At 69.3% G+C, this 56971-nt stretch carries 48 protein-coding genes and 3 pseudogenes (2 of these 51 only partly in view); 31 read left to right on the forward strand and 20 right to left on the reverse strand.

Annotated elements, in window-relative coordinates; genetic code table 11:
* Positions 1-699 (reverse strand): annotated as a pseudogene (locus tag HHL28_RS02135) (aspartate-semialdehyde dehydrogenase); it reaches 329 nt to the left of the window's first position.
* 143 nt (positions 700-842) lie between these two features.
* On the opposite strand from HHL28_RS02135, the gene HHL28_RS02140 reads away from it, so the two are divergent.
* From HHL28_RS02140 to HHL28_RS02150, 3 genes are all read left to right on the forward strand, one after another.
* Positions 843-1199 (forward strand): DUF962 domain-containing protein, encoded by a 357-nt coding sequence (locus tag HHL28_RS02140; protein WP_075771915.1) that lies wholly within the window; start codon positions 843-845, stop codon positions 1197-1199.
* Positions 1200-1202: 3 nt separating this feature from the next.
* Positions 1203-1466, forward strand: a complete 264-nt coding sequence (locus tag HHL28_RS02145; protein WP_075771916.1) for a hypothetical protein — start codon at positions 1203-1205, stop codon at positions 1464-1466.
* Positions 1467-1564: 98 nt separating this feature from the next.
* The gene (locus HHL28_RS02150; RefSeq protein ID WP_075771917.1) at positions 1565-2854 is read left to right on the forward strand and encodes a pentapeptide repeat-containing protein; all 1290 of its coding nucleotides are present in this window, start codon (positions 1565-1567) and stop codon (positions 2852-2854) included.
* A gap of 205 nt (positions 2855-3059) precedes the next feature.
* Here HHL28_RS02150 and HHL28_RS18165 read toward each other — a convergent pair whose 3' ends face one another.
* A complete protein-coding gene (locus HHL28_RS18165) occupies positions 3060-3209 on the reverse strand; it encodes a hypothetical protein (RefSeq protein WP_404326296.1) in 150 nt (49 codons plus the stop codon).
* A 301-nt stretch (positions 3210-3510) separates the two neighbouring features.
* On the opposite strand from HHL28_RS18165, the gene HHL28_RS02160 reads away from it, so the two are divergent.
* Complete coding sequence (locus HHL28_RS02160; RefSeq protein ID WP_075771919.1) at positions 3511-5604, forward strand: TonB-dependent receptor; 2094 nt, start codon at positions 3511-3513, stop codon at positions 5602-5604.
* Positions 5605-5651: 47 nt separating this feature from the next.
* Here the strand turns inward: HHL28_RS02160 and HHL28_RS02165 are convergent, their stop codons facing one another.
* A complete protein-coding gene (locus HHL28_RS02165; RefSeq protein ID WP_075771920.1) occupies positions 5652-5879 on the reverse strand; it encodes a hypothetical protein in 228 nt (75 codons plus the stop codon).
* A 74-nt stretch (positions 5880-5953) separates the two neighbouring features.
* Between HHL28_RS02165 and HHL28_RS02170 the strand changes: the two genes are divergently transcribed.
* On the forward strand, positions 5954-6658 hold the full coding sequence (locus HHL28_RS02170; protein ID WP_075771921.1) for a DUF3047 domain-containing protein: 705 nt from the start codon (positions 5954-5956) through the stop codon (positions 6656-6658).
* 13 nt (positions 6659-6671) lie between these two features.
* Here HHL28_RS02170 and HHL28_RS02175 read toward each other — a convergent pair whose 3' ends face one another.
* Positions 6672-8522, reverse strand: a complete 1851-nt coding sequence (locus HHL28_RS02175; protein ID WP_404326298.1) for an AI-2E family transporter — start codon at positions 8520-8522, stop codon at positions 6672-6674.
* Positions 8523-8576: 54 nt separating this feature from the next.
* Positions 8577-9644: an SDR family oxidoreductase gene (locus HHL28_RS02180; RefSeq protein WP_075771922.1), complete on the reverse strand. Its 1068-nt coding sequence runs from the start codon at positions 9642-9644 to the stop codon at positions 8577-8579.
* A 360-nt stretch (positions 9645-10004) separates the two neighbouring features.
* On the opposite strand from HHL28_RS02180, the gene gpmA reads away from it, so the two are divergent.
* From gpmA to HHL28_RS02205, 5 genes are all read left to right on the forward strand, one after another.
* The gene (gpmA, locus tag HHL28_RS02185) at positions 10005-10694 is read left to right on the forward strand and encodes a 2,3-diphosphoglycerate-dependent phosphoglycerate mutase (protein ID WP_075771923.1); all 690 of its coding nucleotides are present in this window, start codon (positions 10005-10007) and stop codon (positions 10692-10694) included.
* 117 nt (positions 10695-10811) lie between these two features.
* Positions 10812-11240, forward strand: a complete 429-nt coding sequence (locus HHL28_RS02190) for a GNAT family N-acetyltransferase (RefSeq protein ID WP_169654596.1) — start codon at positions 10812-10814, stop codon at positions 11238-11240.
* Positions 11241-11838: 598 nt separating this feature from the next.
* Positions 11839-13518 (forward strand): energy-dependent translational throttle protein EttA, encoded by a 1680-nt coding sequence (gene ettA, locus HHL28_RS02195; protein WP_075771925.1) that lies wholly within the window; start codon positions 11839-11841, stop codon positions 13516-13518.
* 1288 nt (positions 13519-14806) lie between these two features.
* Positions 14807-15154 carry a hypothetical protein gene (locus tag HHL28_RS02200; protein ID WP_169654598.1) on the forward strand — a complete coding sequence of 116 codons (348 nt, stop codon included), beginning with the start codon at positions 14807-14809 and terminating at the stop codon, positions 15152-15154.
* 77 nt (positions 15155-15231) lie between these two features.
* Positions 15232-17214, forward strand: a complete 1983-nt coding sequence (locus tag HHL28_RS02205) for a peptide ABC transporter substrate-binding protein (protein WP_169654600.1) — start codon at positions 15232-15234, stop codon at positions 17212-17214.
* A gap of 26 nt (positions 17215-17240) precedes the next feature.
* Here the strand turns inward: HHL28_RS02205 and HHL28_RS02210 are convergent, their stop codons facing one another.
* The 5 genes from HHL28_RS02210 to HHL28_RS02230 form a co-directional block, all read right to left on the reverse strand.
* Positions 17241-18128 carry an RNA polymerase factor sigma-32 gene (locus tag HHL28_RS02210; RefSeq protein ID WP_075771928.1) on the reverse strand — a complete coding sequence of 296 codons (888 nt, stop codon included), beginning with the start codon at positions 18126-18128 and terminating at the stop codon, positions 17241-17243.
* A 339-nt stretch (positions 18129-18467) separates the two neighbouring features.
* Complete coding sequence (locus HHL28_RS02215) at positions 18468-19289, reverse strand: metallophosphoesterase family protein (protein ID WP_075771929.1); 822 nt, start codon at positions 19287-19289, stop codon at positions 18468-18470.
* A 190-nt stretch (positions 19290-19479) separates the two neighbouring features.
* Positions 19480-19980 carry a CarD family transcriptional regulator gene (locus HHL28_RS02220; protein ID WP_075771930.1) on the reverse strand — a complete coding sequence of 167 codons (501 nt, stop codon included), beginning with the start codon at positions 19978-19980 and terminating at the stop codon, positions 19480-19482.
* 326 nt (positions 19981-20306) lie between these two features.
* Positions 20307-20636 (reverse strand): ferredoxin FdxA, encoded by a 330-nt coding sequence (gene fdxA / locus HHL28_RS02225; protein WP_075771931.1) that lies wholly within the window; start codon positions 20634-20636, stop codon positions 20307-20309.
* Between the two features lie 43 nt (positions 20637-20679).
* Positions 20680-21159 (reverse strand): tellurite resistance TerB family protein, encoded by a 480-nt coding sequence (locus HHL28_RS02230; protein ID WP_075771932.1) that lies wholly within the window; start codon positions 21157-21159, stop codon positions 20680-20682.
* A gap of 270 nt (positions 21160-21429) precedes the next feature.
* Between HHL28_RS02230 and HHL28_RS02235 the strand changes: the two genes are divergently transcribed.
* Complete coding sequence (locus HHL28_RS02235; RefSeq protein WP_075771933.1) at positions 21430-22044, forward strand: DUF938 domain-containing protein; 615 nt, start codon at positions 21430-21432, stop codon at positions 22042-22044.
* A 183-nt stretch (positions 22045-22227) separates the two neighbouring features.
* Here HHL28_RS02235 and HHL28_RS02240 read toward each other — a convergent pair whose 3' ends face one another.
* On the reverse strand, positions 22228-22611 hold the full coding sequence (locus HHL28_RS02240) for a VOC family protein (protein ID WP_075771934.1): 384 nt from the start codon (positions 22609-22611) through the stop codon (positions 22228-22230).
* Positions 22612-22759: 148 nt separating this feature from the next.
* On the opposite strand from HHL28_RS02240, the gene modA reads away from it, so the two are divergent.
* The 5 genes from modA (at position 22760) to HHL28_RS18170 (ending at position 27312) form a co-directional block, all read left to right on the forward strand.
* A complete protein-coding gene (gene modA / locus HHL28_RS02245) occupies positions 22760-23569 on the forward strand; it encodes a molybdate ABC transporter substrate-binding protein (RefSeq protein ID WP_075771935.1) in 810 nt (269 codons plus the stop codon).
* A gap of 42 nt (positions 23570-23611) precedes the next feature.
* Entirely contained in the window at positions 23612-24313 is a 702-nt protein-coding gene (gene modB / locus HHL28_RS02250; protein WP_075771936.1) for a molybdate ABC transporter permease subunit, read from the forward strand.
* Entirely contained in the window at positions 24306-25406 is a 1101-nt protein-coding gene (gene modC / locus HHL28_RS02255; RefSeq protein ID WP_075771937.1) for a molybdenum ABC transporter ATP-binding protein, read from the forward strand. The genes modB and modC overlap by 8 nt, the downstream gene beginning before the upstream one ends.
* Positions 25407-25540: 134 nt before the next feature.
* Positions 25541-26932 (forward strand): PAS-domain containing protein, encoded by a 1392-nt coding sequence (locus HHL28_RS02260; RefSeq protein ID WP_169654601.1) that lies wholly within the window; start codon positions 25541-25543, stop codon positions 26930-26932.
* Between the two features lie 2 nt (positions 26933-26934).
* Complete coding sequence (locus HHL28_RS18170; protein ID WP_404326305.1) at positions 26935-27312, forward strand: sensor histidine kinase; 378 nt, start codon at positions 26935-26937, stop codon at positions 27310-27312.
* 128 nt (positions 27313-27440) lie between these two features.
* Here the strand turns inward: HHL28_RS18170 and HHL28_RS18175 are convergent.
* From HHL28_RS18175 to HHL28_RS18185, 4 genes and pseudogenes are all read right to left on the reverse strand, one after another.
* A pseudogene (locus tag HHL28_RS18175) lies at positions 27441-27596 on the reverse strand (type II toxin-antitoxin system RelE/ParE family toxin); the annotation flags it as partial.
* Positions 27593-27841, reverse strand: a complete 249-nt coding sequence (locus tag HHL28_RS02270) for a CopG family ribbon-helix-helix protein (RefSeq protein ID WP_169654605.1) — start codon at positions 27839-27841, stop codon at positions 27593-27595. The gene HHL28_RS02270 and the pseudogene HHL28_RS18175, both read right to left, overlap by 4 nt.
* Before the next feature lie 63 nt (positions 27842-27904).
* Positions 27905-28354 carry a TerC family protein gene (locus HHL28_RS18180; RefSeq protein WP_404326307.1) on the reverse strand — a complete coding sequence of 150 codons (450 nt, stop codon included), beginning with the start codon at positions 28352-28354 and terminating at the stop codon, positions 27905-27907.
* 47 nt (positions 28355-28401) lie between these two features.
* Positions 28402-28668 carry a TerC family protein gene (locus HHL28_RS18185; protein WP_404326309.1) on the reverse strand — a complete coding sequence of 89 codons (267 nt, stop codon included), beginning with the start codon at positions 28666-28668 and terminating at the stop codon, positions 28402-28404.
* A gap of 162 nt (positions 28669-28830) precedes the next feature.
* On the opposite strand from HHL28_RS18185, the gene HHL28_RS02280 reads away from it, so the two are divergent.
* From HHL28_RS02280 to HHL28_RS02295, 4 genes and pseudogenes are all read left to right on the forward strand, one after another.
* On the forward strand, positions 28831-30435 hold the full coding sequence (locus HHL28_RS02280; RefSeq protein ID WP_075771941.1) for a peptide ABC transporter substrate-binding protein: 1605 nt from the start codon (positions 28831-28833) through the stop codon (positions 30433-30435).
* 118 nt (positions 30436-30553) lie between these two features.
* Positions 30554-32173, forward strand: coding sequence for a peptide ABC transporter substrate-binding protein (locus tag HHL28_RS02285; protein ID WP_075771942.1), 1620 nt, complete (start codon positions 30554-30556; stop codon positions 32171-32173).
* Positions 32174-32267: 94 nt separating this feature from the next.
* Positions 32268-33848 (forward strand): peptide ABC transporter substrate-binding protein, encoded by a 1581-nt coding sequence (locus HHL28_RS02290; RefSeq protein ID WP_075771943.1) that lies wholly within the window; start codon positions 32268-32270, stop codon positions 33846-33848.
* A 310-nt stretch (positions 33849-34158) separates the two neighbouring features.
* Positions 34159-35594 (forward strand): annotated as a pseudogene (locus HHL28_RS02295) (peptide ABC transporter substrate-binding protein).
* Between the two features lie 301 nt (positions 35595-35895).
* Here HHL28_RS02295 and HHL28_RS02300 read toward each other — a convergent pair.
* The gene (locus HHL28_RS02300) at positions 35896-37224 is read right to left on the reverse strand and encodes a pentapeptide repeat-containing protein (RefSeq protein ID WP_404326312.1); all 1329 of its coding nucleotides are present in this window, start codon (positions 37222-37224) and stop codon (positions 35896-35898) included.
* A gap of 393 nt (positions 37225-37617) precedes the next feature.
* Between HHL28_RS02300 and ffh the strand changes: the two genes are divergently transcribed.
* The 6 genes from ffh to rplS all read left to right on the forward strand — a co-directional run bounded on the left by ffh (position 37618) and on the right by rplS (position 42156).
* Positions 37618-38976, forward strand: coding sequence for a signal recognition particle protein (ffh, locus tag HHL28_RS02305; protein WP_075771945.1), 1359 nt, complete (start codon positions 37618-37620; stop codon positions 38974-38976).
* 7 nt (positions 38977-38983) lie between these two features.
* Positions 38984-39568: a GNAT family N-acetyltransferase gene (locus HHL28_RS02310; RefSeq protein ID WP_075771946.1), complete on the forward strand. Its 585-nt coding sequence runs from the start codon at positions 38984-38986 to the stop codon at positions 39566-39568.
* A gap of 125 nt (positions 39569-39693) precedes the next feature.
* Positions 39694-40038, forward strand: a complete 345-nt coding sequence (gene rpsP / locus HHL28_RS02315; protein ID WP_075771947.1) for a 30S ribosomal protein S16 — start codon at positions 39694-39696, stop codon at positions 40036-40038.
* A 229-nt stretch (positions 40039-40267) separates the two neighbouring features.
* A complete protein-coding gene (gene rimM / locus HHL28_RS02320) occupies positions 40268-41092 on the forward strand; it encodes a ribosome maturation factor RimM (protein ID WP_404326314.1) in 825 nt (274 codons plus the stop codon).
* A complete protein-coding gene (trmD, locus tag HHL28_RS02325) occupies positions 40992-41768 on the forward strand; it encodes a tRNA (guanosine(37)-N1)-methyltransferase TrmD (RefSeq protein ID WP_404326978.1) in 777 nt (258 codons plus the stop codon). Before rimM ends, trmD begins: the two co-directional genes overlap by 101 nt.
* A 1-nt stretch (position 41769) precedes the next feature.
* Entirely contained in the window at positions 41770-42156 is a 387-nt protein-coding gene (gene rplS, locus HHL28_RS02330; protein ID WP_075771950.1) for a 50S ribosomal protein L19, read from the forward strand.
* Between the two features lie 305 nt (positions 42157-42461).
* Here rplS and HHL28_RS02335 read toward each other — a convergent pair whose 3' ends face one another.
* From HHL28_RS02335 to HHL28_RS02350, 4 genes are all read right to left on the reverse strand, one after another.
* On the reverse strand, positions 42462-44714 hold the full coding sequence (locus HHL28_RS02335; RefSeq protein WP_169654607.1) for a TonB-dependent receptor: 2253 nt from the start codon (positions 44712-44714) through the stop codon (positions 42462-42464).
* Positions 44715-44942: 228 nt separating this feature from the next.
* Entirely contained in the window at positions 44943-46523 is a 1581-nt protein-coding gene (locus HHL28_RS02340; RefSeq protein WP_404326316.1) for a peptide ABC transporter substrate-binding protein, read from the reverse strand.
* 291 nt (positions 46524-46814) lie between these two features.
* Positions 46815-48425 (reverse strand): peptide ABC transporter substrate-binding protein, encoded by a 1611-nt coding sequence (locus tag HHL28_RS02345; protein WP_075773040.1) that lies wholly within the window; start codon positions 48423-48425, stop codon positions 46815-46817.
* 181 nt (positions 48426-48606) lie between these two features.
* Complete coding sequence (locus tag HHL28_RS02350; protein ID WP_075773041.1) at positions 48607-50208, reverse strand: peptide ABC transporter substrate-binding protein; 1602 nt, start codon at positions 50206-50208, stop codon at positions 48607-48609.
* A 256-nt stretch (positions 50209-50464) separates the two neighbouring features.
* Here HHL28_RS02350 and HHL28_RS02355 point away from each other — a divergent pair, with 256 nt between their 5' ends.
* From HHL28_RS02355 to HHL28_RS18190, 5 genes are all read left to right on the forward strand, one after another.
* A complete protein-coding gene (locus HHL28_RS02355) occupies positions 50465-51376 on the forward strand; it encodes a DMT family transporter (RefSeq protein ID WP_083699524.1) in 912 nt (303 codons plus the stop codon).
* A 1-nt stretch (position 51377) separates the two neighbouring features.
* A complete protein-coding gene (locus tag HHL28_RS02360; RefSeq protein WP_075773042.1) occupies positions 51378-52277 on the forward strand; it encodes a DMT family transporter in 900 nt (299 codons plus the stop codon).
* A 215-nt stretch (positions 52278-52492) separates the two neighbouring features.
* Positions 52493-54688 (forward strand): glycogen debranching protein GlgX, encoded by a 2196-nt coding sequence (gene glgX / locus HHL28_RS02365; RefSeq protein WP_083699525.1) that lies wholly within the window; start codon positions 52493-52495, stop codon positions 54686-54688.
* On the forward strand, positions 54685-55707 hold the full coding sequence (locus HHL28_RS02370) for a response regulator (protein WP_075773043.1): 1023 nt from the start codon (positions 54685-54687) through the stop codon (positions 55705-55707). Before glgX ends, HHL28_RS02370 begins: the two co-directional genes overlap by 4 nt.
* A 103-nt stretch (positions 55708-55810) precedes the next feature.
* Positions 55811-56971, forward strand: partial view of an alpha-amylase family glycosyl hydrolase gene (locus HHL28_RS18190; RefSeq protein ID WP_404326320.1) — the 5' portion only. 93 nt of this gene lie beyond the right edge of the window; 1161 of the gene's 1254 nt are visible here — the first part of the coding sequence; the start codon lies at positions 55811-55813; its stop codon lies beyond the right edge, outside the window.

The following is a 56971-nucleotide window of genomic DNA, read 5'->3' on the forward strand; positions in this document are numbered from 1 at the left end:
AGGTCGCGGTCAACTTGATGGCGGGGTCCAGGATCTTCTTGGTCTCCACCACCATCTTCCACTCCTCCTTCGTCGCCCCGTCGTCCATGAAGGTGTCGATGTGGGGGATGACGTTGAAGGCGATCTGCTTGGTGAACTTCTCCCGCTTCACGGGGTCGTTCACATAGATGGCGCGGGTCTGGGTGAACAGCTCATCCATCGCCTCTTTGCCGGCGCCGGAGACGGACTGGTAGGTGGCCACCACCACCCGCTTGATCCGGGCGATGTCGTGCAGCGGCTTTAGGGCCAGCACCATCTGGATGGTGGAGCAGTTGGGGTTGGCGATGATGCCCTTCTTGCGCCAACCGGAAATGGCCTCCGGGTTCACCTCCGGCACCACCAGGGGCACGTCCGGGTCCATGCGGAAATGGCTGGTGTTGTCGATCACCGCCGCCCCGGCCGCGGCGGCCTTGGGCGCGAACTGGGCCGACACCTTGGCGCCGGGGGAGGACAGCACGATGTCCGTGCCGCTGAAGTCGAAGCTGGACAGGTCCTGCACGCGCAGCACGTCGTCCTCGCCGAAGCTGACCTCCGCCCCGCGGACCGTTCTGACGCCAGGGCCACCACCTGGGACACGGGGAACTGCCGCTCCGTCAGGATCTGCAGGATCTCCCGCCCGACGTTGCCGGTGGCGCCCACCACGGCGACCTTGTAGCCCATAGCCAAATCCCCACATCCGATGGCCCGCGCCTTTGCGGGCGGACACGGCTTGACAAGCCGATGACAAGCCTTTGACTTATGGATGCGGGCAGGGCTTGGCAAGGAAATGCCACCCGCGCCGCACAGGCGGGAGGGATGCAGCCATGGCGGAACGCGCCTACAGGACCTTCGCGGAATTCTGGCCCTTCTACTTGCGGGAACACAGCCTGGCGAAGACGCGGGCCTTCCATTACGTGGGCAGCACCCTGGCGCTGGCCTGCCTGGTCCTGGCCATCGTGCAGGCGAACCCCTGGTGGCTGCTGGGCATGCCGCTCAGCGGGTATTTCTTCGCCTGGGTCAGCCATTTCGGCATTGAGCGGAACCGCCCGGCCACCTTCACCTACCCGCTCTGGTCCCTGGCCGCGGACTACAAGATGTACTTCCTGTTCCTGGCCGGGAAGCTGGGGCCGGAGCTGCGGCGGGCCGGGGTGACCGGTGCGGCCAAGGCGCTGGAGGCCTGAGCGGTGCCGCAGCCGATCCAGGACACCATCGCGCTGGCCATCAAGAACGCCGACAAGAGCTGGTTCAACGAGGATTACAGCAAGCAGGCCAAGGCCGTGGTCGAGGCCCTGCGCAAGGCCGGGTTCGAGGTGGTGCCGGTGAAGCCGCCGGACGAGCTGGTGACCTACGCGTCGGAGAACATCCCCATGGGCCGGCTGCGGCCCACGGACTTCATCCGCACCATGTATTCCACCATGGTGGCCAACGCGCGGAAGTTCGTGACCTGAGCGGCTGCGGAATCTTTGCGGAAATTCCAGATTGGGTTAGGCGAGGGCCCTGACCTGCCCTACCATCGCGTGGTCTCTTTCGGGTTGGGCTGGCCGACATGCAGACCGAACAGGGCGAGCTGGGGGAACAGACCTGGCGCCGCCCGTCCACGGACGAGGTGATCGAGGCGGTGAGGCGCCATGCCAGGCTGCTGGACGGCCGCATGGGTGGGGCCCGCCTGAACTTCGTGCTGTGCGACCTGCGCGGGCTCAACCTCTCCAACGTGAACCTGTCGGACGCGGAACTGACCGGCACCCGGCTGGACCGGGCGCAACTGGTGGGTGCCAAGCTGAAGGGCGCCATCCTGTTCGCCGCGGACCTGCGGCTGGCCAACCTGCAGCAGGCCGACCTCAGCAAGTCCGACATGCGGGGGATCACCCTGCGCGGTGCCGACCTGACCCGGGCCAAGCTGCGCGACACGGACGTGCGGGAAGCGGTGCTGGCCGTCTACCGGGGCGGCCAGCCTCTGCCCCAGGCCTTCGACGGGCGGGTGCCGAACCTGGCGGCCGTGGTGGCGGCCTCCGCCGACTTCACCGGGGCCAAGCTGAACGGGGCCGTGACCCTGAAGGCGGACTTCAGCGATGCCAAGATGGCCCAGGTGGATCTGCGTGGCGCCGACCTGCGGGGCGCGAACTTCCGGGGGGCCAACCTGGAAGGGGCCAACCTCCAGGGCGCCCGGTTGCAGGAGGCGGATTTCGCCGGCGCCCTGCTGACCGATGCCCTCCTGCGCGACGCCATGGCGGAAGGGGCCAATTTCCGTGGCGCGATCCTGGATTCCCGGGCCTTGGGGGACCTGCGCCATGCCGGGGCGATGCTGCCCGGCAGCGCCGTGGGGGATGAACCCACGGAGGACCTCCTCCGCCAGCATGCGGATTGGGTGCAGTCCACCGGCCGGTCCGGCCGGCGTGCCGACTTGGCGGGCCGGGACCTGTCGCGCCAGGACCTGCGGGGGCTGAACCTGACCGCCGCCCGGCTGGGTTATGTGATGGCCCGCAAGGTGGTGGCCCAGGGCGCCTGCCTGGTGATGGCCGACCTGGAATGCGCCGACCTGCGGGAGGGCTGGCTGGAACGGGTGGACCTTCGCGGCGCCAACCTGGAACGGGCCCACCTGTCGGGCGCCAGCCTGGCCGGGGCGGTGCTCTCGCCCCTGGTCAGTACCGAGACCCCGGGCCGCCGATGGCCCACCCGCCTGAACCATGCGCGGCTGCAACGCTGCAACCTGCAAGGGGCCGACCTGCGGGGCGTCATCGCCAGGGATGCGGACTTCAGCGGCGCCGACCTGCGCGGGGCGCGGCTGGACGGCGCCGACCTGGATGGGGCGGTGCTGGCGCAGGCCCTGCGGGACTGATGGCCCTGTGCCCGGGGGCAGCCTCAGGCGTCTGATACTGGCCGCCGTCGATCGTGACCGATCAACGGCTCCCTCAAGCGCCGGGCGGGCGCATCCGCGCCCTTGGCTTACGCGGGCACGTGCCCGCGGGCCGGCGGTCGCCGGCCTCCAAGCGCATGGGTCAAATCCCATGCGCTTGGTATGAGCCCACCCCGGGGAACCAGGATCAGTGGATGTAGCCGCGCGGCTGGTCCTGGTGCGTCAGCATGGACTTGACGGCGCAATGGCCGCTCATCCCGCGTGCCACCATCACGGCACCCGCCAGCCCCATGATGGCGCCCGGCCCGTCCGCCCGGCGAAGGCCGCCGGCCGCCATGATCAGGCCCAGGCCGATGGACAGGGCCTTCTCCCGAAGGACAGGTTCTGCTCCCCGCCGAACAGCTGGCCATAGGCGTCCTGGATCGCGTGCTCGATCTGCATGCCGTGCTCCCGATGTCTGGAAATGCCGCGGGTCCGCCCGCGGTCTCCCAAGGGAAACCCGGCACGACCCTTGACGGTTCCGTCCCTTCTGCCGACAGGGTGGGTTGACGGCGGCACATCCCCGGCCTAGAAGGCGCCATGTTATAACATAACATTCAAGGCGCCGGTCGGGTGCCGCCGGAAGGAGCTGGTTAGGGATGTCGACGGTGAAGCTGGCCGCGGTGGCGGCGGTGATGGGTGGCCTGTTCACGGCGGGCGCGGCTCTGGCCCAGGCGCCGGCCGAGCTGGAAGCCCCGGAGGGCGGCCATGGCCGCACCACGCTGGAGGAGGTGGTGGTCACCGCCTCCCCCCTCCGCTCGACGCGCCTCGACGTGCTCCAGGGGACGTCGGTCCTGGCGGGGGAGGCGCTGGACCGCGCCCTGTCCGCCAACATCGGCGAGACACTGTCCCGCCTGCCCGGCATCAGCCAGACCGGCTTCGGCCAGGGGGCATCACGGCCGGTGATCCGCGGCCTGGGCGGCGACCGCATCCGCGTGCTGGTGGGCGGGATCGGCAGCATCGACGCCAGCACCACCAGCCCGGACCACGCCCCCGCCATCGACCTCGCCACCGCAAAGCGGGTGGAGGTGGTGCGGGGGCCCGCGACCCTGCTCTATGGCTCCAACGCCGTGGGCGGCGTGGTCAACGTGCTGGACGGGCGCATCCCGGTCGAGGCGCCGGCCAACGGGGCGGCGGGCTTCGTGCGGCTGGGATATGGCAGCAACGCGGATGAGCGCTTCGCCGCCGGCAGCGTGGATGTGGCGGCAGCGCCCAACCTGGTCCTGCATGTGGACGCCTTCAACCGCCAGACCGACGACTACGAGGCGCCGGGCTTCGTCCGTTCCCGCGCCCTGCGCTTGGCCGAGCCGCCGGAGCCCGGGGAGGAGGAGCCGCGCGGCCGGGTGGAGAACAGCGACCTGGAGCAGTTCGGCGCCACGGGCGGCCTGTCCGTGGTGGGCGACTGGGGCTTCTTCGGGTTCAGCGCCAGCCGCTACCTGACCGACTATGGCATCCCCGGCGGTGGCCATGGGCATGAGGAAGAGGAAGGCCACGACCACGAGGAGGGGGAGGAGCACGGCCATGAGGGCGTGCGCATCGACCTGGAGCAGACCCGCGTCGACCTGATGGGCGAGGTGAACCGGGAGTTCCTGGCCTTCCAGCAGGCCAAGATCCGCCTGGGCTGGGCCGATTATGAGCACAAGGAACTGGAGGGGGAGGAGGTGGGCACCCGCTTCCTGAACGATGGCTGGGAGGGGCGGCTGGAGCTGGTGCAGAAGCCGGTCGGGGCGCTGACCGGTGCCGTGGGCGTGCAGGTGCTGCAACGGGATTTCGAGGCCAGCGGGGAGGAAGCCTTCGTGCCGCCTGCCAAGACCTGGCAGTACGGCGCCTTCACCGTGCAGCGGCTGGATTTCGGCCCCTGGTCGGCGGAGGCGGGCCTGCGGGTGGAGCGGCAGACGGTAAAGGCGGGCGATCTGGGCTTCGACCGGGACTTCACGCCGGTCAGCGTCTCGGCAGGCTTGGCCTATAGCTTCGGGCAGGGCTGGCTGGCGGGGTTGAGCCTGGCCCGCACGGAACGGGCACCCAACGCGGAAGAGCTGCTGTCCGACGGCCCCCACGCCGCCACCGGCACCTATGAGGTGGGCGACCCCACCCTGGGCAAGGAAAGGGGGCTGGGCGGTGAGCTGACCCTGAAGAAGGCCGGCGGCCCGGTCACCGGGGCGGCCAACCTGTTCTACACGGACTACAAGGGCTTCATCTTCGAGGACTTCACCGGGGAGGAAGAGGACGGCCTGCCCGTCGCCGCCTTCCGCGGGGCCGACGCCCGCTTCTGGGGCTTCGAGCTGGAGGCCAGCGTGGAGGCGTGGCGCCGTGACGACCTTGGCCTGCGGCTGGACGGGGCGGTGGATTACGTGAAGGCCACCAACAAGGACACGGACCAGCCCCTGCCGCGCATCCCGCCCTTGTCCTTCCGCGTCGGCGCCGAGCTGGAGAGCGCCGCCTGGGCCGTGCGGGCGGAGGTGGAATGGGCCGACCGCCAAGACCGGGCCGCCGCCTTCGAGACGGAGACCAAGGGCTATACCGTGCTGAACGCCGGCATCGACTGGCACCCCTTCCCGGAGCGGGACATCACCCTGTTCCTGGAGGGCCGCAACCTGACGGACGAGGAGGTGCGGCTGAGCACCAGCTTCCTGAAGGACCGCCTGCCCCAGCCGGGCCGCGACATCCGCCTGTCCGTCAAGGCGGGGTTCTGAGCGAGGCCCCGGCGCGCCCGCGGGTCGAGCGGGCGCGCCGGGTGCGCTCACTTCTTCGTGGCGTCCTCGACCTTCTTGTCCACGCCCTCATCCAGGGCGGAACCGGTGCCGCCGCCGGCGGCGGCACCCACCACCGCGCCGATGGGGCCGGCCACCAAGGCGCCTGCCGCGGCACCGCCCAGCCCGCCGGAAGCGGCGCGCTCCTCCCCCGTCGTCCCGCAGGCGGTGAGGGCCAGAAGCGACAGGCCGGCCAGCGCGGCTAATCCATTGGACATGCTTGATCTCCGTGCTCCGTGGTAGATTTTCCTGTGAACAGGGCCGGCGGCCCAGGGTTGCAACGGAGGCGCGCATGGCACTGTCGGGAGGGGCCTTCCCCGGCTTGGCGGCCTTGGTGTTCCTTGCCATCGGCATCCTGGCCGGCCCCGCCTGGGCGGGCCTGGAGCGGGACGCGGCGGCCACGCATCCTGCCCTGGCGGAGGCGGGGTGGGAGGTGCTGCGCCGGCCCGGCAAGCCCCTGGCCGGCTTCGCCCCGGGCCCCGACGGGGCGGTGGCGGTCAGCGCCGACAGTGCCGTGGGCTTCCTGGTGCGCAAGGCCGACAAGCCCACCCGCTTCCTGGCGTGGCGCTGGCGGGTGGACCAGGCGCCGCCGGCGACCGACCTGCGCAGGAAGGGCACGGATGACCGGCCCCTGGCCGTGACGGTGTTCTTCCCCCGTGACCCCGGCATGTTCGGCTTCGTCCGCCGGGCCATGGCCGGCGACCTGCCGGATGGCCGTGTCCTCTCCTATGTCTGGGGTGGGCTGGACCCGGCGGGCGCCCGCTTCCCCAGCCCCTATATGGGGGATGCCGGGGGGCTGGTGGTGCTGCAAGGGCCGGGGGCGCCGACAGGCCAGTGGGTCGGCGCCTGCGTCGATTTGGGCGCGGACTACCGCACGGCCTTCGACGGGGAGGACCCGCCGGCCAGCTACCTGGCCCTGTCCAGCGACAGCGAGGATTCCGGCGGCACGGTCCGCGCCGCCATCACCCCGCCGGCCTTCGTGGACCGGTGTCCCTGACCGCCATCGCCCCTTATTCCGCCGCCGCGGGCTTCACGCCGATGGCGTCGTCGCAGGCGCGGGGGCCCAGCTCGTCCACCAGGTTGCGGGCCTGGGACAGGGTGTTGGCCACCGCGTCGGGGGCGGTGGGGGCGGGGTTGACCGTGCCGCCGTCCCACATGCCCAGCAGGATGGGCACGCCCGGCCCGAAATAGCGCCGCAGCCGGTAGGCGAGGCGCTGGGCGTGGCGACCGGTGCCGGTGGTCAGGTAGGACAGCAGCACCGCGCGGATATCCCCCCGGGGCAGATCCCGGATCCGCCGCGGGCTGGCGCTGTCGCAGGGCAGGGTGTCGGCCTGCCAGCCGTCCCGCGCCAGCAGGTCGGCCAGAAGCAGGCCGGCGGCCTCGTCCAGGTGGCTGCGGCCGGCGATGCACAGGACCCGGCCGCGGGGCGGCGGGGGCGGCGGGGTGTCCGGCCCCTCGTCGGGGGCGTCGGCGAAGTAGGTGGCCACGGCTTCCATGCCGTCGCGCAGGGCCACCAGCGTGTCCTCGTCCAGGTTGCCGCGGCTGCGGTCAGCCTCCGCCAGCATCAGGGCGGGCAGCAGCGACTGCTCATAGGTCACGGTCACGTCCGGCCGTTGATCCTCGTCGGCGATCTCCGCCGCCTCGTCCGGGTCGCGGGCCAGCAGGCGCTGGTATATGCGGGCCGCCGGCGGCAGGGGCGGGGCGTTGCCCAGCAGCACGGCCAGGAACTCCAACTGCCTGACATGCCGCCCCAGCACCACCATCACCACGGTCAGCGGCGTTGCCAGCAGCAGCCCCAGCGGGCCCCAGAGGGAGGTCCAGAAGATGGCCGCCACGATGATGGCAAAGGAGGACAGGCCCGTGCTGGTGCCGTAGAGCCAGGGCTCCAGCACGTTGTTGCTGAACAGCTCGATGCCCAAGAACAGGGCCAGGGTCAGCAGCGGCAGGGTCCAGCCCGGGTCCACGGCGAAGGACAGGGTGATGGGCAGGATCGCGGCCAGCACGGGACCCAGATAGGGGATGAAGCGCAGGGTGGTGGCCAGCAGGCCCCACAGGGCGGCGTTGGGGATGCCGATCAGCCAGAGGCCGACGCCGATGGGGATGCCGTAGAGCAGGTTGAGGATGAGCTGGGTGACCAAGTACCTGGTCACCCGCTCCCCCGCCTCATCCATCGCCTCCGTCGTGCGGCGGAGGTCATTGGCGCCGGCCAGGCGGATCAGCCGGTCGCGGAGGTCTTCCTGCTGCAACAGGATGAAGACCACGAACAGCAGGACCATGCCCGCCGTACCGAGGGGGGAGACCAGGGGCCCGCCGAACTCCGTCAGCATGGCGAAGGGGTTGGGCGGCGGGGCCTCGATCCGGACGGGGATTGGCTCCGTCTGGCCGGGGACCAGGCCGGGATTGGGGCCGGTCTGGTTCGGCGGGGTCTGGGGCGGGGTGTTCTCCGCCCCGCCGGACGCCACGTCCTTCAGCTCCTGGCCCAGGTGCTTCAGCGTCTCCGTCGTCCGCTCGATGAAGCCGCCCTCCGCCGGGGCGGGGCGGAGGGCGCGGATCTTGGCGCTGAGGTTGTCCTCATACTTCGGCAGGTTCTCCGCCAGGTCCACCGCCTGGTAGCCCAGGATGGTGAAGATGCCGGCGAAGACCGAGATGGCCGCCAGCACCGCCAGCAGCACCGACGGGATGCGTCCCAGGTGCCAGCGCCTGAGCCGGGACACCAGCGGGGCCAGCACGAAGGCCAGCAGGATGCTCAGCGCCAACGGGACCAGGATGCCGCGCCCGAAGTACAGGGCGAGCACCACCACCACCCCGACGATGACCATGGTCTGGGCACTGCCGGACGGCGCCACGGAGCGGACGGGCACCGCCCCGCCGGGGGGCGGAGGGGTGGGGTGGCGGTGTCGGTCATGGGGCGGTTCTCATTGAAAGCCCGCCACCCGCTCCCGCCGCCGGTCGCGGACATGGGCATAGCGCTGCCGGGCGACGGGCACGCCCTTGGCACCCGCCACCAGGGCGGCACCCACGCCCACGGCCAGGGCGAGGGTGGTCCAGGGGTGGGTGCGGGCATCGGTGTAGTAGCTGCGTTCCCGCACCGCGCTGTGCCGCCCGCTGCGCTCCTGGCCGTCGCCGAAGGGGGCGGGGCCGAACAGGCTGTCGCCCTCACGGGTCGGGTCGCCGGAGCGCTGAACCTTGCTGACGAACCGCTCCATGATGAAGTCGGTCAGGCGGGGGGCCAGGATTTCCGACGCGGACATCAGCCGGCCCGAGAAGCCCACGATCAGGTCGCGGATCGGGTACTCCGCGGCATAGAGGATGGCCCGGGCCACCGTCTCCGGCGCATAGACCGGGGGCGGGTTGTTGGGCTCCGCGTCCATGCGGCGGCGCCCATGCTCCTCGAACATGGTGTCGATGGGGCCGGGCTTGATCAGGCTGACCGAGATGGGGCAGCCGTCCCGCTCCAGCTCCATGCGCAGGGTATTGGTGAAGCCCTTCACCGCATGCTTGGTGGCGTTGTAGGGGCCCTGGTCCACGATGGCCCGGTCGGAGAGCACGCTGCCGATGTTGATCAGGGCGCCGCCGCGGGTGCGCAGGTACTCCGCCGCGATCAGGCTGCCCTGCACCGTGCCCCAATAGTTGGTCTCGAACAGGCGGCGCTGCTCCTCCAGCGGGATCTCGGTCAGCTTGCCGAAGATTGTGACGCCCGCGTTGTTCACCCAGGTGTCGAAGCCGCCGAACTCCCGCTTCGCCAGGTCGGCCGCCTCCCGCAGGGCGCCCTCGTCCGCCACGTCGGCCACGTGCCAGGCGGCGCGGCCGCCATTGGCCCGGATCCGCTCCGCCGCCTCGCGCATGGCCGCCTCCTCCCGCGCCACAAGGACCACCGCGGCCCCCTTTTCCGCCGCCATCCGGGCGGTGGTCAGGCCGATGCCGCTGCTGGCACCGGTGATGACGATCGTCTGCTCTTCCAACTTCCTCAGGCGCACGGCCATGCGGGTCCCTCCGCTTGGTTCCGGGATGCGGTCGGGGAGGGCAACAGCGGCGGGGCGGAAAACTCCCGGTTGGCTTGGTGGAGCGGTTGGGGAAAGTGGACACGGACGGCACGGACATTCCACGGACGACACGGACAAAGGAAAAATGCCTGCGGCGCAGCCAGGATGGGCCGGTCAGCACCATGGGCAGTGGTGGGCGCCCTGTCCGTGTCCGTCCGTGGCGTGTCCGTGTCGTCCGTGACCAACCCAACCACCGCACCCCTTCCGCACTGCGGCGGCGGGGGGGCTTGGGTTCCCGTTTGGGCTGTGCTAGGAGCGATGCCCAAGGTTTTAGGCACGACTTGAGGGGGAACGCGCGCGATGACGAAGCTTGTCCTGATCCGCCACGGCCAGAGCGTCTGGAACCAGGAGGATCTGTTCACCGGCTGGACCGACGTGGACCTGTCCCCCCTGGGCGTGGAAGAGGCGCGCAAGGCGGGTGAGAAGCTGGCCGCCGCCGGCTTCGACTTCGATGCCTGCCATACCTCCGTGCTGAAGCGGGCCATCAAGACCTGCAACCTGGCGCTTGAGGCCATGGACCGGCTGTGGCTGCCGGTGCAGAAGAGCTGGCGCCTGAACGAGCGGCACTATGGCGGCCTGCAAGGCCTGAACAAGACCCAGACCGCCGAGAAGCACGGCAAGGAGCAGGTGCACATCTGGCGCCGCAGCTACGACATCGCCCCGCCCGTCCTGGAGGAGGGCGACGAGCGCCTGCCGGACGCCGATCGCCGCTATGCCGGCCTGACGCCGGACCAGCTGCCGCGGACGGAGAGCCTGAAGGACTGCGTGGCCCGCGTGGTGCCCTATTGGACCGACGTGATCGCGCCGCAGGTGGCGGCCGGCCAGCGGGTGCTGGTGGCGGCCCACGGCAACTCCCTGCGCGGGCTGGTCAAGTACCTGTCCGGCATGGGGGACGAGGAGATCGTGAAGTTCGAGATCCCCACCGGCAAGCCCATCGTCTATGAGCTTGACGGCGAGCTGAAGCCGTTGGATCGCTACTTCCTGGATTGATCGTCATAAGCTCCGGGGGCGCACCACCATGCAGGACAATGTCGTCGAGACCCCGCGCCTGGTGATGCGGCCCCCACCCGCGACGACCTGGCGGACAGCCTGACCCTGTGGACGGACATGCGGGTGCTGAAGCACCTGTCCGGCAAGCCGAACACGCGGGAAGAGGTCTGGCAGCGGCTGCTGCGCTATGCCGGCATGTGGCACCTTCTGGGCTTCGGCTTCTGGATCGTCCGCGACCGCGCCACCGGCCGGTTCCTGGGTGAGATCGGCTTCCTGGACGGCTGCCGCGACCTGGAACCCGCCATCACCGACACCGAGATGGGCTGGTCCCTGGTGCCGGAGGCGCAAGGCCAGGGGCTGGCGGGGGAGGCCGTGCGCGCCGGCCTGTCCTGGTACGCCGCCCGGTTCGGGCATCAGCGGATCGTCTGCCTGATCCACCCCGACAACGCCGCCAGCCTGCGCCTGGCCGACCGCTGCGGCTTCCGGGAATACGCCCGCACCACTTACAAGGAGCAGCCGGGCGTGCTGCTGGCCCGGGTGGCTTGACGCGCGGGGTTTGGGTGACCAAAGGCGACCTTAACGAGACTAAAGTGACCTTAAGGTGACGCTTAAGGTGACGGGTGTCACCTTCCAAGGGACTGATGTCGCTGGGATTTCAGGCTTAAGGTGACAAAGGTGACGGGTTGGGATTTGTGTCACCTTAAGCGCCGAGGTTTGGCGGATGGACCGGGACACGGATGAACGGGATGGATGCCGGATTGTCCCGGATTTGCTGACGGATGGACGGTTTCCAAGACCCGGCGCCGGGTGGGCGCTTGGGGTGGAGTTTGGCACGGCTTAGGAAGAAAAGCCAGATGGTGTGGGCCGGGCTACCTTACCCCTCTCCCTGGGGAGAGGGTGGCGGCGAAGCCGCCGGGTGAGGGAGGTGGGCGTAGAGCACCACGCAAACCCCGGCGTTTCGAGGAACCCGTCCCCCTCACCCGTCCCGGCCCGGCGGCCGGGCCACCCTCTCCCCAGGGAGAGGGGAAGGGGGTGCGTTGCGCCCCGGCGGGGCTTGCGCTACAACGCCCCCGACTCGGTCCCGCCGTCGCCGGCGCGGGCCGGAAGACCCATGCTCTGACGCCCGCCCAGGAAGGACCCGCCCATGGCCAGCTACCAGTACGTCTATGTGATGAAGGGTGTGACCAAGGTCTACCCGGGCGGAAAGAAGGTTTTCGAGAACATCTGGCTGAGCTTCTACCCCGGCGCCAAGATCGGCGTGCTGGGCGTGAACGGCGCCGGCAAGTCCACCCTGCTGAAGATCATGGCGGGGCTGGACAAGGACTACAACGGCGAGGCTTGGTCGGCCGAGGGCGTGAAGGTCGGCTACCTGCCGCAGGAGCCGCAACTGAACCCGGACAAGAATGTCTGGGACAACGTCATGGAGGGCGTGGCGGAGATCAAGGCGGTGCTGGACCGCTTCAACGAGGTCTCCAACCTGATGGCCGACCCGGACGCGGACTTCGACTCGCTGATGGCCGAACAGGCCGAGCTGCAGGAGAAGATCGACGCGGCCAACGCCTGGGAGCTGGACCGCACGGTCGAGATCGCCATGGACGCCCTGCGCTGCCCCGACGGCGACGCCGCGGTGGACAAGCTGTCGGGCGGTGAGAAGCGCCGCGTGGCCCTGTGCAAGCTGCTGCTGTCCAAGCCGGACATGCTGCTGCTGGACGAGCCCACCAACCATCTGGACGCGGAGTCGGTGGCCTGGTTGCAACGCTTCCTGGCGGACTATCCGGGCACCGTGGTGATGGTCACCCACGACCGCTACTTCCTGGACGCGGTCACCGGCTGGATCCTGGAGCTGGACCGCGGCTCGGGCATCCCCTACGAGGGCAACTATTCGAGCTGGCTGGAGCAGAAGCAGAAGCGGCTGGAGCAGGAGCAGCGGGAAGAGGGCGCCAAGCAGAAGTTCCTGGCCAGCGAGCTGGAATGGGTGCGCGCCAGCCCGAAGGCCCGCCAGGCCAAGAGCAAGGCCCGTATCCAGGCGTACGAGGAGATGCTGGCCAGCGCCAACCAGAAGGAAAGCGTGGGCGAGACCCGCATCGTCATCCCCACGCCGCCCCGCCTGGGCAGCCTGGTGATCGAGGCGGAGAACCTGAAGAAGGGATTCGGCGACCGGCTGCTGGTGGACGATCTGTCGTTCCGCCTGCCGCCCGGCGGCATCGTGGGCGTGATCGGCCCGAACGGCGCCGGCAAGACCACCCTGTTCCGCATGATCACGGGCCAGGAGAAGCCGGATGGCGGCGCTTTCCGGGTGGGCGACACGGTGCAGCTTGGCTATGTGGACCAGAGCCGCGATGCCCTGGATGGCAAGAAGACCGTGTGGGAGGAGATCAGCGGCGGGCTGGACGTGATCGAGCTGGGCAAGAAGTCCATGCCGTCCCGCGCCTATGTCAGCGCCTTCAACTTCCGCGGGCCCGACCAGCAGAAGAAGGTGGGGCAGCTGTCGGGCGGTGAGCGGAACCGCGTGCACCTGGCCAAGATGCTGAAGTCCGGCGCCAACGTCCTGCTGCTGGACGAGCCCACCAACGACCTGGACGTGGAGACCCTGCGCGCCCTGGAAGAGGCGCTGACCGGCTTCGCCGGCTGCGCCGTGGTGATCAGCCACGACCGCTGGTTCCTGGACCGCATCGCCACCCATATCCTGGCCTTCGAGGGTGACAGCCAGGTGGTCTGGTTCGAGGGCAACTACGCCGACTATGAGGCCGACAAGAAGCGCCGCCTGGGCGCCGAGGCCGACCAGCCGCACCGGATCAAGTACAAGCCGTTGGTTCGCGCCTGACGGCGGCGGGCCTACAGGTTTTCCGTTTGGAATAAGGTTGAACCTTACCTTCCGCGTTCCCTCCCCCAGTGGGGGAGGGACAGGGAGAGGGGTTGTCCTGTCTCCGGAAAGGGGAACCTGCGGCGCGGGTCCTGCTGTCCTGGTCGCACCACCCCTCACCCTGTCCCTCTCCCCCTGGGAGAGGGGACGGAACGGGACCGTTCGGCATTTCCCGGTGCCGGGGCGGGATGGGAATGCCTTTCCCCACTCCGTCACAAATCCTTCCCCATTCCTGCCACGTTCGGGGTATCGGATAAGGAACGGGCGGTTTCGGCCGCCGGTAGTCCCTGTCCCGAGGTTGCCCCCATGCCTGCCCCGGCCGGTCGATCCCGGTCCTGATCCTGCCGCTGCTGCTTGGCCTCGCGGCCTGCGCGCCCTTGCCCCAGGACAATTCCGACGTGGTCTGGGGCCCGCCGGGCGGGGGGTATCCGCCACCGAAGCCGCCGCCCGTCTATCGGCCGCCGCCGGTATACCATCCGCCACCGGACTATCGGGACCGGCCCAAGGACTATCGCTACAACGGGCGGTGCGACGACCCGCGCTATGAGTCGAGCGCCGGCGGCCGGGCCGAGGAAGGCGAGGACGAGTATGACTGCCTGTTCTATGGCAACGGGCTGAAGGGTCGCTATGTGGGCAAGGAGGGGGCCTTCGCCCGCAACGGTGTCTGCGACGACCCGCGCTATGCCTACACCACGGGCCGCGCCAAGCCGGGCACCGACCAGTTCGACTGCACCCGCAACGGCCAGGGCCTGCGCGTCTTCTACCGCCCCGGCACCCTGCCGCCCCCACCCGTCGTCGGCAAGCCGCCGCCGGACCGGCCCAACTTCCCGGGCAAGCCCGACCGCCCCGGTAAGCCCGACCGCCCGGACTGGCAGGACCGCCCGGATCGACCTGACCGCCCGGACCGGCCCCGGCCCGACCGCCCCCGCCAGGACCGCCCGGACGAGGTGACCATACAGCCTTACCCGCCGCCCCCCGCCGACCGGCCGCAGCCTGGTCGGCCCCACCCGGACCGGGTGCGCCCCGACCGCCCGCAGGACCCGCCGCTCATGGCCCAGCAACCCACCATCCCCCCGGCGGGGAGGGGACCCGGCCGGAGCTGCCGCAGCGCCGCCCGGACCAGCCCCGTGTCCCCCGCCCGGACCTTGTCCCCGACCAGGCCGGGCCGGAGCGGCTGTGGCGTGACGAGGACGCCCGCCGCGAGGGCGAGGCCCTGGAACGGCAGCGGGAGCAGGAACGGGCGCAGCAGATGCAGGAGCGGCGCCAGCGGGTGCTGGAGGAGCACCAGCGCCGTGCCCAGGAAGACGCCCAGCGGCAAGCCCAGGAGGAGGCCCGGCGGCAAGCCCAGCGCGATGCCGAGGAGCAGGCCCGGCGGGAGGTGGAGCGCCAGGCCCGGGAGGATGCCCAGGGGCAGGCGCAGGAGGACGCCCGACGCCAAGCCGAAGAGGAGGCTCGCCGCCAGGCCAATGAGCAGGCCCGGCGCGCGGCGGCGGAGCAGGCCGCCGCGGAGGCCGAGTTGAGGCGGCAGGTGGAGGAGGAAGCCCGGCAGCGCGACCTGCGCCAGCGGGACGCCCAGCCGGAGGCCCAGCAGCGCTGACCCGTTTCAGGTCTGGACGCGGCGGCCCGGGCGGCCACTGTGTCCGGCCTGGAATGCATGACGGGGGTCTGCGGGTGATGCGATTGCGATCCTGGTTCCTGCCGCTGGCGCTTTGCCTGATGCTGGTCCTGCCCGCCGCCCGGCCCGCGGCGGCCGAGCAGGCCCTGACCATCGGGCTGGGGCCGGAGATCGACACACTCGACCCCCACCGCTCCACCACCGTCATCGCCGGCACCCTGTTCGTGGAGCTGTGGGAAGGGCTGACCACCTTCGACGCCGCGGCCAACATCGTGCCCGGCGTGGCGGAGCGGTGGGAGACGTCCCCCGACGGGCTGACCTGGACCTTCCACCTGCGGACCGACGCCCGCTGGTCCGACGGGACGCCGGTGACGGCGGAGGACTTCGTCTTCGCCTGGCGCCGCGCCGTCACCCCCGCCACCCGCATGGCCCTGCCGGAATGGGTGGCGCCGCTGAAGAACGCCCAAGCCATCCTGGAGGGCAAGCTGCCGCCGGAGCAGTTGGGCGTGCGGGCGCTGGACGCGCGGACGCTGGAGGTGGGGCTGGACCACCCCAAGCCGGACTTCACCACCTATACCGCCTATTGGGTGCTGTCGCCGCTGCACCGGAAATCGCTGGAGCAGCATGGCGACGCCTTCGTCCAGCCAGGCAAGCTGGTGGGCAACGGCCCCTTCATGCTGGCGGAGGCCGTGCCGCAGAGCCACACCACCCTGGTCAAGAACCCGCAGTTCCGCGATGCCGCCAAGGTGAAGCTGGACAAGGTGGTCTTCGCCGTGACGGAGGATCTGCAGACGGAGCTGAAGCGGTTCCGCGCCGGGGAGCTGGACGCCACCAAGTCCATCCCGCCGTCACAACTGGACTGGGTGAGGCAGAACCTGCCGGACGCGGCCCACCTGGCCTATCAGGCGTCCACCTATTACCTTGTGCCCAACATGACGCGGGAGCCGTGGAAGTCCAACCGCGACCTGCGGCTGGCCCTGACCCTGGCCATCGACCGCGAGATCATCACGGGCAAGGTCACCCGCGGCGGGGAGGTGCCCGCCTGGACCATGACCCCGCCGGGCCTGCTGGGCTATGAGCCGCCGCGGCCGGACTGGGCGGGCTGGACCCAAGCCCAACGGGACGCGGAGGCCAAGCGGCTGGTGGAGAAGGCGGGCTATGGCAAGGGCGGCAAGCCGCTGACCGTCAACATCCTCTACAACACCAACGAGCTGAACCGGCAGGTGATGGTGGCCGTCGCCGCCATGTGGCAGCAGAAGCTGGGCGTGAAGGCGGAGGTGGAGAACCAGGAGTTCAAGGTCACCGTCAGCCGCTACCGCGAGCGGTCCTGGCAGGACCTGATCCGCACCACCTGGACCGTGGGGCTGGTGTCGGAATACCTGAACCTGCTGCGCGGCCGCAGCGCCCGGCTGGGGCCCGGCTACCAGAACCCGGCCTTCGACGCGGCCATGGACGCCGCGGACCGGTCGGTCACCCTGCCGGAGTTCTTCGGCAACCTGGCGGCGGCGGAGAGGATGGCCATCGCTGACGCGGCCAGCATCCCCGTGATGCACATCGCCTCACGCCGGCTGGTGGGGCCGAGGGTGCGGGGTGGGTGGACAACCCGTTGGACATCCACCCGCTGCGCTACCTGTCGGCGGCGCCTTGACGCTGGCGACATCACCGGAGGGCTCAGTGCGCCAGCCAAAATCGGGCAGGGCCTCAGTCTCCGGGCAAGCCGAACGGTGCCAACCGGTCCCCTCTCCCAGGGGGAGAGGGACAGGGTGAGGGGTGGTGCGACCAGGACAGCAGGCGCCTGTCCGCAGGGATGCGATTTGGAGAGAGGACAACCCCTCTCCCTGTCCCTCCCCCTCTGGGCAGGGCTATCGCATATGGCGCTCGACCCGCTTCCGCCCGGCAAACATCGAACTCTGCTAAGCGCGTTCCGGGCAGAATCGCTATCCGAAGAGCGGTTCCAAATGCACGGAACGTACTTGGGATTTTCATATGCGATAGCCCTGCCCCTCTGGGGGAGGGGACGCTGGGGCCGCGTTCGACCCTAGGATTCCAGAGTCGAAGGCCTGCCTTCTCACGCCTCCAGCAGCAGGTCGTCGGCGACGCTGACGCGCTTCAGCATGCTGGCCTTCAGCTTCATCATGGCGCGGTGCTCAAGCTGGCGGACGCGCTCCTTGCTGACGCCCAGGCTGCGGCCCAGCTCCTCCAGGGTGGCGCCCTCGTCCCGCAGGCGGCGGGCGGCGATGATGGTGCGCTCGCGGGGGGACAGCTCGCCCAGGGCCTCCGCCAGCCATTTGGAGCGCATGCGGCTGTCGCGCATGCCGATCACCACCTCCTCCGGCGAGGGGCGCTGGTCGGCCAGGAAGTCCTGCCACTCGTCGTCGCCGCTCTCCGACAGGGGGCTGTTCAGGGACTGGTCGGCGGCGGCGAGGCGCATCTCCATCGTCTCCACCTCGGAGACGTCCACGCGCAGCTCCTCCGCGATCTTCTGGCGGCCGGCATGGGATAGGCTGCTGCGGCTGGGGCTGTCCTCGATCTTGGCGCGCAGGCGGCGCAGGTTGAAGAACAGGGACTTCTGGGCGGCGGTGGTGCCGGTGCGGACGATGGACCAGTTGCGCAGGATGTAGTCCTGCATGGCCGAGCGGATCCACCAGGCGGCGTAGGTGCTGAAGCGCACCTCGCGGTGCGGCTCGAAGCGGGCCGCGGCCTGCATCAGGCCCACATTGCCCTCTTGAACCAAATCGCCCATGGGCAGGCCGTAATTGCGGAAGCGGGTGGCGGTGGCCACCACCAGGCGGGTGTAGCTGCGCACCAGCTCATGCAGGGCACGCTCATCGTTGTGTTCGCGCCAGCGTTTGGCCAGCTCGAACTCATGGTCCCGAGTCAGCAGGGGTTCCTTCATGGACGACTTGATGAAGGTCAGGTTGGCGCGCTGGGTCTCGGGATCGTCGATGTGTGCCATGTGCCTCGCCCTCTTGGTCCTCGCGGGATGCTGGGCCATCCCCGCCGTCTCATTGCCAAGGGATACGAGGGCACTTCCGGGCTGGATCACCCGGACATAATATTTTTCTCTAATGGCCGAGTGGCGGACAGGATGTCGGGTGCCCGATCCGTCCCCGGCGGAGGCGCGACACCAGTAAAAACCCGTGTCGCGGTGGGGTGATGGTCGTGAGGAAAACCCAGTATCCGGCTGGGACAGGCGGGATTGACCCTGCGATGACTGGGGTCGGGGCTGGGGAGTGCCCTGCCTGAAGGGCTATTGCTTATGGGGAGGCGGCGCCTGCCCGGACCCCGCCGAATTTCAGACCTCGACCAGCTCCAGGATCGTGCCGTCCGGGGCGAAGCAGCCGCAGGCGAGGCGCCCGCCGAAGCCGGTGCCGCCGTCCAGGCTGACCGTGTGCGGGCCCACCACCGGGCCGGTGCCGGCATGGGTGGGGTCATAGCCGCGCACGACGCGGACCACCTCGCCATAGGGCTCGGCGATGCGGGGGAAGCTGGCCCCGCCCCACCAGAAGCTGTCCCCCTGTAGGGCCAGGGGCTTGGACACGTCCAGCCCGGCATTGACGAACAGCAGGGCGGTGGGGTGGCCGTCCGGGTCGCTGGTGTAGGCGGCGCGGCGGAGGGCGGTGAAAAGGTTGTCGTGGCCGGGGGCGGCCCGCTGGGCGGCGCGGAGCTGGTTGGTCCAGCGGGTCAGGCTGACGGCCCCGTCCCGGGCGGCGGCCAGGCCCTGCTGCGGGTCCCCGCCATAGGCGGCCAGGGTGGCGTCGATGCCCTGGCCCAGCATCCATTGCAGCACGGCCACCGGGTTCGGCGCGAACTGGAGCTGCAGCAGCTTCTGCCACATCTCCTCCTGCCCGCCGCGCAGGTAGACGATGTCGGTGGGGATGACGCTGCGGATGGACAGCAGGTGGCGGCGGAAGGCCAGCAGCTCATCCACCGTGGCCCGCACACCGCCACCGCGCCCGACCATGTTGCCCAGGTAGACCAGCCGGTCGCCGGGCAGGAAGCGGGTGCCGATGTCGTCATGCAGGGCGGCCAGCCGGTCGGCCTCGCCATGGATGGCGGCCACGGCCCAGATGCGACGGGGCCGGCCCAGCAGGGCGAATTTCTGGTCTTCCGACATTCAGTCCAGGGCGCGGTGCGGGGCGGGGACGACCCGCCGGAATGGTTGACGGAGTGTAAAGGTCCGCCGCGCGCAAAAAAAGGGGCGACCGCACGGGCCGCCCCACATTCTCCGTCTGCGCCGCATGATGGACGCAAAATCTTGTGGGTGCACCGCGTTTGCGCAGTGCACCATCAGGGAACACCCTCCTTCAGGCGGCCTTGGAGAGGACCGCCTCGAGGCGCTCGGTGGCCTTGCGCTCGTCGATCTTCTCGACGACGGCCAGCTCCCGGGCCAGGCGCTCCAGGGCGGCGTGGTAGATCTGCCGCTCGCTGTAGGACTGGTCGGACTGGTCCTCACCCCGGTACAGGTCGCGCACCACCTCGGCGATGGAGACCGGGTCGCCGGAGTTGATCTTGGCCTCATACTCCTGGGCGCGGCGGGACCACATGATCTTCTTGATCTTGCTGGGGCCGGTCAGGGTTTCCAGCGCCGCCTTGATCCGGTCCTTGCTGGACAGCCGGCGCAGGCCGGCGGCCTTGGCCTTCGCCACGGGGACCTTCAGCGTCATCCGTTCCTTCTCGAACTGGATGGCATAGAGCGTCACGCTCATGCCGGCGATGCTGTGGTTCTCGATGCCGATGATCTTGCCCACGCCATGGGCAGGATAAACGACGTGGTCCCCGGTGGTGAAATCAAGGGTCTCGGACATATCGGTCGGCTCTCACTTTCCGCGCAAGCCCGCGCGCCAGGCGTACGGACGGGAACGACGATGGGGGACCCGGCTGGCGGCGCAGCCGTGATCACGAACACCCATGCTCGGCGAATCTACAGGACCGGGCGCACACTGACCCAAGGTTCGGCGCAACCGATCCTTGCCGGTGAATATAATGGATGTGACGCCTCGGTTACAGAGGTGGAGTGTTCCCGTTCGCGCAAAGTTCACCCATGGCGCCCCATGCCGGTCATGCGAATCCCGCATGGCCGGGAGAGGAACCTTTCACCCGCACGGCTCTACCGAGGTGTGGGGACAGGGGATCAGCCGGGATTCTTGCTGAAATACTTCTGGAACTTGTCCGGCACGCCCTTCCACTCATCCGCGTCGGCGGGGGCGGGCTTCTTGCGGGTCAGGTTCGGCCAGTTCTGGGAGTAGTCGCGGTTCATCTCCAGCCACTGCTCCGCCTTCGGGTCCGTGTCCGGCAGGATCGCCTCGGCGGGGCACTCCGGCTCACACACGCCGCAATCGATGCATTCGTCCGGGTGGATCACGAGCATGTTCTCACCCTCGTAGAAACAATCCACGGGGCAGACCTCGACGCAGTCGGTGTACTTGCACTTGATGCACGATTCGGTGACCACGTACGGCATGCTCGTCCTCTCTCTCCTCGCCCGTCCCCGTGCCTGTTCCGGATCAGTCCGGGATGGCGGGCCCCTGCGGCAAACCCAGCCGCGCCTTCACCCGGCGCTGCGCCTCGCCCCTGTCGCGGTCGGAGACGTAGAGCAAACCGCCCATCCTGCGCAACAGGCTTGATTCGAGGTCGTTCAGCCGCCCATCGGCATAGGCGACCTCCCACAACATCTCGACAAGGCCGACCTTCTCCTCATAGGCCATGGAGTCGTTCAGGCGGCTGGTGAAGGCGTGCCACTGGGCCGGCCCGTCCGTCACCGTGTGGGCGGCGGCCACCAGCTCGTCCGCCTCCTCCTTGGTCAGGCGGAAATGCCGCTGCACCAGGGCATGGATCAGGGACAGCTCCTCGCCGCTGACATGGCCGTCCAGGCGCGCCGCCTCCATCAGCAGGCAGGCGGCGGACAAGGGGATGCGGTCCGTGCGGTCCAGGCTGTCCAGGGCACGGTCGGGCTGGTCGAACAGGCGGCGGATACGGTTCAGCATGGCAACCATGTCGTGTTGGCAAGGGGCGGGGGCAAGCCCGGGCAGGGCCGCCCCATCGCAACGCGGCACCTTGCCCCGGCGTTCCTTATGCTTGTTCCCTCAGGCGCCCCCGGCTCGGGGCCGGGGCAGGCTCGCGCCCGCATCCGCGGCTTGGCTTACGCGACCATGGGGTCGCGGGCCGGCAGTCGCCGGCCTGTTTCCTGCCCTCAGGCGTTGGGTGCCGCCGTAGGCTGTTTACGGTCCCGGCAATCATGATCTAGCTTCGGCCCCATGACCCAGACCGACGACGCCCGCCGCTTCGCCCCCGCCACCCTGCGCAACCGCCAGCCCATCCTGGCCGTGCTGCGGGAGGTGCTGCCCGACACCGGCACCGTGCTGGAGATCGCCAGCGGCAGCGGGGAGCATGCCGTCTATTTCGCGGAGGCACTGCCGGGCCTGCACTGGCAGCCCAGCGACGCCGACGCGGGAGCCAGGGCCAGTATCGTCGCCTGGACCGAAAGCCTGGGCCTGCAGAATGTCTGCTGCCCCCTGGACCTGGACGCCTCCGCCCCCGACTGGCCGGTGGCGGAGGCGGACGCGGTGGTCTGCATCAACATGATCCACATCTCCCCCTGGGCGTCGGCGGAGGGGCTGTTCGCCGGGGCCGCCCGGCTGCTGTCGCCGGGCGCGCCGCTGGTGCTCTATGGCCCGTTCAAGCGCGGTGGCGCCCACACCGCCCCGTCGAACGAGGAGTTCGATGCCGCCTTGCGCGCCCAGGACCCGCGCTGGGGCGTGCGCGACCTGGAGGTGGTGGGCGACCTTGCCGCCGCCAGCGGCTTCGTGCTGGACCGGGTGGTGGAGATGCCCGCGAACAACCTGACCGTGGTGTTCCGGAAGGCTGCGTAGCTGCCCTGGCCTTGGGATTACGCGGCTGGCGGTGCTAGACCCGTTTCCCGCAGACTGGAAACGGGTCTAGCCCTTCGTGTTCCTCACACGCCGGCGCCGCATCCGCGGCTTGGCTTACGCGGGCATGGGCCCGCGCGGCGGCAGTCGCCGCCGGAGCGTGTTTACGGGCAGCGTAAACACGCTCTAATCCGACCGACGGGGTTGGTGGACCGCTTCCAGCTTGTGGCCGTCCGGGTCCAGGACGAAGGCGGCGTAGTAGTGGGCATGGTACTGGGGTCGCAGGCCGGGCGGGCCCTGGTCCCGGCCGCCCTTGGACAGGGCTGCCGCGTGGAACCGGTCCACCGCTGTCCGGTCGGGGGCGTCGAAGGCCAGGTGGAAGCCGGGGCCGGGCGGGTGGGCGCCGGGTTCCTGGAACAGGGCCAGGATGTCCTCCCCGCCCGGCGGGCCATAGCCGGCGCCCCGGCCGCTGCGCCATACAAGCACCAGGCCCAGCGGGGCCAGGGCCGCGTCATAGAAGCTGACGGACGCGTCCAGGTCGCGGACGCCGAAGGACAGGTGGCCCAGCATGGGTCGGTTCCGCTCGTGGCATGGCCCGGGCCATCCTTGCGCGCCGTGGCGCCGCTGTCACGCATCCTCGGCCCGGCATGTCTTGTGGGAATTCCTGCAAGCCATTACTTCTGCCAAGCCATGTCCCCGACGGCAGGAGCGACCCGCGATGAGCCCAGCCTTCCTCCGCCCCGTCCGCCGCCTGCTCGGCGCCGCCTTGCTGGCCTTGGGGCTTGCGGGCGGCCCGCCCGCCCTGGCCCAGGCGCCCCCGGCAGACCAGACGGTGGTCTTCGCCGCCGCCAGCCTGAGGAACGCGCTGGACGGCATCGCCAGGCAATACCAGGGGGAGACGGGGAAGGCCGTCGCTATTTCCTATGCCGCCAGTTCGGCCCTGGCGAGGCAAATCGAGGCCGCGGCCCCGGCGCACATCTTCATCGCCGCGGACCTGGACTGGATGGATTACCTGGAGGGGAAGGGCCTGCTGGCCCCCGGCAGCCGCAGGACGCTGCTGGGCAACCGGCTGGTGCTGGTGGCGCCCAAGGACAGCACCGCCGCCGTGGCGCTGGGGCCGGGGCTCGACCTCACCCCCGTGCTGGGCAGGGACGGGCGGCTGGCGCTGGGGGACCCGGCCTCCGTCCCCGCCGGCAAGTACGCCAGGGCGGCGCTGGAGAAGCTTGGCGCCTGGGACACGGTGAAGGGCCGGCTGGCCCCGGCGGAGAATGTCCGCGCCGCCCTGCTGCTGGTGTCCCGGGGGGAGGCGCCGGCGGGCATCGTCTATGCCACCGACGCCAGGGCCGACCCGTCGCTGAAGGTGCTGGGCACCTTCCCGGCGGACAGCCACCCCGCCATCCTGTACCCCGCCGCCCTGACCGCCGCCGGGGGAAAGTCCGCCGACGCCGCGGCGTTCCTGGCCTATCTCGCCGGCCCGAAGGCCAAGCCCTTGTTCGAGAAGGAAGGCTTCGTCATCCTGGGGAACTGACCCAACGTCCTGACCTTCCCCGGTGAAGGCGCCCTTGTCCTGATGCTCGACGCCTTCACACCAGACGAGCTGGCGGCCATCCGCCTGTCCCTCCGGGTGGCCTTCTGGGCCACGCTGGGCAGCTTGCCCCTGGGCATCGGCGTGGCTTGGCTGCTGGCCCGCGGGCGGTTCCCGGGCAAGGTGCTGCTGGACGGGCTGGTGCACATGCCGCTGGTGCTGCCGCCCGTGGTGACGGGGTATGTGCTGCTGCTGCTGTTCGGCCGCAACGGGCCGCTGGGCAAGCTGCTGGGGGAGGTAGGCATCGTCCTGGCCTTCGACTGGAAGGGGGCGGCGCTGGCCTGCGCCGTCATGGGCTTCCCCCTGCTGGTGCGGGCCGTGCGGCTGGGGCTGGAGGCGGTGGACCAGGGGCTGGAGGAGGCGGCGGCCACCCTGGGCGCCGCCCCGCCGCTGGTGTTCCTGACCGTGACCCTGCCGCTGATGCTGCCCGGCATCGTGGCAGGGGCCATCCTGTGCTTCGCCAAGGCGCTGGGGGAGTTCGGGGCGACCATCACCTTCGTGTCGAACATCCCGGGCCGGACCCAGACCCTGCCCAGCGCCCTTTACAGCTATACCCAGGTCCCCGGCGGCGACGCGGGTGCCTTGCGGCTGACCATCGTGGCGGCGGTGCTGGCCGTGGCCGCCCTGGTGGCGAGCGAGATGCTGGCCCGCCGGGTGCGGCGCCGGGTGGAGGGGCGGGATGGCTGAGGGCCTGTCCGTCAGCCTGCGCCACCGGCAGGGCGACTTCACGGTGGAGGCGGATTTCCGGGCGGGGCCGGGCGTCACCGCCCTGTTCGGCCGCTCGGGCGCCGGCAAGACCACCCTGCTGCGGGCGGTGGCGGGGCTGCTGCGGCCGCAGCAGGGGCGCATCACCTTGGGCGGCCGGGTGTTCGTGGACACGGGCACCGGCGCGTGGCTGCCGCCGCACCGGCGCCGGGTGGGCTATGTCTTCCAGGATGCGCGGCTGTTTCCCCACCTGACGGTGCGCCAGAACCTTGCCTATGGCCGCTGGTTCGCCGGGCGGGGCGGGGCGACGACGGTTCCGTTCGACGACATCGTGGGCATGCTGGGCATCGTGCCGCTGCTGGGACGGCGGCCCGGCGGCCTGTCGGGGGGTGAGCGGCAGCGGGTGGCCATCGGCCGGGCCCTGCTGGCGGGGGCGGAGGTGCTGCTGTTGGACGAGCCGCTGGCCAGCCTGGACGCCGCCCGCCGGGCGGAGATCCTGCCCTATCTGGAGCGGCTGCGGGACGGGTTGGACCTGCCCATCCTCCATGTCAGCCACAGCCTGGCGGAGGTGGTCCGCTTGGCCACCGCCCTGGTGCTGGTGGAGCAGGGCAGGGTGGTGGCGTCCGGGCCCCTGGCGGCCATGCTGGCGCGGCCGGACCTGGCGGCCCTGTTCGGCCGGTTCGGCACCGCCACCCTGCTGGAAGGCACGGTGGAAGGGCATGACCCGGCCTGGGAGCTGACCCGGGTGGCGACGCCCGCCGGGCCGCTGCTGCTGCCCCGGCTGGACCGGCCGGTGGGGGCGGCGGTGCGGCTGCGGGTGCTGGCGCGGGACGTGCTGCTGTCCACCCGCCCGCCGCGGGACCTTTCCGCCCGCAACGTCCTGCCCGGCATGGTCACCGCCCTGCTGCCTGGGACGGGGGCGGAGATGGAAGCCAGCCTGGACATGGCCGGCCAGCCCTTGACCGCCAGCCTGACCCGGTTGGCGGCGGCGGAGCTGGGGCTGGCCCCCGGACAGCCGGTCTGGGCGGTGGTGAAGGCGGTGGCCGTGGTGGATGGGGGGACGGGGCTGGATTGAGGTCGGTTGTGAAACCGTGCGTTGTCCGTCCTGGCCGGACGCCCACCGCCCCAGGTTGACTCCTGCATCATAGAAGCGGTACCCAGGAAGACAATCCCGGCGGCGAAGGCCGGGCAGCCCCGGGGGAGGGCCGTTTGGACGGGGAGAACGGGAAACAGGGCCAAGGCCGGGCCGCGCGCCTGCTGCTGGACAGCCTGGACGGCTATGCCGACCCCTTCGTCCTGTGCGACCCGGATGACCGGGTGCTCTACACCAACGCCCGGTACCATGAGCTTTTCCCCGCCGCCCCGCCCCAGGGGGAAATCCGCGGCTGGGGCTTCGAGGCGCTGCTGCGCCGGGTGCTGGCGGGCGGGGAGACGCCCGACCCCGGCATCCCCGACCCGGAGGAATTCATCCGGCTGCGCCTGGCCCAGCGGGCGGCCCTGGCCGGGCGGTCCCTGAGCGAGGCCACCATCGGCGGCCGGCTGTTCCGTCGGGTGGAGGAGCGGACACCCAATGGCTGCGTCATCACCAGCTACAGCGACATCACGGACCTGAAGCAGGCGCAAGAGGCGGCGGAGCGCAACGCGGCGCGGCTGGCCGCGGCGGTGGAGGCCATCCCCGGCGGCTTCATGATGATGGACGAGGGGCTGAACTACCTGGTCTGGAACAGCCGCTACCCCGGCATCGGCGGCACGACGGACGCCGTGATCCGCAGCCATGGCAATGTGCGGGAGACGCTGTGGCTGCAGGCGCGGCGGGGCGACTATGACGACCTCCGCCTCGACCCCGGCGCCTTCACGGCGGGGCAGGTGGCCGATACCCCCTGCCTGGCCACCCTGCTGCGCTGCCAGGCCGCCCGCCCGCCAGGGCAGCGCCCGACGGAGGAGGAGATGGAAGCCCAGGTGGAGTGGCACCTGCTGCGCTTCCGGCCCGGCGGCCGGGTGGACGGGGACAATGCGGAACGGGAAGGCACCTTCCGCGTCGCCGGCTCCGGCGCGGTGATCGAGTTCAGGCGCACCTACACGCCGGGGCTGGGCTGGGTGTCCCTCTATACCGACGTGACCGAGCGCATGCGCGAGGCGGAGGAGACGGCCGCCGCCCGCGCCGCGGCGGAAAGGGCCCTGGCGGACCTGCGCGCCGCCCAGGCCAGCCTGGTCCAGGCGGAGAAGCTGGCCTCCCTCGGCGGGCTGGTGGCGGGCATCGCCCATGAGCTGAACACCCCCATCGGCATCACCTACACCGCCGCCACCCACCTGAAGGACCAGGCCGCCCGGTTCCGCGCCCGGCTGGAAGGCGGCCAGCTGCGCCGCGCCGAGCTGGACGAGTTCCTGGACCTGGTGGCGGAGGGGGCGGCCCTGCTGGAGGCCAATGCCGGCCGGGCCAGCCAACTGGTGCAGAGCTTCAAGAACGTCTCCGCCGACCGCACCCATGACGAGCGCCGCCGCTTCGAGCTGGGCCCGGCGCTGGAGGAGCTGGTGGTGAGCCTGGGCCCCGCTGGCGCAAGGCCGGGCACGTGCTCAGCCTGGATTGCCCGCCGGGGCTAGAGATGGACGGCTATCCCGGCGCCCTGGGGCAGGTGGTGACGAACCTGGTGGTCAACTCCACTGTCCATGCCTATGCGCCCGGCCGGTCGGGCAAGCTGTCGCTGGTGGTCCGCCGCGGCGAGCCGGGGGACGTGGAGATCACCTATGCCGACGACGGCCGCGGCATGTCCGCCACCCACCTGCCCCGGGTGTTCGAGCCCTTCTTCACCACCCGCCGCGGCACCGGCGGCACGGGGCTGGGCCTGCACATCGTCTACAACATCGTCACCAAGACCCTGGGCGGCCGCATCGAGGTGGCCAGCCGCCTGGGCCACGGCACCCGCTTCACCCTGACCCTGCCCTTGGTCGCCCCGGTGCCGACGGCGTCGGGGGAGGGGTGAGGGTCATGGGGGTGGCCACAGGCGCTTGCCGTGGCGCACCCGGTAGATGACGATCCCCCGGGCTTGGCCGCGTAGACGATGATATAGGGCAGGCCGGGGACTACCAACTCACGCGTCCCCTCCACCAGCCCGACCCGGCCCAGTCCGGGGAACTGCCGCAGGTTCGCCGCCGCGTCCACGATGCGATCCTCGACCCCGTCGGCGGCCTGGGGATTGTCCTTGACGATGTGGCGCCAGATGGCTTCCAGGTCGGCCAAAGCCAACTTCGTCCAGCGCAGCCTCATGCCGCGGCGGCGCGCCGCCGACGGATGGCCGCGACCACGTCCTCATGGTCGATCAGGTTGCCGGCCTCGGCGTCCGCCATGCCGTCCGCCACCGCGCGGATGAACTCCTCCTGGTCGGCGACGAAGCTGGAGACGATGTCCGTGGCCAGCGCGGCCGTGGAGAGCCCGCGGCGGGCGGCAAGGTCGCCCAAGGTCGCCTCAACCTCAGGCGGCAGGGTCAGGGTCAGCGGCTTGCCCATGGTCACCAAGGCGTCCGGTCAGGGGGCAGGGACCGGAAGCATGGCACCCCGCCCCCTGCCCGTCCAGTCCTATGCCCCCGGCACGTAGCTGCTGTCCTGCGGCCGGCCCTCTTCCTGTGTCCGGCGCTTGCGGCGCTTGGCGGCCATCAGGTTCAGGGCCTCCACGCCGACCGAGAAGGCGATGGCGAAGTACAGGTAGCCCTTGGGGATGTGGAAGTGCAGGCCATCGGCCACCAGGGCCACGCCCACCAGGATCAGGAAGCTGAGCGCCAGCATCTTCACCGTGGGGTGGGTCTGCACGAAGCGGCTGGTGGGGCCGCTGGCGAACAGCATCACGGCCACGGCGATGATCACCGCCAGCATCATGACGGGCAGGTGGTTGGACATGCCCACGGCGGTGATCACGCTGTCCAGGCTGAAGACGATGTCCAGCACCATGATCTGCGCCACCACCGAGCCGAAGGTGGCGACACCGCGGCTGGTGCCTTCCTCCTCCTCGCCCTCCATGGTGTGGTGCACCTCGTTGGTGCCCTTGTAGATCAGGAACAGCCCGCCCAGCAGCAGGATCAGGTCGCGGGGGAGATGTCCATCCCGCCGACCGTGAACAGCGGGTTGGTGAGCTGGGTGATCCAGGCGATGGACGCCAGCAGCATCAGCCGGGTGATGAGCGCCAGGGCGAGGCCGATCTTGCGCGCTCGGTCCTGCTGCTCCTTCGGCAGGCGCCCCGCCATGATGGAGATGAAGATGATGTTGTCGATGCCCAGCACGATCTCCAGCGCCGTCAGTGTGGCGAGGCTGGCCCAGGCTGCGGGGTCGGACATCCAGTCGAACATGGTCTTGGCTTCACGGCGTGGTTGTCGGGTGCTCCGCTGCTTGAATGGCCCTACGGCGTGGGAGTTCCCTTGGCCCCCTCACGGGAGTGATGCGGCTTGCCCGGGCGGGCGGGAGCGCCTACCGTTCCGACCGCAACGAATGCCAGCGAAGGACCCCGCCCGATGCGCCTGTCGCCCCGCCTTGCCTTGATCCCCGTGCTCGCCGTCATGGCGGCGGCCCTGGCCCCGCCGGCCCTGGCCGAGAAGGTGCTGCGCCGGGGCATCGGCTCCAGCCCCGGCACGGTGGACCCCAACAAGGCGGAGCTGCACCAGGAATCCATCCTGATCTATGACCTGTTCGAGGGCATCACCGCCCCCGACGCCAACGGCCAGCCCCGCCCGGCCATGGCCAGCCGGTGGGAGATCAGCCCGGACGGCCTGACCTATACCTTCCACCTGCGCGACGGGGCCAAATGGTCCGACGGCACGCCGGTGACGGCGGCGGACTTCGCCTATTCCTGGCGGCGGCTGGCCGACCCGAAGACCGCCAGCCCCTATGCCTATTATGTCTGGCCCATCCTGAACGGCCCGGAGGCGACCGCCGGCAAGAAGCCCACATCCGAGCTGGGGGTGGAGGCGGTGGACGCCAAGACGCTGAAGGTGACCCTGGGGAAGCCCACCAGCTATTTCCTGGCGTCGCTGGTGCACCAGTCCATGTTCCCGGTGCAGCAGAAGAACGTGGAAGGCGCCCAGGGCAACTTCACCGCCGCCGGCGTGCTGGTCAGCAACGGTGCCTACAAGCTGGCGGAGGCGGTGCCCCAGTCCCACTACAAGCTGGTGCGCAACGACCAGTACTATGACGCCAAGGCCGTGAAGATCGACACCGTCATGCACTACGTGACGGAGAACCTGGAGACGGAGCTGAAGCGCTACCGGGCGGGGGAGCTGGACATCACCTACCAGATCCCCATCACCCAGGTGAAATGGGCGCGGGAGAACGAGCCCAAGGCCTATACGCCCACGCCCACCTTCTCCACCCAGTACATGGGCGCCAACCTGAACAACGAGCCCTGGAGGTCCAACCCCAAGCTCCGCGCCGCCCTGTCCATGGCCATCGACCGGGAGGTGATTGCCGGCAAGGTGCTGGAAGGGGACATGCTGCCGGCCTGGACCTTCACCCCGCCGATCAAGGGCGGGGCCTACCAGCCGCCCAAGCCGGACTGGGCCAACCTGACCCAGGCCCAGCGGGACGAGATGGCGAAGAAGCTGCTGGCGGAGGCGGGCTATGGCCCCGGCGGCAAGCCCCTGCCGCCCGTCGAAGTGATCCACAGCACGTCGGAGAACAGCCGCCGCGTGATGATCGCCGTGGCGGCCATGTGGAAGCAGAAGCTGGGCCTGAACGTCACCCTGAACAACCAGGAATTCCGCGTGGTGGCGCAGATCGCCAACCAGAAGAGCTACAAGGACCTGCTGCTCTATGGCTGGATCGGGGACTTCCCGGACGCCGTCAACTTCCTGAAGCTGCTGCGGAGCGACGTGGACCAGCAGAACCTGTCCGCCTACAAGAACCCCGCCTACGACAAGCTGCTGGACGAGGCCAACGCCGCCACCGACCCGGAGAAGCGCCTGGACCTGATGCGGCAGGCGGAGGCGCTGGCCCAGGCCGACTTCCCGGTCATCCCCGTCTACCACAACAACCGCCGCCGCCTGGTGAACCCGGTCGTGCAGGGGTGGGTGTCCAACACCATGGACCAGAACCCGGCCCGCTGGCTGGACGTGGTGCGGTAAGCCGCAGCTTTGTAGGTCGGATTAGCGGAGCGTAATCCGACATCATTGGGATCACCGTCGGATTACGGCGCGTCCGCGCCTAATCCGACCTACGAAGACACGTCTTGGAGCCCCGCCCATGGGTCTTGCCCTTCGCCGCCTCGCCCTTGCCACCCTGCTCAGCTTCGGGACGGCCACCCTTGCCGCGGCGGTGCCGCAACCGGCCGCGGCGGAGAAGGTGTTCCGGCGGGGCATCGGGTCGGGGCCGGGGACCATCGACCCGCACAAGGCCGACGTGGTCAGCGAGGCCATGGTGATCTACGAGTTGTTCGAGGGGCTGATGAGCCTCGACGCCAAGGGGGAGCCGCGCTACGCCCTGGCGGAGCGGCATGAGATGACGGCCGACGGCCTGACCTACACCTTCACCCTGCGGGCGAACGCCAAATTCTCCGACGGGACGCCGATCACGGCGGAGGACGTGGTCTATTCTTACCGTCGGCTGGCGGACCCCAAGACCGCGTCGCCCTACGGCTATTTCACCTGGCCCATCGCCAACGGGCCGGAGGTGAACACGGGCAAGAAGCCGCTGGAGCAGTTGGGCATCGAGGCGGTGGACCCCCGCACGGTGCGGATCACCCTGTCCCAGCCCGCCGGCTATTTCCTGGGCCAAGTCAGCCACCAAGCAATGTCCGTGGTGCAGAAGGCCAGCGTGGAGAAGCACGGCCAGGACTGGACCCGTCCGGGCAACCTGGTGGGCACCGGCGCCTATGTGCTGAAGGAGACGGTGCCGCAGAGCTCCTTCACCATGACCCGCAACCCGCATTATTACGACGCGGATCAGGTGAAGATCGACAAGGTCATCCTGTACGTGACGGAGAGCACGGACACGGAGTTCAAGCAGTTCCGCGCCGGAGAGCTGGAGGCCACCTACACCACCCCGCTGCCGCAACTGGGCTGGGTGCGCCAGAACATGCCCGACGCCCTGAAGCCCACCCCCCTGTTCGCCACCTTCTACATCGCCTTCAACCTGCAGAACGAGCCCTGGAAGTCCAACCCGAAGCTGCGCCAAGCCATGTCGCTGGTCATCGACCGGGACGTGGTGGCCAAGAAGGTGATGGACCCGGAGGTGCGGCCGGCGGTGACCTTCGTGCCGCCCAACTCCGTCCCCGGCTATGCCTCCCCCATCCCGGCCTGGGCCAAGCAGACGCAAGCCGAGCGGGACGCCCAGGCCAGGAAGCTGCTGGCGGAGGCGGGCTACGGCCCCGGCGGCAAGCCCTTGCCGCCGGTGGAGGTGCTGTACACGACGAACGAGAACAACCGCCGCATTCTGATCGCCGTGGCGGCCATGTGGAAGCAGAAGCTGGGGATCGAGGCAAACCTAGCCAACCAGGAAGGCCGCGTGGTGGCCGAAATCGCCCAGAACCGGCAGTTCAAGGACCTGCTTCTGTTCGGCTGGGTCGGGGACTACACCGACCCGAACACCTTCCTGAAGATCATGCGCTCCGACGTGGTCTTGCAGAACTACCCGTCCTTCGTCAGCGCCGACTATGACCGGCTGCTGGAGGAAGGCAACGCAAGCCTCGACCCGGCGGCACGCTTCGCCAAGCTGGCCCAGGCGGAGGCCATCTTCCTGGACTCACATGCCATCATGACCGCCATCCACACGACCCGCTTCAAGCTGGTGTCGTCCAAGGTGAAGGGCTGGGTCCCCAACCCCCGCGACCACTACCCGACGCGGTACCTGGACATCGCGCCGTAGGTCGGATTAGCGAAGCGTAATCCGACGGCTTCGCCGCCGGCGTCGGATTACGGAGCCTGGTGGCTCCTAATCCGACCTACGAAAGGAAGAAAAGATGCGCATTGCCCTCGCCGCCCTGGTGGCCCTGTCGCTCGCGCTGCCCGCCGGGGCGGAGGTGGTGTTCCGGCGGGGGATCGGGCCGTCGCCGGACACGCTCGACCCCACCAAGGGGGAGCTGCAACCCTCGGCCCGCATGACCTACGACCTGTTCGAGGGGCTGTTCAGCCTGGACGGGCAGGGGCAACGCCGCAATGCCATGGCGGAGAGCCATGAGGTCAGCCCCGACGGCCTGACCTATACCTTCAAGCTGCGGGAGGCCAAGTGGTCGGACGGGACGCCGGTCACGGCGGACGACTTCGTCTTTGGCTGGCGGCGGCTGGCGGACCCCAAGCATGCCAGCCCCTATGGCTATTACATGTGGCCGGTGCTGAACGGGCAGGCCATCGGCGAGGGCAAGAAGAAGCCGGAGGAGCTGGGCGTGCAGGCGGTGGATGCCCGCACGCTCAAGGTCACCCTGGCGGAACCCACGGGCTATTTCCTGGCCACCTTGCAGCACCCCTCCACCTTCCCGGTGAACCGCGCCAGCGTGGAGAAGCACGGGGAAGCCTTTGTGCAGCCGGGCAAGCTGGTGTCCAACGGGCCCTACATGCTGGTGGAGAGCGTGCCCCAGTCGCACCTGAAGGCCGTGAAGAACCCGCATTATTATGACGCGGCCAACGTCCAGGTGGACACGGTCATGTCCTATCCCATCGACAACAACGACACGGAGTTCAAGCGCTTCCGCGCCGGGGAACTGGACGCGACGGAGACGCTGCCCGTCACCCAGAACGACTTTGCCAAGCAGAACCTGCCGGACGCCTTTACCTCCGGTTCCACCTACTCGACCTATTACCTGTCCTTCAACATGACCAACCCGTTCTGGCGGGACAACCCGAAGCTCCGCGCGGCGTTGTACCTGGCCATCGACCGGGACGTGATCGCGACGAAGGTGATGAACGGCAGCGGCCAGCCCGCCTGGACCTTCACCCCGCCGGGCAAGGTGGGCGGGTACGAGCCGCCCCTGCCGGCCGCCGCCAAGCAGACCCAGGCCGAGCGGGACAAGCTGGCCAAGCAGTTGCTGGCGGAGGCAGGTTTCGGCCCCGGCGGCAAGCCGCTGCCGCCGGTGGACCTGCTCTATTCCACCAGCGAGAACAACCGCCGGGTCCTGGTGGCCGTGGCAGCCATGTGGAAGCAGAAGCTGGGGGTGGAGACGCAGCTCAACAACCAGGAATTCCGCGTCGTCGCCAGCATCGGCAACGAGAAGGCCTACAAGGACATCATCTTCTACGCCTGGATCGGCGACTATCCGGACCCCTATACCTTCCTGCAACTGCTGCGCGGGGACGTGGGGCAGCAGAACTTCCCCGGCTACAAGAGCGCCGAGTACGACCGGCTGACGACGGAGGCCAACCGGCTGACCGACCCGGAGAAGCGCCTGTCCCTGCTGGCCCAGGCGGAGGCGGTGGCCCTGGCCGACTATCCCGTGGCACCGGTCTTCCACAATGTCCGCCGCCGGCTGGTTAGCCCGGCGGTCAAGGGCTGGACCCCCAACCCGCCCGACTTCAACCTGCCCCGGTTCCTGACGGTGGGGAAGTAGGGGAAGGGCAGGGACAAGGGACTGTGCAATTCCGCCTCTCCCCACCGGGGAGAGGGTTGGGGTGAGGGGGACAAGCATGCCTGCGCGAAGCGCACCGACCCATTCCACGGCCTCCCGGCCGCGCGCGCCCTCACCCGGCCTCTCCCCGGTGGGGAGAGGGGGGAGGTTGCGGCTCGCCACCCTCTTGCTCGCCGCGACGCTGCTCTCGGCCCTCACCGCCCCCGCCCTGGCGGAGACGGTCCTGAGGCGGGGCAACGGGGCGGAGCCGGAGACGTTGGACCCGCATGCGGCCACGGGCCTGCCCGAGGCGATGATCATCTATGATTTGTACGAGGGCCTGGTCAGCCGCGGGCCGGACGGCAAGTACCAGCCGGCCCTGGCGGAACGGTGGGAGACGGCGGCGGACGGCTTGTCGGTGACCTTCACCCTGCGCGAGGGGGCCAGGTGGTCGGACGGCAGCCCGGTCACGGCGGACGACGTGGTGTTCAGCTTCCGCCGGCTGGTGGACCCCGCCAGCGGCAGCCGCAACGGCCATTTCCTCTGGCCCGTGAAGAACGCCAAGCCGGTGACGGAGGGCAAGGCGGCGCCGGACACGCTGGGCGTGGCGGCCACGGGCCCGCGGACGGTGGTCTTCACGCTGGAGCAGCCGACGCCCTATCTGGTTTCCCTGCTCAGCTACCCGTTCCTGGTGGTGCTGCCCCAGGGGCCCGTGCAGGCGAAGGGCAAGGAGTTCTTCAGGGCGGGGGCGCTGGTGTCCAGCGGCGGCTACATGCTGGCGGAGCAGGTGCCGCAGGGGCATGTGAAGCTGGTCCGCAACCCGAACCACCGGGACGCGGCGAAAACCGCCATCGACACGGTCTATTTCTATCCCACGGAGAACCAGGACACGGAGCTGAAGCGCTTCCGGGCGGGGAGCTGGACACCACCAACACCCTGCCGCCCGCCCAGGTCCAGTGGGCGCGGGAGAACCTGAAGGACAGCTTCCGCCTGGCCCCGCAGCTCGGCAGCTACTACTACGCCCCCAACCTGACCAAGGAACCCTGGAAGTCCAACGCCAAGCTGCGCCAGGCCCTGTCCATGGCCGTGGACCGGGAGGTGTTGGTGGACAGGATCACCCAAGGCGGGGAGCAGGCGCTGTACTCCTACGTGCCCGCCACGGTCAGCGGCTACACCGCGCCCAAGCCCGCCTGGACCGGCTGGCCGCGGGAGAAGCGGCTGGCGGAGGCGAAGCGGTTGCTGGCGGAGGCCGGCTATTCCGGCGGGCAGGGGCTGACCCTGGACCTGCTGTACAACACGGCGGAGAACCACCGCCGCATCGCCGTGGCCCTGGCCAGCATGTGGCAGCAGGGCCTGGGCATCCGGGCCACGGTGACGAACCAGGAATGGAAGGTCTTCCTGGACAGCCGCCGCACCAAATCCTACCCCGGGCTGGTGCGGGGCGGGCTGATCGGCGCCTATGACGACCCCAACGCCTTCCTGGAGTTCATGCGGACGGAAGTGGGGCCGGAGAACATCCCCGGCTACACCAACCCGGCCTATGACGAACTGCTGCACCGGGCGACGCTGGAAAAGGACCCCGCCGCAAGGCTCGCCCTGCTGGCCCAGGCAGAGAAGCTGCTGCTGGACGAGGCGGGGATCATCCCCCTCTACACCTACGCCCGTGCCCGGCTGGTCAGCCCGCGGGTGAAGGGCTGGGTCCCCAACCCGGTGGACGCCAACGCCAGCCGGTTCCTGTCGGTGGAGTGAAAAGGGAGTTCACCACGAAGACACGAAGGGCACGAAGAAGGGTGATGCCAGGGCGTGCCGGGCTGAAAAACTTGGACATTCAAGGACACGCACAAACGCACACACGAACATTCACAATAAAAACCGCAATGGATAAATGCCTGCGGCGCAGCCAGAATTCTAGTTTGGTGTATGTTCGTGAGTGTATTGTGCGTGTTCGTGAATGTTTATTGGAAATCGGCAAGAGAAGCAGACCCTCAGGCAGAGCGGCACTGGCCTTCGTGCCCTTCGTGTCTTCGTGGTGAAAACCCCACAAACCCCGTTACCGCGCCGGGCTCAGGCCGATGGCGCCCACCAGCTTGGCCTCGTTCAGGTCGGCGCCGGTCAGGACGGCGCCGGTGCATCGGGCATCGGTCAGGTCGGCGCCCACCAGCTTGGCGTCGTTCAGGCGGGTCTCATGCAGGTCGGCACCCACGAGGGTGGCCTGGTTCAGGATGGCGCGGCGCAGGTCGGCCCTGGACAGGTCGGCCCCGTCCAGCCGGGCCCGTTGCAGGTTCGCGCTCCACAGCCGGCCGCTGCCGGACTGGATCTGGACCGGGCCCACCAGGGCGCCGGACAGCTTGGCCCGGGACAGGGTCGCCCGCTCCATCGCCGCACCCCGCAGGTCCGCCCCCGTGAGGTCGGCGTCGCGCAGGTCGGCCAGGGACAGGTCGGCCATGGCGAAGAAGGCGCCGGCCAGCTTCGCCCCCTTCAGCACGGTGCAGTGGAGCAGGGCGGCGGACAGGTTGGCCCCGGTCAGGTCCTGGCCCGACAGGTCCAGCCCCGACAGGTCGGCGCGGATGCCCTTCTTGCCGTGGCTGTCCACCCAGGTGGCGTGCTCCGCCAGGACGGTGGGCACGTCCAGTCCCGATTCGCCCACGCTGCGGGCCAGGATGGCCCCGGTCAGGTTGGCGGAGCGTCGGGTCTGCTCATCCATGATGACGCCTACCAGGTCCGCGTTGGCGAACTTGGTGGCGTTCAGCTCCGCCCCCGTCAGGTTGGCGCCGTTCAGCTTGGCCCCGGACAGGTTGGCGTCCCGCAGGTCGGCGCCTTGCAGGTCGCAGCCGGTCAGGTTGGAGTTGGTCAGGTTGGCGCCGATGAACTTGGCGCCGCGCAGGATGGCGTCCGTCAGGTCCGTCTGCATGACGAAGGCGTTGGACAGCTTGGCCCGCGACAGGTCGGCGGCGCGGATGGTTGCCACCGACATCTCCGTATGCACGTCGATGGCCTCGAACTCATGCAAGGCCACCTCACCGTTCTTGCGGACATGCATGATGGTGCCGTCGCGCAGGTCGCTGTCGGACATCACGGCTTCCGACAGGATGGCCCCGCGCAGGCAGGCGCCGCGCAGGTCGGCCCGACGCAGGTCCGACCGTTCCAGGTTGGCCAGCCGCAGGTCGGCGGCATAGAGGTTGGCGCCGGTGAGCTGGGCCCCCGTCAGCCTTGTGCCGAACAGCTTGGCCCCGGACAGGTCCGCGTCCGTCAGGTCATAGCCGGCCAGGTCCATGTGCGACAGGTCACGCATCTTCAGGCTGGCGCGCACGCCGCCATTCTGCCGCCGCAGGAAGGCCAGGTGCTTGGTGAGGACAAGCTGCAACTCGGCCGCGGTCACCCGCGTCCGATCCGGATCCCGTCCCAGACTGCCAGCCATCCCTTACGACCCCCACGGGCGTTCCGTGATGCCCCGCCCTGAATGGGCGCACACGGAAGTGGTATAACACGTTCCCGGCAAAGTGAGGAAATTTTCATGTGAATGCGTTAATAATGTCTCCCATCGGGCGGGGACAGGCTGTGCGTCCCGGCTTTTGTTGACTCTTACGCCCGCGGGCATTATTTACGCCCAACCCCAGACCTGGGCACGGGTCACGCGCCACGGCGCGCCGCCAGTCCGCGAGTTTCGCGCACTGGCGCTTTCGTGCTTGGGCAGCTTTTGCGTCTGGGGTTCCCGGCGGGGGTCGTGGCAGGATGCCGGGACCATTGGCGGGCCTGATCGGGAAGGGTGCGGATGTTCGAGGGACTGACGGGACGGCTTGGCGACATCTTCGACCGCCTGCGCAAGCGCGGGGCGCTGTCGGAGGATGACGTCAACGCGGCACTGCGCGAGGTGCGCGTGGCCCTGCTGGAGGCCGACGTCGCCCTGCCCGCGGTGAAGGCCTTCGTCAACGGCGTGAAGGAGCGGGCGGTCGGGCAGGAGGTGCTGCGCGGCATCAACCCCGGCCAGCAGGTCATCAAGATCGTCCATGACCACTTGGTGGAGCTGCTGGGCAGCGCCAGCGAGGAGATCAACCTTAACGCCAACCCGCCGGTGCCGGTGCTGATGCTGGGCTTGCAGGGCTCGGGCAAGACCACCACCTCCGCCAAGATCGCCCTTCGCCTGAAGAACCGGGAGAAGAAGAAGGTCCTGATGGCGTCGCTGGACACGCGGCGCCCGGCGGCCCAGGAGCAGTTGAAGGTGCTGGGGGAGCAGGTGGGCGTGGCCACCCTGCCCATCGTCCCCGGCCAGACGCCCGTGCAGATCGCCCGCCGTGCCCTGGAGGAGGGGCGCCTGGGCGGCTTTGACGTGGTCATGCTGGACACGGCCGGCCGCCTTGCCATCGACGATGAGCTGATGCGCGAGGTGGTGGAGATCCGCGACGCCACCAAGCCGGTGGAAAGCCTGCTGGTGGTGGACGCCATGACCGGCCAGGACGCGGTCACCGTCGCCACCAACTTCAACGAGCGGGTGGGCATCACCGGCATCGTGATGACCCGCATCGACGGCGACGCCCGCGGCGGTGCCGCCCTGTCCATGCGCCATGTCACCGGCAAGCCGATCAAGCTGCTGGGCGTGGGCGAGAAGGTGGACGCGCTGGAGGCCTTCCACCCCGACCGCATCGCCGGCCGCATCCTGGGCATGGGCGACGTGGTCAGCCTGGTGGAAAAGGCGGCCGAGACCATCGACCGGGAAGAGGCGGAGAAGCTCGCCAAGAAGCTGGAGAAGGGCGGCTTCGACCTGGACGACATGCTGTCCCAGCTCCGCCAGATCCGGAAGATGGGCGGCATGGGCGGGATGATGGGCCTGCTGCCCGGCATCGGCAAGATCAAGGACCAGCTGAAGAACGCCAACATCGACGAGGGCATCCTGAAGAAGCAGGAAGCCATCATCCTGTCGATGACCAAGAAGGAGCGGCGGAACCCGCAGGTGCTGAACGCCAGCCGCCGGCGCCGCATCGCTCTGGGCAGCGGCACCACCGTGGCCGACGTGAACCGCCTGGTGAAGCAGCACCAGGACATGGCCGAGATGATGAAGAAGATGAAGAAGCTGGGCCAGAAGGGCCTGATGCGGCAGGGCCTGGGCGCCCTGCTGCCCAAGGGCTTCCGCTGAGCTTCCCATGACCGACGCCGCCGCCATCCCCGCCCAGGCCCAGACGCCCCCGCCGCCCACCACCCTGGTGACGGCGCGGCTGGTGCTGCGGCCGTTGCAGGTGGAGGACGCGGAGGACCTGTTCCCGGTGTTCAACGACCCGGAGAGCATGCGCTATTGGTCCCACCTGCCGCACAAGGACGTGGCGGAGACCCGGGCCAAGCTGGAGCGGGTGGTGGAGGAGGACGGCACCAGCCGTACCTGGGCCGTGACCCGCGACGGCGGCCGCTGCCAGGGCTGGGTCAGCCTGTTCGGCGCCCAGGACCGGCTGGTCTGGCTGGGCTACATCCTGCTGCCGGAGACCCGCGGCCAGGGGCTGGCGACGGAAGCGGTCCATGCCGCCCTGGACTTCGCCTTCGGCCCCTGGGACATGCACCGGGTGGAGGCCAACCTGGACCCGCGCAACGCGCGGTCAGAACGGCTGCTGAAGCGGCTGGGCTTCACCCGCGAGGGCGTCCGGCGGGAGGATTTCCTGCTGGGCGGCCGCTATTACGACACCCTGATCTACGGGCTGCTGGCCGCCGAATGGCGGTCCGCCCGGGCGGCGGCGTGAGGGCCATGATGACCCGACGCCCCGCCACGACCCCACACCGCCTGCGCGCCCGACCCGGACGGGCGCGTGTTCCCGGCGGCCTGTCCCTGTCCGGTCTTCAGTCAATCCAAGGAAAGTAAGAGACCATGTCCGTCAAGATCCGCCTGACCCGCGGCGGCGCCAAGAAGCGCCCCTACTACTCCATCGTCGTGGCCGACAGCCGCGCCCCCCGCGACGGCGCCTTCATCGAGAAGGTGGGCACCTACAACCCCATGCTGCCGGCCGAGCACCCGGAGCGCGTGACCCTGAAGGACGAGCGCCTGAAGTACTGGCTGTCCAACGGCGCGCAGCCGACCGAGCGCGTCGCAAAGTTCCTGGGCAAGGCGAACCTGATCGAGATGCCCAAGTTCCGCGACACCCCGAAGAAGTCCGCCCCGAAGGCGAAGGCCCAGGAGCGCGCCAAGCTGGCCGCCAAGGCCGCCGAGGCCTGAGCTTCCCCTTCCTGACGGGCGGGGTCTGACAGGGAACACGGACGGCACGGACGGTCCACGGACGACACGGGACATAGGGGAATGGCGGCTGCGCCGCCGGGTGCTTGGCAGAACGGGTGTCTCCCGGGGCGCCGCAGGCACCTTGCCCCTGTCCCGTGCTTGTCCGTGGCATGTCCGTGTCGTCCGTGTCCCAGCCTGCCCCGCCATCCCGCGTGCGAAGAGTCCCCCCATGTCATCCCGCGTCTGCGTTGCCCAGATCATCGGCGCCCATGGCGTCCATGGCCGCGTGAGGCTGAAGAGCTTCACGGCGGACCCGGAGGCCGTGTTCACCTATGCGCCGCTGACGGACGAGGCGGGCACCCGTGTCTTCAAGGTGAAGATGACGGGCATGGGCAAGGACCATTTCCTCGCCACCGTCGAGGGCTTGAAGGACAAGACCCAGGCCGACGCCCTGAAGGGGACCCGGCTGTTCGTGGACCGGTCCGCCCTGCCCGACCCGGAGGACGAGGAAGAGTTCTACCACGCCGACCTGCTGGGCCTGCCCACCACCACGGTGGCCGGCCAGGACTTCGGCACCATCAAGGCCATCCACGACTTCGGCGCCGGCGACATGCTGGAGATCCTGCATGTCTCGGGCAAGACGGTGTTCATCCCCTTCACCAAGGCCGTGGTGCCGGTGGTGGAGGTGAGCGTGCCGCGCATCGTGGTGGACCCGCCGGTCAACCTCTTCACCCCGGCCAAGCCGGACCCGGAGGAGCTGGCGGAGATGGGCGGCAGGCTGGATGACCTGGATGACCCCGCACCCCCGCCGACACGGCGGACGGGGAGGGGGAGACCGCGGACGAGGCCGGGGAGCGGGGCGAGGGCTGATGTCCGACGCGCCGGACCCAGCGGGGGCGGAGCCGCCGGCCGGGCCCCTGTGGTCCGTGACGGTGCTGACCCTGTTCCCGGAAATGTTCCCGGGGCCGCTGGGCCACAGCCTGGCCGGCCGCGCCTTGGAACATGGCACCTGGGCGTTGGAAACGCTGGACATCCGTTCGTTCGCGCGCGATAAGCACCGCTCCGTGGACGACACCCCGTTCGGCGGCGGGCCCGGCATGGTCATGCGGCCCGACGTGCTGGACGCGGCCCTCGAGGCGGCGACGGCGCAAGCCGTGGCGGCGCGGGGGGAACGGGGGCGGGCGATCTATCTCTCCCCGCGCGGCCGTGTGCTGGACCAGGACCTGGTGAAGGAACTCGCCGGGGAACGGTCCCTCATCCTGCTGTGCGGCCGGTACGAGGGGGTCGACGAGCGCGTCCTGGAAAAGCATGCCCTGGAGGAGGTTTCCCTCGGGGATTTCGTGCTGTCCGGCGGTGAGCCGGCGGCGCTCTGCCTGATCGACGCCGTGGTCCGGCTACTGCCGGGGGTCATGGGGAACGTGGAGACGGCAGGGGAAGAGAGTTTCGAGCGGGGACTGCTTGAGTACCCGCACTACACCCGTCCGGCTTTTTGGGACGGGCGCCAGGTCCCGGCGGTGCTGCTGTCCGGCGACCATGGCAAGGTCCGGGCCTGGCGGCTCGAACAGGCGGAGGCGATCACGGAGGCCCGGCGGCCTGACCTGTGGTCCCGCTACCTGGAGAGCCGCCCGGCCCCAAAGGTGAAGAAACGCCGCGCCACCAAGGCAGCGGCACAGCCATCCAACCCGGCAGACGACCCCGCGGGGACTGCCGGCAGCAACGAGGACAGTTGAGATGAACATCCTTCAGCAGCTCGAGGCCGAGCAGGTCGCCAAGCTCACCCAGGGCAAGACGATCCCGGAGTTCTCCCCCGGCGACACCGTGAAGGTGAACGTAAAGGTGGTCGAGGGCACCCGCGAGCGCATCCAGGCCTATGAGGGCGTCGTCATCGCCCGCAAGAACGCGGGCCTGAACTCCGCCTTCACCGTCCGCAAGATTTCCTATGGCGAGGGCGTGGAGCGCGTGTTCCCGCTGTACAGCCCGCGCATCGACTCGATCGAGCTGGTCCGCAAGGGCGCCGTCCGCCGCGCCAAGCTGTATTACCTGCGCGGCCGCACCGGCAAGAGCGCCCGCATCGCCGAGCGCACCACCGGCCGCGGCATGAACGACAAGGGCGAGTAAGCCCTTCCCGTTCGCCGCTGAGGCAAGGACGGCCCGCCGGGGAGACCTGGCGGGCCGTTTTGTTTTTTCCCGGGCGTGGTTCCCCCTCACCCCAACCCTCTCCCCGGGGGGGAGAGGGGGTGCTGTTGCGCCTTTGTGCGGCGGTGGGCCAGTTCTGAGCCGGGGTTGGGCGTAGGGCGCGACCTTCCCCCTCTCCCCACCGGGGAGAGGGTCGGGGTGAGGGGGTGTCGCAGCAAGGCCCCGCCGGAAAAAGCAAAGGGGCCGCGGTCGCCCGCGGCCCCCTGTCACTGATCGCCGGAAAGCGGTCAGAACTTCATCCGGGCCGTCACGCCGTAGGTGCGGGGCTCGATGACGAAGCCGGTCAGGTTGTTGAAGTCGATGCCGCCCTCAAGCCCCTGCTCGTTCGTGATGTTGCGCACGAAGGCGGAGACGTCGAAGCGGCCGTTGTCGTGGCTGTAGCCCAGGCGCAGGCCGCCCTGCCAGCGGGCGTCGGACTTGAACTCCACGGACTCGTACAAGAAGAAGTTCTGGCTGGACTTGTAGGACCAGTCGGTGAAGGCGTAGACTTCGCCCGCGTCGCCCACGGGGATGCCGTAGCGGGCGGTGGCGTTGAAGATCCACTTGGGCGCCTGCGGGAAGGGGTTCCCGTCGATGTTGGCCAGGCGCGAGGTGCCCACCACGGTGATCGCGTCGGTGACGGTGCAGCCGCCGCCGCAGGCCGGGACCCGCAGGTCCGCGTCCTTGATCTCCGTGTCGTTGTAGCTGGTGCCCACGGTCAGCAGCAGGTTCTCCAGGGGCAGGAACTCCAGGTCCGCCTCGAAGCCCTTGCCGACGCCCTTGTCGGCGTTCAGCAGCCGGTTGGTGTTGTCCACGCCGCCCACCGCGGTGAACTGCTGGTCCTTCACCCGGTAATAGAAGGCCGTGACGTTGACGCGGGCCCGGTTGCCGAACAGGTCGGACTTCACGCCCGCCTCGTAGGACATCACCTTCTCGGAGTCCGCGGTGGTGATGGTCACGCTGCGCGGCTGGATGGTGGGCGCGCGGAAGCCGCTGGCGACGCGGACGAAGCCGCGCACGTCTGCCGTGAAGGCATAGTCGGCGCTGACATCCCAGCTGATCCGCTCATCCTCGGTGCTGGCCCGGCTGGTGACGGTGGGGGCGTTGGTGCCGTTCACGCTGATCTGGCGGCGGACCAGGTCCTTCTCATCCTCGGTGTAGCGCAGGCCGCCCGTCAGGGTGAGCTGCTCGGTCACCTTGTAGCTGCCCTGGCCGAAGACGGCCCAGGTCTCGTTGTTCTGGACGGAGCTGGCCAGGGTGGTGCGGCCGCGCGGGTCGGTGGTGGCGGTGCCATAGCCGATGTTGGCGAAGGGGGCCTTCTCATCGAAGTAGAAGGCGCCCACCTGCCACTGCAACGGGCCTTCGCCGCTGGAGGACAGGCGGAACTCCTGGGTCCACTGGTCGATGCCGGCGACTTCCGACGCGCTCTCCACCGAGAAGGGCACCCGGCCCGGGCCGGTCAGCGGGTTGCCGATGCCGCGGGCCACGCCGCCATCCACGTCACCGCGGGAGAAGGCGTCCACATACTCGTAGGCGGTGATGGAGGTGAAGGTGACGCCGTCGAACTCGTACTGGGCGTTCAGGCTGGCGCCGCGGGCGCTGACCTCCTGGTCGTTCTGCCCGTCCACATAGGCCTTGTAGGGCGTGAAGCCGTCCACCAGCTCGTTCGTGCCCGGCTTGATGATGTTGGCGCGGAACACGCGGGCGGTGCCGTTCAGGTCACGGAAGTGGCCGTTCAGCAGGGCGGTGAAGCGCTCGGTCGGGGTGTAGAGCAGCTGCAGCCGGGCGGCCGTGTCCTCATACCCCTCCAGCGCGTCCTTCTCGCCGGTGAAGGTGTTGTCCACATAGCCGTCGCGGCGCTGGTGGATGACGCTGACGCGGGCGGCCAGCTTGTCCTCCACCAGGGCGCCGCCCACCGCGGCCTCCGCCTCGATGGCGTTCCAGCGGCCATAGGACAGGCTGGCGTAACCCTCGGTCTTCTGGGTCGGCTTCTTGGAGACGACGCTGATGATGCCGGCGGGGGTGTTGCGGCCGAACAGGGTGCCCTGCGGCCCGCGCAGCACCTCGATCCGCTCGATGTCGAACACCGGGAACCCTTTCATGATCGGGTTCTCCAGCACGACCTCGTCATAGACCAGGCTGACCGGCTGGGAGGCGTTCAGGTCGAAGTCGGTGTTGCCCAGGCCGCGGATGTAGAAGCGCGGGAAGGTGCGGCCGAAGGAGGACTCCACGGTCAGGCTCGGCACCCGGGCGGAGAGGAAGCGGATGTCCTCACCGGCGGCGGAGAAGTTCTCAAACTGCTCCGGGCTGACGGCGGCGACGGAGACGGGAACCTCCTGCAGGTTCTGCACCCGCTTGGTGGCGGTGACCACGATCTCGTCCAGCTCGGCGGTCTGGGTGGACTGCGCCAGGGCGGCGGTGCCGGTCGCGCCCAGGGCGCAAACGGCCATCATCGCGGTCGCGCCCAGCAGCGCCGACCGGCGGAAATTGGAACCCATCATGATCTCTTACGGCCCCTTCGGTGAACGTGTCTTGGCCCTTCGCGGGCATTCCGTCCCTAAGGCTCCGGCCTTTCCCCGGGCGGGGTGGCCGGATGCGTCTTCTCACGTCTGTCGCGGGGGTGGTTAAGGGGCGGGGGTGGGGCCTGTCAATTTCCCAGGGGTCGCGGGCGTATCGTTACGGCCTGCCTGTTGCAGGAAAGCCAGGGTCTGTGTCGGAAATGTGGCAGATCAGTTGAGATCCAGGAACCGGCTGGGGTGCAGGTTGCGGATGTTGGGGACCCAGCCCTTGACCCTCGGGCTGACCATGTTTTGGGTGGTATAGATATAGACCGGGATGATGGGCAGGTCGGCCAGCAGCACCGCCTCCGCCCGTTGCAGCAGGTCGCGCCGCTTCTCCGCATCCACCTCCGACGACGCGGCGCGGACCAGGCGGTCATACTCGGGGCTGGCATAGCCGCTGTAGTTGGACGGCCCCAGGTCCGACAGGAACAGGCCCAGGAAGGTGTAGGCGTCGTTATAGTCCCCAACCCAGCGGCCCAGGGCGATGTCCCGGTACTGTTTGCGGCTGCGGGTCTGGAGGAAGACCTTCCATTCCTGGTTATTCATCACGGTGCGCACGCCCAGCTTCTGCTGCCACATGCTGGCGACGGCCACGGCCACCTTCTTGTGGTTCTCCGACGTGTTGTAGAACAGCTCTACTTCCAGCGGCTTGCCACCCTTGCCATAGCCGGCCGCCTCCACCAGCCGCCGGGCCTCCGTGTCGCGCTGGCTTTGCGTCCAGGACGCCCATTCGGGCTTGGGGCTGGCATAGTTGGCGGTGCCGTCGGGGACGAGCTGGTAGGCCGGCACCTCCCCGGAAAGGGTGATCTTCTCCGTGATGATGGTCCGGTCGATGGCCAGGGCCAGGGCCTTGCGCAGGTCGGGGTTGGACTTCCACGGCTCCCGCGTCAGGTTGAAGGCGTAGTAATAGGTGCTGAAGAAGGGGGCGATGCGCAGCTCCGCCGGCATGTTCTGCTTCAGCCAGGGAATCTGCGGGTCCGGCACGTCATAGGTGAGGTGCAGTTCCCCGGCGCGGAAGCGCTTCAGCTCCGTGTCCCGGTTCTCCGTGGCGTGGAACACCACCTCGTCCAGCCGGACGTTGGCCGCGTCCCAGTAGCGGGGGTTCTTGCGCACCCGGACATAGCCCTGGGGCACCGCCTCCACCAGCATGAAGGCGCCGTTGCTGACCAGGTTGCCCGGCTTGATGAAATCCTCCCCGTGCTTCTCGTAGCTCTTCTTCGAGATGGCGTAGGTGGCGTTGTGTTGCAGGGCGGAGGCGAAGTAGCTGGTGGGCGCCTCCAGCGTCACCACGAAGGTGCGGGGGTCAGGGGCGGCCACGCCCACCTCGGACAGGGGCACCTCCCCCTTGTTGGCCTTCTCCGCGTTCTTCACGGGCCAAAGGAAGAAGGCGTAGCGGGAGCCGGTCTTGGGGTCCAGCAGGCGGCGCCAGGAGAAGGCGAAATCCTCTGCCGTCACGGGCGTGCCGTCGGACCAGACCGTGTCGCGCAGCTTGAAGGTATAGGTCAGCCCGTCGGGGGAGACGGTATAGCTCTCCGCTGCCCCGGGGATCAGGTTCCCGGCGCCGTCCACGGTCATCAGCCCCTCGAACAGGTCGTACTGGATCCAGCCCTCGGGCTCGCCGGTGGATTTGTGGGGGTCCAGGGTCTCCGGCTCGCTGCCGTTGCCGCGGTGGAGCACCTTCTGCGCCGTGGCGGGGGCCGCCAGCAGAAGCACCGTGAGGAACGCCGCCACCCAAGCCCTGATGCCCATGAACCACCCCTTCCGCATTTGCCTCGCCACGGTAGCGGGGGAGGGGAGGGCAGTCCAGGCGGGAGAGGGAATTGCGGAAAGACGGGGAAGGGACCAGTTCAGGGGTGTTCTGAAGTGGACATGTCGACCTACTGCCTGCCGGTGTCTACCACCACTGGCCTGCAAGCCAACGGCTCCCTCACGGGGGCCTTTTGTGTTTGGGGGTGCCTCCCCGCCCCTGCGGGGAGCAGTAACGAGCAGCAGAAAGGTCGTCGCGCACTCAACCCGTACGCGACGACCACCCAGGCAGGATCACTTCACATCCAGGAACCGGCTGGGGTGCAGGTCCTGGAGGTTGTCGCCCCAGCCGATGACGCGGTCGGAGACCATGTGGCGGCTGGAGTAGAAGTGCAGGGGGAAGAAGGCCACGTCCTCGATCATCAGCCGCTCGGCCTGTTGCAGCAGCGCACGGCGCTTCTCCACGTCGGCCAGCTTGTTGGCCTCTGAGACCAGGCGGTCGAACTCCGGGTTGTTGTAGCCGGACGGGTTCTGCTTGCCCACGTCGGACCGGAACAGGGCCAGGAAGTTGTTGGCGTCCAGGTAGTCGCCGATCCAGCCGTGGCGGACCACGTCCTTGAATTTCTTCTCGTCACGGGTGGACAAGAAGACCTTCCATTCCTGGTTGTTCAGGGTGACCTTGGCCCCCAGCACCTTCTGCCACATGCTGGCCACGGCGATGGCCATCTTGCGGTGGTTCTCCGAGGTGTTGAACAGGACCTCCACCTCCAGCGGCTTGCCGCCGGGGCCGTAGCCCGCCTTCTTGACCAACTCCTTGGCCTTGGCCTCCCGCTGCTCCTGGGTCCAGTTGGCATATTCCGGCACCTGCTGGGTATAGTTCTCCGTGCCCGGGGGCAGCCAGGAATAGGCGGGCTGTTCGCCGCGCTTGTTGATCTTGTCCACCAGGGTCTGCCGGTCGATCGCCAGGTTCAAGGCGAGGCGCAGGTCCTTGTTGGACTTCCAGGGCTCCTTGGTCAGGTTCGGCGCGAAGAAGTACGTGCCGAAATAGGGGGCCAGCCGGGCCTGCTTGGCCATGTTCTGGCGCACCCAGTCCATCTGGCTGACGGGGATCTCATAGGTGATGTCCAGTTCCCCGGCACGGAACCGCTTCAGCTCCGCCTCGATGTTCTCCGTCGGATAGAACATCACCGTGTCGATCTTGACGTTGGCGGCGTCGTGGAAGTGCGGGTTCTTCACCACCTTGATGTGGCTCTGCGGCACCGCCTCCGCCAGCATGTAGGGGCCGTTGGTGACGTAGTTGCCGGGGCGGATGAACTCATCCCCGTGCTTCTCGATGCTGGCCCGGTTCACCGCGTAGGTGGCGTGGTGCTGGAGCATGGAGACGAAATAGGGCGTCGGCCCTTCCAGCGTCACCTCGAAGGTCAGCGGGTCCAAAGCGCGCACGCCGAACTGGTCCGGCGGCAGCTTGCCGTTGCTCACCGCCTCCCCGTTCTTCACGGGCCAGAGATACCATGCGTACTTGGACATGGTCTTGGGATCCACCACGCGGCGCCAGGAATAGACCCAGTCGTCCGCCGTCACCGGCGTGCCGTCGGACCATTTGGCATTCTTGCGCAGCTTGAAGGTGAAGACGGTGCCGTCGGCATTGCTGCTCCAGCTCTCCGCCGCCCCGGGGATCAGGTTGCCCTTGCCGTCAGGGACCACCAGCCCCTCGAACAGGTCGTACTGGATGTAGCTTTCCGGCACGCCGGTGGACTTGTGGGGGTCCAGCGTCTCCGGCTCGGAGCCGTTGCCGCGGTGCAGGATCTTCTGGGCTTCGGCCGGGACGGCCGATACCGCCAGCGACCCGGCGGCGAGCAGGGCGCCCAGCGCGATGGCGCGGGCGCGGTTGAACAGTGTCTTCATCTCCCGAAATCTCCCCTGTCGGGGGTGCCCCCGGTCTTGCCGCCGGGTGGCGCCCCTATCCGTCATGAGGGTGGCCCCGATGCTCTGGGGGCCACCCCGGCGGCGACTGCCGCCGCGCGACCTTATGGTCGCGTAAGCCAAGCCGCCGTGGCGGCACCAGCGTCCGAGGAATAAGCGGCGCTTACTTCTGGATGCTGAGGTACCGGGTCGGCTGCACGCCCATGGGGCTCTCGAACCAACCCTTCACATGCTTGTGCACCAGGTTGCGGTAGGTGGCGTGGAACTGCACCACCAACGGCGCGTCCTGGAGCAGCATCGCCTCCGCCTGGGCCATCAGCTTCAGGCGTTCGGCCGGGTCCACGGTGGCGTTGGCCTTGTCCAGCAGGGCATCGTAGTCGGCATTCTTGTAGCCGGACCGGTTCATCTTGCCCACGCTGCCCAGGAACAGCTTCATGAAGGTGTAGGGATCGGGGAAGTCGCCGATCCAGCCCAGTTCCACCAGGCCGTTATAGTCCTTCTCGCCGGCCTTCTGCAGGACGACCTTCCATTCCTGGTTGTTCAGGCTGACCTTGGCGCCCAGCTTCTGCTGCCACATGCTGGCGATGGCCACCATGGTCTTGCGGGTGCTCTCGTTGGTGGCGTGCATGATCTCGAAGGCCAGCGGCTTGCCGCCGGGGCCATAGCCCGCCTCCGCCACCAGCTTCTTGGCCATGGCGTCCCGCTCGGCCTGCGTCATCTTCAGGAAGGGCAGGTCGGGGGACTGGTAGCCGGGGATGCCGTCGGGGATGAAGGTCATCTTCGGCGGCTCGCCCGCCTTGGTCACCTTCTCCGTCAGCGTCTCCCGGTCCACGGCCAGGGCGAGGGCGAGGCGCACCTTCGGCTCGTTCGCCAGGGGCCCCTTGACCATGTTGACGCCCAGGTAGCGGATGCCCAGGACGGGATAGAACTCCATCACGTCGGGCATGTTCTGCTTCAGCCAGTCGATCTGGGTCACCGGCGCCATTTGGAGCGTGTCCAGCTCCCCGGCGCGGAAACGGCGCAGCTCCGTCTCCTGGCTGTCGGTGTGGTGGTAGAGGACCGTGTCGATCTTGACCGTGGACGCCTCACGGAAGTGGGGGTTCTTCACCGCCTTCACGTAAGCCTGGGGGACCGCCTCCACCATGCGGTAGGCGCCGTTGCTGACCATGTTGCCGGGCTTCACGAAGTCCGGCCCGAACTTCTCCACGTTCGCCTTGGAGACCGGGTAGGTCATGCGGTGGATCAGGGAGGACAGGAAATAGCCGGTGGGCCGCTCCAGCGTCACCACCAGGGTGTGCGGGTCCTTGGCCACCACGCCCATGCTGTCCAGCGGGGCCTTGCCGTTGCTGATGGCCTCCCCGTTCTTCACGGGCCACAGGAAATAGGCGTAGTCGCTGGCCGTCTTCGGGTCCACCAGCCGCCGCCAGGAAAAGACGAAGTCCTCCGCCGTCACCGGGGTGCCGTCGGACCACTTGGCGTCCTTGCGCAGGAAGAAGGTGTAGGTCAGGCCATCGGCGCTGATCTCCCACCGCTCGGCCACGCCGGGGATGGCCTTGCCGTCGGGGGCGAAGGTCAGCAGCCCCTCGAACAGGTCGTAGCCGATGCGGGCCGACTGCATGTCGGTCCCCTTGTGGGGGTCGAGCGAGCTGGGCTCGGCCTGGTTGCCGCGGTTCAGCACCATCTCGGCGAAGGCGGGCGCGGCGGTGAGGGTGGCGGCCAGCGCGGCGGCGGCTATGGCCGGCGCCAGGCGACGGACGAAACGCATGCGTGTCTCCCAAGGACCCGTTCGGGCATGGCCGATATGTGCGGGTTCCCGCCCGGAGAGTCCAGGGTCGTTACCATCCGGAAAAACGATTTGTCCGGGCCGGGAAAGACCCTGATTTCCTAGGGTTACCCGGGGCCGGCACGGGTGCCGGCCCCGGCCCGGCGCGCGGGGGCAACGAGGCCATGCGGATTGATGGGATGTGCGGCGCGGGCCCGGGCGGCTAACGTGGCGCCCTCCTTCCCGGCAGGTCCTGCCCATGCCCCCCGCGCCCCGTCCCGACAACAAGGCCCTTGGCATCCTGCTGGCCGTGCTGGCCTTCGCGCTCTATTCCGTGACCGACGCCACCGTGAAGGCGCTGTCGGCGCGGATGAGCGTGCCGCAGATCATCGTCGGCAACGGCCTGTTCAGCCTGGTCCCCATCATCGGCTATGCCGCCTGGAGCGGGGGCTTGCGTTTCCTCCGCCCGCGCCGGCCGTTGCTGCACCTGGCCCGGGCGACCTGCGGCCTGTTCAGCGGCTTCCTGGCCTATTACGGCTACAGCCAAATGCCCATCGCCGATGCCTATGCCCTGAGCTTCACCGCGCCCCTGTTCATCACCGCCCTGTCCGTGCCCATGCTGGGGGAAAAGGTGGGCTGGCGGCGTTGGACGGCCGTGGCCGTGGGCTTCCTTGGGGTGATGGTCATGCTGCGGCCGGGGTCCGGCAGCCTGAACCCGGCCGCGCTGGGCATCCTGGCCGGGGCCGCGCTCTATTCCATGGGGATGATGATCACCCGCCTGGCGCGCGCCACGGACAGCGCGGTGTCTTTCGCCTTCTCCACCACCATCGTCGGCCTTGCCGTCTGGGGCGCGACCCTGCCCTGGCTGGCCGTGGCGCCGACGATGGACGATCTGGTGCTGCATGCCCTGGGCGGGACCTGTGTGGGCATCGCCATCGTGCTGCTGCTCAGCGGCTTCCGGCTGGCCCCGGCCGCCGTGGTGGCGCCGTTCCAGTACACCCAGATCCTCTGGGGCGTGGCGCTGGGCTGGCTGCTGTTCGGGGACCGGCCCACGGCGCCCATGCTGCTGGGCGCCGGCATCGTCATCGCCAGCGGGCTGTACATCCTGTACCGGGAAACGGTGCTGGGCCGCCAGCGTGCCGCCGCGGCCCCGCCGCGGGAGGCGGCCTGACATGGCCGGGGGTCCCGCATCCCTGGCCGCCGCCCGCCCCGCCGCCCTGGCGGGGGTGGGCTGGTTCGTCCTGGCCATCTTCTGCTTCGGCGTCATGGACGCGATGATCAAGGTGGCGTCGGCCGACTATGGCACCTGGCAGATCATGTTCTTCCGCGCCGCCGCCTCCATCCTGCCGGTGGCGGTGCTGGTGCATTGGTCGGGCGGGGTCTCCTCCCTGCGCACGAAGCGGCTTGGCAGCCACGTGCTGCGCGCCCTGGTGGGCTTGGCGGCGGTGTACGGCTTCTTCACCAGCTTCCGCCTGATGCCCCTGGCCGACGCCTATGCCATCGGCTTCGCCGCACCCCTGTTCATGACCGCCCTGTCCGTGCCCGTGCTGGGGGAGAAGGTGGGCTGGCGCCGCTGGGCCGCCGTGCTGGTGGGCTTCGCCGGCGTGATGGTGATGCTGCGCCCGGGGCAGGGAGTATTGAGCCTGACGGCCCTGGTGCCCCTGGCGGCGGCCTTCTTCTATTCCCTGACCATGCTCTATGTCCGGGTCCTGGCGCGGACGGAGACCAACGCCGCCATCGTCTTCTATTTCCTGGTCACCCTGGCCGCCGTGTCGGGGGTGGTGATGCTGCCGGACTGGAACACGCCGGACTTGGCCGGATTCGCCCTGCTGGTGGCCATAGGGCTGGTGGGCGGCGTGGCCCAGATCGCCTTCACCCAGGCCTTCCGCCTGACGGCGCCGTCCCTGCTGGCCCCGTTCGAGTACACGGCCATGCTCTGGGCCGTGGGCTTCGGTTACCTGCTGTTCGGCGACATCCCGGACCAGGCCATCTGGCTTGGCTCCGCCATCGTCATCGCCAGCGGGCTGTACATCATCCACCGGGAATCGAGGGTGGCCCGGGGGGAGGGGTGACCGGGGTTCCCTGTGCTGTTTAAGACGAATACCAAAGCTTTCCAGGTAGAGGGGCACTCCCTCCTTGACCCCTGGCAGGCCTGACCGCCACCCCGAATCTCCCCCGTGACAGAAAGGGTTATGCCCGGTTGCCCCGTCCAAGGTGGCTTGGCAGGGCGCCCCTGCATCCGGCATGGTGTATCCATCTTATGGGTTAACCTTCCGCGTGAGTCCCCATGCGAACCTCCGGTGCTGCCCGCACCATCGTCTGGCCCGGCCGTCCCGACCCGTTGGGTGCCACCTGGGACGGTTTCGGGGTGAACTTCGCCCTGTTCTCCGCCAATGCCGAGAAGGTGGAACTCTGCCTGTTCGACCCGGACGGCAACCGCGAGGTGGACCGGGTCGCCCTGCCGGAATGCACGGACGAGGTCTGGCACGGCTACCTGCCGGAGGCGCGGCCGGGCCTGGTCTATGGCTACCGGGTGCATGGGCCCTATGACCCGTCCCGCGGGCACCGCTTCAATGCCAACAAGCTGCTGCTGGACCCCTATGCCAAGGCCCTGGTGGGGCACATGCGCTGGTCCGACGCCCATTTCGCCTACCGCGTCGGCTCCAACAAGGAAGACCTGTCCTTCGACCGGCGCGACAATGCCCGCGGCATGCCCAAGTGCCGGGTGGTGGACCCCGCCTTCACCTGGGGCGGGGAGCGGCGGCCGAACGTGTCCTGGACCGACACGCTGGTCTATGAGGCCCATGTCAAGGGCCTGACCCAGGGCCATCCGGACGTGCCGCCCGGCCTGCGCGGCACCTTCGCGGGCCTGGCCAGCCCCGCGGTCATCGACCACCTGAAAAGGCTGGGGGTGACGGCGGTGGAGCTGCTGCCCATCCACGCCTTCACCGACGACCGGCATCTGGTGGAGAAGTCGCTCCACAACTACTGGGGCTATGCCAGCATCGGCTTCTTCGCGCCGGAACCCCGCTACATGGCGGGGCCGAGCACCAAGGAGTTCAAGACCATGGTCGCCCGGCTGCACGATGCCGGGATCGAGGTCTTCCTGGACGTGGTCTACAACCACACGGGCGAGGGCAACCACCTTGGCCCCACCCTGTCCTTCAAGGGCATCGACAACGCCAGCTATTACCTGCTGCACCCCCACGACAAACGCTTCTACCTGGACCACACCGGCACCGGCAACAGCCTGAACCTGACGCACCCGCGGGTGCTGCAGATGGTCATGGACAGCCTGCGGTATTGGGTGTCGGAAATGCATGTGGACGGGTTCCGCTTCGACCTGGCCACCACCCTGGCGCGGGAGGAGCACGGCTTCGACCCCTCCGGCAGCTTCCTGGACGCCTGCCGCCAGGACCCGGTGCTGGCCCAGGCCAAGCTGATCGCCGAGCCCTGGGACATCGGCCCCGGCGGCTACCGCGTCGGCCAGTTCCCGCCGGGCTGGGCGGAGTGGAACGACCGCTACCGCGACACGGTCCGCCGTTATTGGCGGGGGGACGACGGCATGCTGCCGGAAATGGCCGCCCGCCTGACCGGCAGCGCCGACCTTTATGAGCACCGCAAGCGTCGGCCCTGGGCCAGCGTCAACTTCGTCACCAGCCATGACGGCTTCACCCTGGCCGACCTGGTGTCCTACAGCCACAAGCACAACGAGGCCAACAAGGAGGGCAACCGGGACGGCCACGATGCGAACTACAGCGCCAATTACGGCGTGGAGGGGCCGACCGACGACCCGGTGCTGAAGGAGCTGCGGCGGCGACAGGCGCGCAACCTGATGGCCACCCTGCTGCTGTCCCAGGGCACGCCCATGCTGCTGGGCGGGGACGAGCTGCTGCGCACCCAGGGCGGCAACAACAACGCCTATTGCCAGGACAATGAGGTGAGCTGGGTGGACTGGTCCGGCCTGAAGGGCGGGGAGGCGGCGGAGATGACCGCCTTCGTCCAGCGCCTCACGGGCCTGCGCCGCCAGCACCCGGTGCTGCGCCGCGGCAAGTTCCTGCATGGGCGGGAGACGGGCGCCGACGGGGTGAAGGACATCACCTGGATCACCCCGCAAGGCCTGGAGAAGACCGCGGAGCAATGGCGGGACAGCCATGCCCGCTGCATCGGCATGCTGCTGAACGGCCGCGCCGGCACCCATTTGGCGGTGGACGGCACCCTGGCCACGGACGGGGTGTTGTTGCTGGTGCTGAACGCCCACGTGGATGCCGTGCCCTTCACCATGCCCGGCGTGCCCGGTGGCCGGATCTGGCATTGCCTGCTGGATACGGGCCACGCCACCGGTGCCCCCGGCGACCGGACCGAGCTGCCCGGCCTGCCCGCCCGCATCCCCGGCCGCACCTGCCTGCTGTTCGAGCTGGCGGGGGCGGGCGGCCAGGCCATCCCGCCCCACGCCGGGCCGTCCCCCGTCGCCCCGCCATGACCGACCACGACTATCGCGGCGTCCAGGTCCTGCTGGTGGACCGGGACAGCAACATCCGCCGGCTGCTGCGCGGCATCCTGGCCCGCATGGGCATGTCCGCCATCACCGAGTTCGCCACGGTGCAGGAGGCGGGGCCCAGCCTGTCCGGCACCCTGCTGGACCTGGTGCTGGTGGAGGCGGACCCGCCGGAGGGGGACGGGTTCCGCTTCATCCAGGCCCTGCGCCACAGCCAGGCGGCCACCAACCCCTTCGCCGGGGTGATCGCAACCACGTGGCAGCCCACCCAGGCGCTGATGGTCCGCTTCGCCGCCAGCGGGGCGGACGACCTGCTGGTCAAGCCCTTCTCCGCCAAGCAGGTGCATGACCGGGTCGCCAACATCGTGGAGAACCGCAAGCCCTATGTGGTGACGTCGGAATATGTCGGCCCCGACCGCCGCAAGGCCCCGCGGGAAGGGCAGCAGATCCCCCTGGTGGAGGTGCCCAACACCCTGCGCCAGAAGGCCCTCGGCCAGTTCGACCGGTCGAAGGTGGGGGAGTCCATCGCCAAGGGCCTGGCCGACATCAACGACCAGAAGGTGGTCCGCCACGGTTTCCAGGTGGCCTTCCTGGTGATCTTCGCCCTTCCGGGCCTGTCCCAGGACCCGCCGGACCGGATGGCGCTGGAGCACCTGCTGCGCGTCGCCATCCCGCTGGAGGACCTGCTGCGCCGCTTGGCCGCCACGGAGCTGCGGTCGCAGGTGGAGACCTATGCCCACGCCCTGCGGCTGCAACTGGACAAGGTGCGGCTGCAGTCCCATGCCGGGCCGGAGGAGGTGGAGGCCCTGCGCCGCGCCGCCATCGGCCTGGCCGCCCTGACCGCCCGCCGCGCCGACATGGAAGCGTTGGAACAGGAGGTGCGGGTGGCCGTGAACAGTTACCGCAGCCGGCTGGACCAGATCGCCCAGGCCAAGGCCGCCCAGGCGGCACCGGAGAAGCCGGCCGCCGAGAAGGCCGCGGAGGAGGCGGGGCCGCCGGACTGAACCTGACCCTGGCCCGCGACGGTGATGCCGGTGCGCGGCAACGCATCGGGGGCTGGCGCGTTGTGCCTGCGCCGGCTTGGCACCAGACAGGGGAGCGTATCCGATGGCAGACCGTCCGGAGACCGGGGCACCCCCCGACCGTGTCGCCCACGCCATGCCCTTCGGCGCCGAGGTCCGGCCTGACGGCACCACCCGGTTCCGCCTCTGGGCCCCCTCGGTCGAGGGGGTGGAACTGGTGCTGGGGGAAGGGGCGCAGGAACGGGTCCATGCCATGGAGCCCCAGGGAGAAGGCTGGTTCGAGGCGGTCCGGCCCGCCCCCGCCGGCTGCCATTACCGCTTCCAGCTTCCCGACGGGATGCGGGTGCCCGACCCGGCCTCAAGGCACCAGGCCCAGGACGTGCACGGCCCTTCCACCGTCATCGACCCGCGCGCCTACCGCTGGCGGATGCCGGGTTTCCCGGGGAGGCCCTGGGAGGAGACGGTGCTGTATGAGCTGCATGTGGGCACCTTCACGCCGGAAGGGACCTTCGCCGCCATCCAGGACAAGCTGGACCATCTGGAGATGCTGGGCGTCACGGCGGTGGAGCTGATGCCCGTGGCCGACTTCCCCGGCCGGCGCGGCTGGGGCTATGACGGGGTGCTGCCCTTCGCGCCGGAGGCCGCCTATGGCACGCCGGACGAGCTGAAGGCGCTGGTGGACTGCATCCATGAGCGGGGCATGACCGTGTTCCTGGATGTGGTCTACAACCATTTCGGGCCGGAGGGGAACTACCTGCACGCCTATGCCAAGCCCTTCTTCGGCGGCGGCGACACCCCCTGGGGGCCGGCCATCGACTATGGGCAGCGGCCCGTGCGCGACTTCGCCCTGCACAACGCCCTGTATTGGCTGGAGGAATACCGTTTCGACGGGCTGCGGCTGGACGCGGTGCAGGAAATCCGCGACGCGAGCGACCCCGACCTGCTGGACGAGCTGGCGGCCCTGGTGAGGGAGCGCTTCCCGGACCGCCACGTGCATCTGGTGCTGGAGAACGACCTGAACAGCGCCCGGCGGCTGGACCGGGGCAAGCATGGCAAGGTGAAGCGCTATGCCGGCCAGTGGAATGACGACTGGCACCACGCCGCCCAGGCCCTGCTGACGGGGGAGGATGGCGGCTACTACCAGGACGTCCACCCGGACCCTGCCGCCACGCTGGTGAAGGCCGCGACGGACGGCTTCGCCTACCAGGGGAGCCCAGCCCCTGGCGGGACGGCAAACCCCGCGGCG

This window comes from Aerophototrophica crusticola (genome assembly GCF_012913305.1).
Lineage (GTDB): Bacteria > Pseudomonadota > Alphaproteobacteria > Azospirillales > Azospirillaceae > Niveispirillum > Niveispirillum crusticola.

Coding starts and splice junctions, on each gene's coding strand:
- HHL28_RS02140 (WP_075771915.1), top strand. CDS start 843: ATGGCGGAACGCGCCTACAGGACCTTCGCGGAATTCTGGCCCTTCTAC.
- HHL28_RS02150 (WP_075771917.1), top strand. CDS start 1,565: ATGCAGACCGAACAGGGCGAGCTGGGGGAACAGACCTGGCGCCGCCCG.
- HHL28_RS18165 (WP_404326296.1), bottom strand. CDS start 3,209: ATGGCGGCCGGCGGCCTTCGCCGGGCGGACGGGCCGGGCGCCATCATG.
- HHL28_RS02160 (WP_075771919.1), top strand. CDS start 3,511: ATGTCGACGGTGAAGCTGGCCGCGGTGGCGGCGGTGATGGGTGGCCTG.
- HHL28_RS02165 (WP_075771920.1), bottom strand. CDS start 5,879: ATGTCCAATGGATTAGCCGCGCTGGCCGGCCTGTCGCTTCTGGCCCTC.
- HHL28_RS02170 (WP_075771921.1), top strand. CDS start 5,954: ATGGCACTGTCGGGAGGGGCCTTCCCCGGCTTGGCGGCCTTGGTGTTC.
- HHL28_RS02180 (WP_075771922.1), bottom strand. CDS start 9,644: ATGGCCGTGCGCCTGAGGAAGTTGGAAGAGCAGACGATCGTCATCACC.
- gpmA (WP_075771923.1), top strand. CDS start 10,005: ATGACGAAGCTTGTCCTGATCCGCCACGGCCAGAGCGTCTGGAACCAG.
- HHL28_RS02190 (WP_169654596.1), top strand. CDS start 10,812: ATGCGGGTGCTGAAGCACCTGTCCGGCAAGCCGAACACGCGGGAAGAG.
- ettA (WP_075771925.1), top strand. CDS start 11,839: ATGGCCAGCTACCAGTACGTCTATGTGATGAAGGGTGTGACCAAGGTC.
- HHL28_RS02200 (WP_169654598.1), top strand. CDS start 14,807: ATGCAGGAGCGGCGCCAGCGGGTGCTGGAGGAGCACCAGCGCCGTGCC.
- HHL28_RS02205 (WP_169654600.1), top strand. CDS start 15,232: ATGCGATTGCGATCCTGGTTCCTGCCGCTGGCGCTTTGCCTGATGCTG.
- HHL28_RS02210 (WP_075771928.1), bottom strand. CDS start 18,128: ATGGCACACATCGACGATCCCGAGACCCAGCGCGCCAACCTGACCTTC.
- HHL28_RS02215 (WP_075771929.1), bottom strand. CDS start 19,289: ATGTCGGAAGACCAGAAATTCGCCCTGCTGGGCCGGCCCCGTCGCATC.
- HHL28_RS02220 (WP_075771930.1), bottom strand. CDS start 19,980: ATGTCCGAGACCCTTGATTTCACCACCGGGGACCACGTCGTTTATCCT.
- fdxA (WP_075771931.1), bottom strand. CDS start 20,636: ATGCCGTACGTGGTCACCGAATCGTGCATCAAGTGCAAGTACACCGAC.
- HHL28_RS02230 (WP_075771932.1), bottom strand. CDS start 21,159: ATGCTGAACCGTATCCGCCGCCTGTTCGACCAGCCCGACCGTGCCCTG.
- HHL28_RS02235 (WP_075771933.1), top strand. CDS start 21,430: ATGACCCAGACCGACGACGCCCGCCGCTTCGCCCCCGCCACCCTGCGC.
- HHL28_RS02240 (WP_075771934.1), bottom strand. CDS start 22,611: ATGCTGGGCCACCTGTCCTTCGGCGTCCGCGACCTGGACGCGTCCGTC.
- modA (WP_075771935.1), top strand. CDS start 22,760: ATGAGCCCAGCCTTCCTCCGCCCCGTCCGCCGCCTGCTCGGCGCCGCC.
- modB (WP_075771936.1), top strand. CDS start 23,612: ATGCTCGACGCCTTCACACCAGACGAGCTGGCGGCCATCCGCCTGTCC.
- modC (WP_075771937.1), top strand. CDS start 24,306: ATGGCTGAGGGCCTGTCCGTCAGCCTGCGCCACCGGCAGGGCGACTTC.
- HHL28_RS18170 (WP_404326305.1), top strand. CDS start 26,935: ATGGACGGCTATCCCGGCGCCCTGGGGCAGGTGGTGACGAACCTGGTG.
- HHL28_RS18185 (WP_404326309.1), bottom strand. CDS start 28,668: ATGTTCGACTGGATGTCCGACCCCGCAGCCTGGGCCAGCCTCGCCACA.
- HHL28_RS02280 (WP_075771941.1), top strand. CDS start 28,831: ATGCGCCTGTCGCCCCGCCTTGCCTTGATCCCCGTGCTCGCCGTCATG.
- HHL28_RS02285 (WP_075771942.1), top strand. CDS start 30,554: ATGGGTCTTGCCCTTCGCCGCCTCGCCCTTGCCACCCTGCTCAGCTTC.
- HHL28_RS02290 (WP_075771943.1), top strand. CDS start 32,268: ATGCGCATTGCCCTCGCCGCCCTGGTGGCCCTGTCGCTCGCGCTGCCC.
- ffh (WP_075771945.1), top strand. CDS start 37,618: ATGTTCGAGGGACTGACGGGACGGCTTGGCGACATCTTCGACCGCCTG.
- HHL28_RS02310 (WP_075771946.1), top strand. CDS start 38,984: ATGACCGACGCCGCCGCCATCCCCGCCCAGGCCCAGACGCCCCCGCCG.
- rpsP (WP_075771947.1), top strand. CDS start 39,694: ATGTCCGTCAAGATCCGCCTGACCCGCGGCGGCGCCAAGAAGCGCCCC.
- rimM (WP_404326314.1), top strand. CDS start 40,268: ATGTCATCCCGCGTCTGCGTTGCCCAGATCATCGGCGCCCATGGCGTC.
- trmD (WP_404326978.1), top strand. CDS start 40,992: ATGTTCCCGGGGCCGCTGGGCCACAGCCTGGCCGGCCGCGCCTTGGAA.
- rplS (WP_075771950.1), top strand. CDS start 41,770: ATGAACATCCTTCAGCAGCTCGAGGCCGAGCAGGTCGCCAAGCTCACC.
- HHL28_RS02335 (WP_169654607.1), bottom strand. CDS start 44,714: ATGATGGGTTCCAATTTCCGCCGGTCGGCGCTGCTGGGCGCGACCGCG.
- HHL28_RS02340 (WP_404326316.1), bottom strand. CDS start 46,523: ATGGGCATCAGGGCTTGGGTGGCGGCGTTCCTCACGGTGCTTCTGCTG.
- HHL28_RS02345 (WP_075773040.1), bottom strand. CDS start 48,425: ATGAAGACACTGTTCAACCGCGCCCGCGCCATCGCGCTGGGCGCCCTG.
- HHL28_RS02350 (WP_075773041.1), bottom strand. CDS start 50,208: ATGCGTTTCGTCCGTCGCCTGGCGCCGGCCATAGCCGCCGCCGCGCTG.
- HHL28_RS02355 (WP_083699524.1), top strand. CDS start 50,465: ATGCCCCCCGCGCCCCGTCCCGACAACAAGGCCCTTGGCATCCTGCTG.
- HHL28_RS02360 (WP_075773042.1), top strand. CDS start 51,378: ATGGCCGGGGGTCCCGCATCCCTGGCCGCCGCCCGCCCCGCCGCCCTG.
- glgX (WP_083699525.1), top strand. CDS start 52,493: ATGCGAACCTCCGGTGCTGCCCGCACCATCGTCTGGCCCGGCCGTCCC.
- HHL28_RS02370 (WP_075773043.1), top strand. CDS start 54,685: ATGACCGACCACGACTATCGCGGCGTCCAGGTCCTGCTGGTGGACCGG.